Origin of the sequence: Paenibacillus alginolyticus DSM 5050 = NBRC 15375 (genome assembly GCF_000422905.1) — a bacterium.
GTDB lineage: Bacteria > Bacillota > Bacilli > Paenibacillales > NBRC-103111 > Paenibacillus_E > Paenibacillus_E alginolyticus.
Genome location: NZ_AUGY01000069.1, coordinates 1 through 46790, shown reverse-complemented (window position 1 = coordinate 46790; position 46790 = coordinate 1). Strand labels below are relative to the sequence as shown.

Annotated in this window: 32 protein-coding genes and 3 pseudogenes; 31 read left to right on the top strand and 4 right to left on the bottom strand. The window is 44.8% G+C overall.

What is annotated here, in order from left to right:
• The 15 genes and pseudogenes from G519_RS44645 to G519_RS0126540 form a co-directional block, all read left to right on the top strand.
• A partial coding sequence (locus tag G519_RS44645) for a transposase (protein WP_244280112.1) occupies nt 1–298 on the top strand: 298 nt, incomplete at its 5' end.
• A gap of 82 nt (nt 299–380) precedes the next feature.
• Nucleotides 381–1967, top strand: coding sequence for an extracellular solute-binding protein (locus G519_RS0126600; protein ID WP_029197288.1), 1587 nt, complete (start codon nt 381–383; stop codon nt 1965–1967).
• A gap of 28 nt (nt 1968–1995) precedes the next feature.
• A complete protein-coding gene (locus G519_RS0126595; RefSeq protein WP_029197287.1) occupies nt 1996–2952 on the top strand; it encodes an ABC transporter permease in 957 nt (318 codons plus the stop codon).
• 13 nt (nt 2953–2965) lie between these two features.
• Nucleotides 2966–3859, top strand: a complete 894-nt coding sequence (locus G519_RS0126590; RefSeq protein ID WP_029197286.1) for a carbohydrate ABC transporter permease — start codon at nt 2966–2968, stop codon at nt 3857–3859.
• A 24-nt stretch (nt 3860–3883) separates the two neighbouring features.
• A complete protein-coding gene (locus G519_RS0126585; protein WP_029197285.1) occupies nt 3884–5896 on the top strand; it encodes an alpha-L-arabinofuranosidase C-terminal domain-containing protein in 2013 nt (670 codons plus the stop codon).
• Nucleotides 5897–5909: 13 nt separating this feature from the next.
• Nucleotides 5910–7262, top strand: a complete 1353-nt coding sequence (locus G519_RS47835; protein ID WP_051253709.1) for a glycoside hydrolase family 43 protein — start codon at nt 5910–5912, stop codon at nt 7260–7262.
• Between the two features lie 9 nt (nt 7263–7271).
• Entirely contained in the window at nt 7272–9809 is a 2538-nt protein-coding gene (locus G519_RS47830) for a carbohydrate-binding protein (RefSeq protein ID WP_051253708.1), read from the top strand.
• A 192-nt stretch (nt 9810–10001) separates the two neighbouring features.
• Complete coding sequence (locus G519_RS0126575; protein WP_029197284.1) at nt 10002–10925, top strand: ArsR/SmtB family transcription factor; 924 nt, start codon at nt 10002–10004, stop codon at nt 10923–10925.
• A gap of 292 nt (nt 10926–11217) precedes the next feature.
• The gene (locus G519_RS0126570; protein ID WP_174806673.1) at nt 11218–12606 is read left to right on the top strand and encodes an ABC transporter substrate-binding protein; all 1389 of its coding nucleotides are present in this window, start codon (nt 11218–11220) and stop codon (nt 12604–12606) included.
• Nucleotides 12607–12686: 80 nt separating this feature from the next.
• Nucleotides 12687–13586: a carbohydrate ABC transporter permease gene (locus tag G519_RS0126565; RefSeq protein WP_029197282.1), complete on the top strand. Its 900-nt coding sequence runs from the start codon at nt 12687–12689 to the stop codon at nt 13584–13586.
• An 18-nt stretch (nt 13587–13604) separates the two neighbouring features.
• Nucleotides 13605–14441 (top strand): carbohydrate ABC transporter permease, encoded by an 837-nt coding sequence (locus G519_RS0126560; protein WP_029197281.1) that lies wholly within the window; start codon nt 13605–13607, stop codon nt 14439–14441.
• 101 nt (nt 14442–14542) lie between these two features.
• Complete coding sequence (locus tag G519_RS0126555) at nt 14543–16909, top strand: family 43 glycosylhydrolase (protein WP_051253707.1); 2367 nt, start codon at nt 14543–14545, stop codon at nt 16907–16909.
• Between the two features lie 100 nt (nt 16910–17009).
• A pseudogene (locus G519_RS53710) lies at nt 17010–17495 on the top strand (exo-alpha-sialidase); the annotation flags it as partial.
• 1671 nt (nt 17496–19166) lie between these two features.
• Entirely contained in the window at nt 19167–20927 is a 1761-nt protein-coding gene (locus G519_RS0126545) for a glycoside hydrolase family 2 protein (RefSeq protein ID WP_029197279.1), read from the top strand.
• A 50-nt stretch (nt 20928–20977) separates the two neighbouring features.
• Nucleotides 20978–21409 (top strand): annotated as a pseudogene (locus G519_RS0126540) (aldo/keto reductase); the annotation flags it as partial.
• Nucleotides 21410–21570: 161 nt separating this feature from the next.
• Here G519_RS0126540 and G519_RS0126530 read toward each other — a convergent pair.
• Nucleotides 21571–23331, bottom strand: coding sequence for a sensor histidine kinase (locus G519_RS0126530; protein WP_029197277.1), 1761 nt, complete (start codon nt 23329–23331; stop codon nt 21571–21573).
• A 23-nt stretch (nt 23332–23354) separates the two neighbouring features.
• Nucleotides 23355–24080, bottom strand: coding sequence for a response regulator transcription factor (locus G519_RS0126525; RefSeq protein ID WP_029197276.1), 726 nt, complete (start codon nt 24078–24080; stop codon nt 23355–23357).
• Between the two features lie 259 nt (nt 24081–24339).
• On the opposite strand from G519_RS0126525, the gene G519_RS0126520 reads away from it, so the two are divergent.
• The 15 genes from G519_RS0126520 to G519_RS0126440 all read left to right on the top strand — a co-directional run bounded on the left by G519_RS0126520 (nt 24340) and on the right by G519_RS0126440 (nt 44144).
• Complete coding sequence (locus G519_RS0126520) at nt 24340–25332, top strand: mannonate dehydratase (protein WP_029197275.1); 993 nt, start codon at nt 24340–24342, stop codon at nt 25330–25332.
• Nucleotides 25333–25361: 29 nt separating this feature from the next.
• On the top strand, nt 25362–26696 hold the full coding sequence (locus G519_RS0126515) for an ABC transporter substrate-binding protein (protein ID WP_029197274.1): 1335 nt from the start codon (nt 25362–25364) through the stop codon (nt 26694–26696).
• A 45-nt stretch (nt 26697–26741) separates the two neighbouring features.
• A complete protein-coding gene (locus G519_RS0126510; protein WP_029197273.1) occupies nt 26742–27620 on the top strand; it encodes a carbohydrate ABC transporter permease in 879 nt (292 codons plus the stop codon).
• 11 nt (nt 27621–27631) lie between these two features.
• Entirely contained in the window at nt 27632–28471 is an 840-nt protein-coding gene (locus G519_RS0126505; RefSeq protein ID WP_029197272.1) for a carbohydrate ABC transporter permease, read from the top strand.
• A 28-nt stretch (nt 28472–28499) separates the two neighbouring features.
• Nucleotides 28500–29519, top strand: coding sequence for a mannonate dehydratase (locus G519_RS0126500; protein WP_029197271.1), 1020 nt, complete (start codon nt 28500–28502; stop codon nt 29517–29519).
• 235 nt (nt 29520–29754) lie between these two features.
• Entirely contained in the window at nt 29755–31119 is a 1365-nt protein-coding gene (gudD, locus tag G519_RS0126495; protein ID WP_208860915.1) for a glucarate dehydratase, read from the top strand.
• Between the two features lie 35 nt (nt 31120–31154).
• On the top strand, nt 31155–32048 hold the full coding sequence (dapA, locus tag G519_RS0126490; RefSeq protein ID WP_029197269.1) for a 4-hydroxy-tetrahydrodipicolinate synthase: 894 nt from the start codon (nt 31155–31157) through the stop codon (nt 32046–32048).
• Nucleotides 32045–32932, top strand: a complete 888-nt coding sequence (garR, locus tag G519_RS0126485; protein ID WP_208860914.1) for a 2-hydroxy-3-oxopropionate reductase — start codon at nt 32045–32047, stop codon at nt 32930–32932. Before dapA ends, garR begins: the two co-directional genes overlap by 4 nt.
• A 105-nt stretch (nt 32933–33037) precedes the next feature.
• A complete protein-coding gene (locus G519_RS0126480; RefSeq protein WP_029197267.1) occupies nt 33038–34180 on the top strand; it encodes a glycerate kinase in 1143 nt (380 codons plus the stop codon).
• 90 nt (nt 34181–34270) lie between these two features.
• Nucleotides 34271–34972: a FadR/GntR family transcriptional regulator gene (locus tag G519_RS0126475; protein ID WP_029197266.1), complete on the top strand. Its 702-nt coding sequence runs from the start codon at nt 34271–34273 to the stop codon at nt 34970–34972.
• A 692-nt stretch (nt 34973–35664) separates the two neighbouring features.
• Nucleotides 35665–37233 (top strand): LamG-like jellyroll fold domain-containing protein, encoded by a 1569-nt coding sequence (locus G519_RS52415; protein WP_029197265.1) that lies wholly within the window; start codon nt 35665–35667, stop codon nt 37231–37233.
• Nucleotides 37234–39426, top strand: coding sequence for an Ig-like domain-containing protein (locus tag G519_RS52410; protein ID WP_029197264.1), 2193 nt, complete (start codon nt 37234–37236; stop codon nt 39424–39426).
• 211 nt (nt 39427–39637) lie between these two features.
• The gene (locus G519_RS0126455) at nt 39638–40753 is read left to right on the top strand and encodes a HupE/UreJ family protein (protein ID WP_029197263.1); all 1116 of its coding nucleotides are present in this window, start codon (nt 39638–39640) and stop codon (nt 40751–40753) included.
• A 414-nt stretch (nt 40754–41167) separates the two neighbouring features.
• Complete coding sequence (locus tag G519_RS0126445) at nt 41168–42907, top strand: ABC transporter ATP-binding protein (RefSeq protein ID WP_029197262.1); 1740 nt, start codon at nt 41168–41170, stop codon at nt 42905–42907.
• 604 nt (nt 42908–43511) lie between these two features.
• The gene (locus tag G519_RS0126440) at nt 43512–44144 is read left to right on the top strand and encodes a LysE family translocator (RefSeq protein ID WP_029197261.1); all 633 of its coding nucleotides are present in this window, start codon (nt 43512–43514) and stop codon (nt 44142–44144) included.
• Nucleotides 44145–44263: 119 nt separating this feature from the next.
• Here the strand turns inward: G519_RS0126440 and nagA are convergent, their stop codons facing one another.
• Nucleotides 44264–45409, bottom strand: a complete 1146-nt coding sequence (gene nagA / locus G519_RS0126435) for an N-acetylglucosamine-6-phosphate deacetylase (protein ID WP_029197260.1) — start codon at nt 45407–45409, stop codon at nt 44264–44266.
• Nucleotides 45399–46193 (bottom strand): DeoR/GlpR family DNA-binding transcription regulator, encoded by a 795-nt coding sequence (locus G519_RS0126430; protein WP_029197259.1) that lies wholly within the window; start codon nt 46191–46193, stop codon nt 45399–45401. The genes nagA and G519_RS0126430 overlap by 11 nt, the downstream gene beginning before the upstream one ends.
• 389 nt (nt 46194–46582) lie before the next feature.
• Between G519_RS0126430 and G519_RS44630 the strand changes: the two are divergent.
• Nucleotides 46583–46790 (top strand): annotated as a pseudogene (locus G519_RS44630) (IS110 family transposase); the annotation flags it as partial.

Here is a 46790-nt window from a genome sequence, read left to right as displayed (position 1 = left end):
CAGCGATAGATATCGTTCTTATCAAGCTTTGGCCAAAAATGGCTTCCACCATGAAGCCAAAAAGTACGACCTGAAAGAAAATCCAGATCATCTAAAGTGGCTTCATACGATCATCTCTAATGCGAAAGCTTTTATTGGTGGTACCTACCACGGCTTAGATCCTAAGCACCTACAAGCATATCTCGATGAGTTTTGCTATCGATTCAACCGCCGTGAGGTCAAAAGCGAGTTATTCAATAGGTTAGTTCATTGTTGCCTATCGTCTACGACGATTACCTATCCTGAGCTAGTTGGATAATCAAAATTAACTATACTGAGATCAACCCTTAGAAAACGCTTTCTTATTTGGGTTAAAACAATGCGATCGGAGGAACAAACGAATGAAAAGAAATTGGGGGACGTTACTGCTTTCTACTTTAGTTGTTTCCAGTATGACACTAGCCGCCTGCAGCTCGGATAAAGCGGGTAAAGAGAAAGAGGGCAAGTCTCCAACAGATGCAGCAGCAAAAGGTGTGTCTTCAGCAGGCTTTCCCATCGTCAACGAGCCGCTTAAGCTAAAGATGTTCACAAGAATTGCGCCGGTCAATGGGCATTTCAAGGACATGCCGGTGTTCCAGGACTTTGAAAAAATGAGCAATGTGCAAGTTGAATTTATCGAGGCGCCAACGGATGGTTTCAATGAGAAAAAGAACCTATTGTTTGCTTCGAATGAGCTCCCGGATGCTTTATACCGCTCAGGCCTTACTCCTTTAGAGGCTATTCGATACGGCTCTGGCGGACAATTGATTCCGCTTGAGAATTTGATTGATAAATACGCCCCTAATATTAAAAAGCTAATGGATACGTATCCGGAGATTCGCTCAGCCATTACAACACCTGAAGGTCATATCTATGCCCTGCCGGGTATTGTAACTGTAAACGCTGCCAGAACCGATAAACGCTGGATGAATCAAAACTGGCTGAAGAAACTGAACCTGAAGGAACCCGAGACGACGGACGATCTTTATGAGGTGCTGAAAGCTTTCCGGGATAAAGATCCGAATGGCAACGGCAAGCAAGACGAAATTCCGATGACTGCGCGCAACGGCTTGAGCATCGTACCAATCATGGCCGGCTCCTTTGGTTTGGATTTTCAGTTGGGTTATAACATTAACCTGGAGAATGACAAGGTTAATATTTGGATGGGAAGCGACCGGAATAAAGAATTGTTGATGTATTTAAATAAGCTGTATGCGGAGAAGTTGCTCGATTCGGAGCTTTTTACCCAAAAGGAAGCGCAATATTTGGCAAAGCAAGGGACAGGGAATACCGGTTTCTTCTTTGATCAGACGAACAATCCGATGCTGGATACGAAAGTTGCGGATCAATACATCGGTATAGCTCCAGTCAAAGGACCGCATGGTGACAGATTGCAGTTGGCGGCTCCGGTACCTAGGGATTTTGGAGCTTTTGCCATCACCTCGGTGAACAAGAACCCGGAAGCAACACTGCGGTGGGTCGATTATTTCTACGGTGACGAAGGATCCACTTTGCTGCGATTCGGTCGCCAGGGCGAGAATTATGAATTGCGCGATGGCATTCCTTTTTATATGGATGCTTTCTTGGCATCAGGCAATCAAGGCAAAATCACTCCTTACGCCGGAGGCGGGGCGCCGCATCTGATCAGCGAGAAGGTTGCTTCTTACATCAATCCGCCGCAGGTTCAGGAAGCTCAGAAGAAACTCGATCCTTACATGCCGAAGATTCGTTATGCATCACCGATGTTTGACGAGCAAACAGCTCAACAAATCAACATTTTGCGCAATGATATTGATAAATATTACGAGGAACAGAGCACCAAGTTTATCGCTGGAGCCCTTGGCTTCGATAAGTGGGGCGAGTTCCAGAACACATTGAAGAAAATGAAAATGGATGAGCTGCAAAAGCTGTATCAAGACGCTTACGATAAACTCAAACAGCAAACATAAGCGACATTTGACGGCTGGAGGGCTACAGATGAACAATACGGCAAATACGGCGGGCGCCTCGTCTCGATCCAAATCGAGGCGCTCCAGCCTCTTTAAATCGATGAGTAGTCGTTACGATCTATACCTAATGCTGCTCATCCCTCTCACATGGTACCTTGTGTTCCATTATGGGCCTTTGTATGGTTTGCAAATCGCGTTTAAAAACTTCAGTCCGGCCAAGGGGATCAGCGGCAGCGCATGGGTAGGCTTTGATCATTTCCAGCGCTTCATAGAATCTTATTATTTCTGGAGATTGCTGTGGAACACCATTTCGATTAACTTGTTCTCTTTATTGTTTGCTTTTCCAATACCCATCCTTCTGGCTTTACTCATTACGGAAATCCGTAACAAAGCATTCAGCAAAATTGTCCAAAATATTACGTATATCCCTCATTTTATCTCCATCGTCGTTATGGTAGGGATGCTGATGCTGTTTTTATCTCAGCGAGGAGGTCCTGTGAATACGATTATTGAGGCATTTGGCGGAGCACCGGTTCGATTTCTCGATTCGGCGGCCTGGTTTAAGTCGATCTTTATCGGTTCCAACATATGGCAAAATATGGGATGGCAATCGATTATCTATATTGCAGCGCTCAGCGGAGTCAATCCGCAGCTGTATGAAGCGGCCAAAATGGATGGAGCAAGCCGGCTGCGGCGCATTTGGCACGTATCCATTCCAGGCATTCTGCCAGTCATCGTCATTTTGCTTATTCTCGATGTCGGGCATTTCATGAATGTTGGTTTTGAGAAAATTTTGCTCATGCAAAATAATTTAAATTTGGAATCCAGCGATGTCATATCTACCTTCGTCTACTCGACAGGTATTTTAAAAGGGGAATACAGCTATACAGCTGCCATTGGGTTGTTTAACTCCATCATTAACCTGGCGCTGCTTTTACTCGTGAATCGCTTTGCCCGTAAAAAGGCGGAGACAAGTTTATGGTGAGGAGGGCCATGTGATGAAGGAACATACGCTAAAGAAAAGGAAGTCGGATGAAAAAATATTCGATGCCGTGGTCAGCACATTGGCCGTCCTTATCGTTGTAGTGGTGCTGTACCCGCTCATATTTATCGTTAGTGCCTCTTTTAGTGATCCTGCACTGGTGCTGAATGGGGAAGTGGTTTTGCTGCCTAAACAGATCACTTTGGAGGCATATCGGAATGTCTTTCAAAACGATCAAATATGGAACGGATATGGGAATACCATTCTGTACACGGCAGTAGGTACGGTCATCAATCTGATCATGACGACATTAGCGGCCTATCCGCTGTCGAGACCAGACCTGCCCGGGCGGGGAATCATTATGTTTTTTGTAACGCTTACGATGTTTTTCAGCGGGGGTCTCATTCCGTCTTATCTCCTCGTGAAAAATTTAGGTATGATAGATACGATGTGGGCGCTAGTAATCCCTGGAGCCATTGCCACTTATAATCTGATTGTGATGAGAACCTATTTTCAATCCAGCATCCCTTGGGAGATTCAGGAAGCGGCACATATCGACGGGTGTTCGAACTGGAAGCTGTTAACCCATGTGATATTGCCGCTATCCAAGCCGATTTTGGCTGTCATGATCCTATTTTATGCGGTTGGACACTGGAACTCATTCTTCAATGCGTTGATCTATATTCGAAGCAAAGATATGTACCCGTTACAGCTTGTGCTGCGTGAAGTGTTGATGGTTAGCCAGGCGGATGCAGTTGACAGCAGTGTAGGACTGGAATCCAAAATCCTGTTAGCTGAGAGTATCAAATATGTGGTGATTATTATTTCCAGCTTGCCGGTACTGCTGATGTATCCTTTTGTACAGAAGCATTTTGTGAAGGGCGTTATGATTGGTTCATTAAAAGGATAATGGATGGAAGGAAGCGTTGTGATCATGCAAGCAAAAGCTAAGATCCAGGTGAAGACGAATCAAGTCAGTAAGGACAGAATTAATCCTTACATATTCGGGCATTTTGTGGAAGATATCCGTGATCATATGGATGCGATGTTGGCCTATCCGCTATCGGATATGGATTTTGAAAGTATGGATGTGACCTACAGAGGGCTATCTGGACGCTGGCGTCCTTATACGAACGGGAAAAGCACCATTTATGACCTTGAGCCTGCTGCTGCGCATCATTCCGGACATAGCCAGCGAGTACGAATCTATAGCGACGACGAGGCTTACGCAGGGATGAGCCAAGCGATTGCTGTGAAACAGGATCCAGATGGCTATTATTTGGCTCTGTATGCAAGAGCTTCAGTCGAAATCCAGTTTGTTGCAGCAGAGATTGTAGATAGGAAGAGTGGTGAAGTGCTTGGTTCCACGCGAATCGATCTGGTTAGCCATAACTGGAAGCATTATGAATCACGTCTCACGGTCAGTCGCTCTTGTGAGCATGCGGAGTTCCGAATCTATGTGCCTTCAGAGCATGAGCGCTGGTTAGATCATGTATCCACAGGGATGCTTTGGTTCGATCATATTTCGCTGCTCCCTTCTGACAGCGTAGGCCATGTTCGCAAAGAAGTTTTGGATATGACCAAGGATCTAAACGCCGGCATGATGCGGCTCGCAGGGAATTATATTAGTGCCTATCATTGGCGGCAGGCGATTGGTCCTGTGTATGAGCGCCCAAGTGTCATCAATGAAGCATGGGGCGGTTGGACGAATAAGTATTTTGGGACGGATGAGTTTATTGGGTTTTGCCGTGAACTGAATGTGGAGCCGCTGATCTGCGTAAACGATGGTTCGGGTACACCGGAGGAAGCCGCCGAGTGGGTTGAGTATTGCAATGGTGATGTCGATACCCCCATGGGAAAACTGCGGGCCGCTAATGGACACGCTGAGCCGTATGGCGTGAAGTACTGGGAGATCGGCAACGAAGTTTGGGGAGCATGGCAGGTCGGGCATTGCAGCGCCGAACAATTCGCAGAACGCTACATGCAGTTTGCCCAGTCCATGAAGGCCGTCGATCCCGGTATTAAGCTGCTCGCTTGCGGGGATGACAAGATGGATTGGAACAAGACTTTGCTAGAGCGGGCTGCTGCGCACATCGATTACTTAACCTTGCATTTGTATCACGGAACCAATCGGTTTGGGATGAATGCTCTTACGCCGAAAGAAGAGCGCTATAAGGCCATCCTCTCTTATCCGGAATGGACGAGGGAGACCGTGAGGCAATTAAGAGAGATGTTCGGATCATCCGCCCGTTATGCTCACCTGAAATTGGCGATCACCGAATACAATACGATGTATTATCCAAATACCATCCGCAAGGGTCTTCCGAATGAACACACCTTAGAAGCTGCGGCTGCCAATGCAGCGAATTTGAATGAATTTATCCGAAATAGCGATTTGATCGAAATAGGCAGCTTCTCCGACTTAGTCAACGGTTGGCTTGGCGGTTGCATCAGAGTAGGGGATTTCTACGCGGATCAGTTTCGCGGTAAGTCCTCAGGCAGAAGCGAGAATTCCTTATCCGTTTATGGCACTCCAACCTATTATGTCATGAAAATGTATGCAAACCGAGACTTGGGCTATGTGGTGGAGACCCGTACCGATTGTGGCAGCTTTAAGGTGAGCAGCACTGTTTCTGCGCCACAGCTTGATGACCTGCCGAATTTGGACGTCGTGGCTTGTACGAATGTTCGAGGCGATAAGGTGACGATCTTTATAGTAAATCGAAGTCTCGAAGATACCATTACAGAAGTACAATTGGAAGGATTTACGGAGTCGGGCACAGCCCAACTGTTGGAATTAGCAGCGGACGATTACGAATGCATAAATAGTGCGCAAAATCCGGATGCGGTGGTCTGCGAAGCTCATGAATTGTCAGTCATGAAATCCCAAGTGACCTGTCAGCTGAGGGCGTCCTCCGTTTACGTATTAGAAATCACACGCGAATAGGAGCTGATGATAAATGAAACAATGGTTGACGGGACTGCTTGCTTTCGTCTTGATCTTTTCTTTTCCGGCATCAGGATTCTCTTACAGCAATCCGCAAATCGTATCCGACTCATGGCGTTGGGAAAATGGAGATTTTTATGGGGAAGGCGACCCGTTCATTTTGAAATTTAACGGAGTCTATTATCTATACACCAGTACGGTGGATGATAAGCCAGGTGTGAAGGTTTGGTCGTCGGAAGATCTGGTGCATTGGGAATATCGAGGTCTATGCGCTACGGAACCGGTTACGAAAGGAGCCTATGCCCCGGAAGTTGTTTACTGGAACGGTGATTTTTACATGTATACGGCTCTGCTTCGGGATGAACCCGGCACCACGCAGCGCGGTCATCGCGTGCTGAAGAGCGCTAGTCCAACAGGTCCTTTCATGGCCCAAACAGGCAACATGGTAAATGGCATTGATGGAGATGTATTCATTGATGATGACGGACAATGGTACTTCTACAGCACGGGCAACGGCAATATCGACGTTCGTCCAATGTCCGATCCGTATACGTTTGGTGAGAAATCGAATACCGGAGCTGTGATGAAGGGTTGGACCGAAGGTCCGACGGTCATCAAACGCAATGGTAAATATTATATGACATATACCGGAAACCACGTGTGGAGCGATGCTTATAGGGTGGATTACGCGAGCAGCTCAAGTCCGGTAACGGGCTTTGTGCCTGCTGCATCCCAAAACCCGATTCTTCTCGATGCGGAAGGAGATCATGTCGGGATTGGGCATAATTCCATTGTGCGAGGTCCCGATCTGGATTCCGATTATATGGTATACCACAGCCATGCCAATCCAGGGCGAAATCTGAACTTGGACCGAGTCGTATGGAACGGGAACAAGATGCTCGTACTTGGTCCCACGACATCCGAGCAGCCCGACCCGGCCATGCCTGAGTTCAGCGACAGGTTTCAAAGGAATGAATTGGGCGATGGTTGGAAGGTTGTTGGCGGTGGGCACTGGGGAATCCGCGACGGCAGCACGTTGTATCAAGATACCGTAGGTGAACCGGGACAATCTCATATGCTTTTATCCCAGAAAGCAACGGATGATAACTTCACTGCGGAGTTCAACCTGCAGCAAGTTGAGCAGGGGACTAGCGCGAATCCGCTGATAGGTGCAGTATTCTCCTACAAAAATGAGAAAAATTATGGTGTTGCCGTACTTAACCGCAATCAAAATCGTTTGGAAACCGTGTTCCGCGTAGACGGCAAGGATACAGACCAGGTAACGACCTCTCTACCGGTTGGCTACGACTATACGAAATGGCATCAAATTCGTGTGGAGAAGGAGGGCTCCGACTATAGAATCTAAGTAGACGGCATGTTGAAGCAAACCCGTTCCATCGAGCACCTTGGTAAGGGCAAGATTGGTTATACGACAACGGATGCGCATGCGGACTTCGGATATGTCGCGTTTAGCAACAACGTGGGCGGTAGCAGCGCCAATGCCGCTTACAAGCCGATTCCCGGTGAGATCCAGGCAGTCCATTTCAACCCGAAAGGCAATGGCAAGTCCGATTCCGATCATATCAGTGTCTCCGAAGCTACATATGGAGGTTATTATGTCGCATCATTCAATAAGGGCAATTTGCAATATGATGTAAATGTATCTGAATTGGGAACTTATGATGTTGTTATCAGATATGCCGCAGGAGACGATGCGCGAGTGAAGCTTGAACTCGATGATTCGACGAAATTGACGGATACTGTACGGCTCCCTTCAACAGGCGGTGCGAATCAATGGGATAATCTGATCATACCGGATATCAAGCTTACGCAAGGGCTGCATAAGCTCAAAGTGATAGCCGACAGGGGAACGTTTGATTTTGCCTCTATGAAGTTCAATCGCTCCACTGCAACGACACCTATATCGGATGATTTCAACGACGGCGACGATTTCGATTGGATGAAATTCGAACAGGGCTGGCGGGTAGATACCGGGGATGCACCTCCGTTTGATCTTCCCAAGCCGGTCCCGGGCATCATTGAAGCGCCTTTCTACAATACGGGCGGTGAAGGGATAGGCTACCATGATAACACTCCCGAAAATATTGGCGGCGCATATCGAGGCGATTCCGTTGATATGCGAACGAACAGCAACTTCAACGGGCTTAATGTCGGTTGGAACCAAGCTGGTGAATGGCTCAAATACAACATTGACGTGAAGCGCTCGGGGATGTACAGGGTCGAAGTAACGGCAGCAACCACGTTCAACGATAATCAAGCGCGTATATGGCTGGACGATCAAACTGATCTGACTGGTGCGATCAATATACCGAGTACCGGGGGCTGGAATAATTGGCAGACAACGTTATCCCAGAGCTTCTATCTGCCTGAAGGCCTGCATACGATTAAGTTCGATACGCTAAAAGGCGAGTATGACTTCGCGAGGTTGAAATTCGTATCCTTCGATGTTCCCAAATCTGTTCCGGGCATTGTTGAAGCCGTTCATTATAACACGGGTGGCGAGGGTGTTGGTTACCACGACAATACGCCTTCGAATATCGGCGGTCAATACCGCAGTGACACGGTTGACATTCGTGTCAATCCAAAAGGAGGCTGGAACGTCGGTTGGAACCAAACTGGCGAGTGGCTGAAATATAACGTGGGCGTTGCCAAGTCCACTGTCTATGACATCAGTGTCCGGATTGCAACGGCGCTTAATAGCGGGAAAATCAGGTTATGGCTGGATGATATGACTGATTTAACTGGTGTTGTGGATATTCCCAATACCGGAGGATGGAATAACTGGAAAAACGTCAAGCTTGGAGACATAATGCTGCCGGAAGGCAACCATACAATCAAGGTTGAAATCGTTCAAGGCGAGTATGATTTCGCGAGTCTGTCGTTCAATACACAAAATGAAACCAAATCGCTTCCCGGGACCGTTCTTGCCGTGGATTACATGAATGGAGGGGAAGGGGTCGCGTATCATGACAACACGCCGGATAACATACGCGGGCTCTACCGTACGGATGACGTCGATATCCGGTTGCTCCCGGAGGGGTTCACGACGGGCTGGAACCAGACAGGCGAATGGATGAAATACAATGTGAATGTCGCCGAAACAGATAAGTACAAACTGGATTTGCGAGTGGCTACGGCTATGGATGGCAGCCAAGTCAGATTTTGGCTTGATGACACAACCGACCTAACAGGAATCATTAATGTTCCGAATACCGGCAATTTCCAAGAGTGGATGACGGTCAAGAAAGAAGGGATTGCCCTTCCCGCAGGCAATCACACCATCAAGGTGGAAATTGTAACCGGCGAATTCGACTTTTACAGCTTCCGCTTCCATAATGACCCGATTGTTGCCAAAGAAGGCGCATATAAATCCCAACCGAAAGGGTATCCGAAAGCGGTCATCGGCGACAGCAGTTGGTCGGACTATATCGTGGAGACGGATCTTAAATTGGGCTCAAATACGCAAGGAGGAAGTAATGCAGGAATTATTTTCCGTGTAAATAATCCAGCTGACGGAACGGAATTGGGACAGAACAGAGACGATTTCCTTCAGGGTTACCTTGCTTACCTGACCGCAGACGGCGTGCATCTGGGCAAATTCAATTATAATTTCCAGTATTTAACCGGTGCGGCGTTAACCGGAACGGTTGGGAATTGGCAGCATATGAAGGTAGTTGCTAGCGGCACGAGGATCAGAGTTTATGTTGGGGATATGGAAACCCCCCTTATTGATTACACGGATCGAAGCGAGACGGCTTTCACGCATGGCAACATTGGGGTTAGAAGCTTCAACAGTGAAAGCTTTATCGATAACTTCAAAGTGACGCCAATTCCGGCCAAACAACGAGAAAAATCCCCCTCATCTGTGCCATATAGGGCACGCAGAGGGTGATTTTCTCATTTTTTTATGTAATAGGGGGTGTGGAATCGTGTATGTACGATATATTTCATCTTTAAAGATCGTTTTATTACTTAAAAAATATTTTGTTATATAATAAGTGGACAAAAGAAGGGTTTATTCGTTAATATATTGTAAAAACGTTTGCAATTTCGAAAGTTCAGTTTGTTAATGGGGGGATTATGTATGTTGGAATTATCAATTAATGAACCAGATCAATTAGTCGCTGTTGCTCATGCACTTTCTTCTCACACCAGAATCAATATCATCAAGCTCCTCTTACAACATCATAATCTGAATATCATTGAAATTGCCGAGATGCTTAATATTCCAGTTTCGACTACTGCGATTAATGTTAAGGTATTGGAGGAATCTGGGCTCATCTTAACAGAATTACAGCCTGCAACTCGAGGAGCCATGAAGGTTTGCAGCCGTAACTTTGATGACGTGCACATGAGTTTGAACCCAATTGCCATGTATAAAAACCCTAACGATTTGTATGAGATCGAGATGCCAATCGGTCATTTTATTAACTTTGAAGTATTTCCAACCTGCGGTATGGCCAATTTAAACGGAATGATCATTCCGGAAGATGATCCGGTTAGCTTTTATCACCCTGAGAGTAAAACAGCTGAAATCATATGGTTGCGGCAGGGATGGGTCGAATACCGGTTTCCTAAAGTGATTCCACAACAAGCAACGATCAATTCAATCGAGTTTTCGTTGGAAATTTGTTCTGAAGCGCCTAACTATAACAATGAGTGGCCTTCAGACATTACAGTATGGGTCAATGGCATAGAGATAGGAACTTGGACTTCACCAGGCGATTTCGGCGATCATAGAGGCAAACTTAACCCTTCGTGGTGGAACGACAGCAGTACGCAATACGGTATTCTGAAAACATGGAGAGTGGATGAGAAGCGGAGTTCCGTCGATAATGAGAAAACATCCTCTGTCTCGATTAAGGATCTTCATCTTGAGGAATATCCGTTCATTGGATTCAAAATTGGGATTAAACCAGATGCCTTGCACCATGGAGGAATCAACTTATTCGGTCGCGGCTTTGGCGATTATGCCCAAGCAATTGTGATGAGAATTCAATTTGAGTGAAAATATAGAATAGGTAATGCGATAAAGCCTTATTGTTACATATATTATGTAACAATAAGGCTTTATCGCATTATTTTATTGAAATAAACATAATTATTGAATGAAACCGTTGACAAAAGTTAGATTTACAAGTATTGTTTGAATATAAACATTTTATTTGTAATAAAACAAATAAAATGTTTATTAATTAAGAAAAGGAAGGATGTGGTTTTTGCAAACGCTTCACATTTCATCATAATAACTTTTCAAATTTATGCCTTATTAAACCAAATTCTTAATTGGGGGAGTTTAAATGAACGTATTGAAAAGTAAAATGGCTAAGCTTTCTGTGCCTCTAATGCTAAGTTTCGCCATGGTTGTAACGGGATGCTCAAAAAGCACAACGCAATCGACAGACAAATCTACTACACAACCTTCTGGCCAGGCAACACCTGCAGCTGCAACACCCAAACCAGCAGAGAATTCCGAAATTTCCTTTATGGGTTGGGGTGGAGATACAGAAAAGGCTGTATTTCAAAAGCTAACCGATTCCTACATGCTGAAGTATCCAACAAAGAAAGTGAAATATACCGTCGTACCTCCTGCTGAGTATTATCAAAAATTGGATACCTTGATTGCTTCAGGCAAGGCACCGGATGTTTTCTATGCAGGTGAAGCTCAGTTCCAAAAACTTGCAGGCAGTGGAAGTTTGCTGAAAATGGATGATCTAATCAAAACAGCATCATCTTTTGATGAGAAGAATGTTTGGAAACAGGGATTAGACCGCTATCGTTTTGATGGTAAAGTTATTGGAAAAGGAAATCTCTACGGATTGCCAAAAGATGTAGGTCCTTGGGCATTCGCTTATAACAAAGCTCTGTTTGATAAAGCAGGTGTAAAATATCCAAGCGCAAAAGCTGGCGAATGGACTTGGAATGATATGATTGATGCTGCCCAAAAAATCACGACAAAAGGGGCTAATGGGAAGACAGATGTATTTGGGGTAGCTGGTTATTCATTGGAATCAGCCGTATGGGCGAATGGTGGAGACTATATTGATTACAATACAGGAACCATCAAAATTGACGAGCCTGCTTTTACAGAAGCTTTACAATTCGTGGCTGATTTAAATTTGAAATATCATGTTAGTCCTTCACCGACTGATGAAAAAGCACAAGGTGGTTATGCGCGGTTTGTTGCAGGCAAAATTGGTATGTTTCCAATGGGGCCGTGGGATCAGCCTGGTTTCTGGAAGTTGCCTTTTGGATGGGATATTGCAGCCTGGCCTGCAAGCCCGAAAACAGGAAAAACAGCAACATGGTTAGGTTCTTTAGGATTCGTCATTTCCAACAAAACCAAATATCCGGAAGATGCATTTAACTTTGCTTCGTATTTGAGTTTGGATCCTAGCTCGCAGAAAGAAAACTACCAATTGGGTCAAGCGGTTCCGAATCTGATCGACATGGCGAAAGGCGAATTCTTAAAATATGATAAAGCTCCTGCGAATCGCCAAGTATTCCTGGACATCATACAGGATTATGGCCATCCGACGATTGCTGTAGGATCCGTAGATACGAAATGGCTCGACACCTTTAACCAAGAATTAAGTCGCGTTTGGGAAGGGAAACAAACGGCTGATGTCTGGGCTAAAGAAATGAAACCTAAGCTGCAAGATCTCTACGATAAAGGAAACAAGAAATAATAAATAAGGATACGGAAGGGCGAAAATAGAGGCCGAAGGCTTCCAGCTTCGTCCTTCGTCCTAAAACAGGTGGGATCAGTATGATAAGGGCACAGAAAATAACAGGTTTTAGACGGCGTGAAATAATATGGTCGTACTTATTTATATCCATTCCCGTTCTAGGGTTTCTCATTTTCGGGCTTGCGCCAATCGTGTCATCGTTTGTATTAAGCTTTATGGATTGGGACATGGTCTCGCCTGCGAAATGGAATGGTGCCCAAAATTATAAAGAAATGCTTTTGGACGAAAAGTTCTATAAATCATTATATAACACTTTATATTTACTTATTGGTATTCCTATTGGTATGTTCTTTTCCCTCCTGATTGCAATTCTAATGAATCGAAAGCTAAAAGGAATTTCTTTCCTGAGAACAATATACTATATTCCGGTCATCTCACCTATCATTGCTGTTGCCTTGTTATGGCAATGGATCTTGAATAATGATTACGGGCTGATCAATGATTGGATTTATGAAATATTCGGTATCCAAGGACCTAACTGGTTAGGTGATCCGCATTGGGTAAAGCCTTCATTCATTATTATGGGTTTATGGGGAGGCATTGGCGGAACCATGGTCCTATATTTGGCGGGGCTGCAGGGGATTGCTTCCGATTATTATGAAGCGGCAACCGTTGATGGTGCGAACCGATGGCATCTTTTTCGCCACATTACTTTTCCGTTGCTTTCCCCCATTCATTTTTTTGTTATTGTCATGGGAATTATCGGTACTTTTCAATCGTTTAGTCAAATGTACATTATGGCCACAGATGGCGGACCGGAATACAGCGGGGCAACCATCGTCTTCTATATTTTTAATGAAGCTTTTAAGTATTTCAACATGGGGTACGCCAGTGCGGTCGCGTGGGTATTAGGTATCATCATCTTTATCATCACACTAATTCAATTTAAATTATCCAAACGTTGGGTATATAACGACTAGAGAAAGGAAGGTTGAACGATGAATAGAAATGAGCGGTCAGTGAATGCAATGGCCTACGTTATTTTGATTCTCGGTTCTTTTATAATGCTGGCTCCATTTGCATGGACGGTTTCGACAGCATTTAAAACCCAAGAGCATGTTTTTGATCTCCCGCCGAAATGGATACCGGCCCCATTTACATGGAATAACTTCGCGGACGTTTGGAATAAAGCCCCGCTGTTAACCGGATTTATGAATAGTGCCATTATTGTAATTTTTGTTTTGGGTGTGGGATTGTTTGTATCCGCAATGGCAGCTTATGCGTTTTCCAAATTTAATTTTCCGTTTAAAGATACTATTTTTCTTTGTTTGCTTGGCACAATGATGATTCCATACTCCGTGGTGATGATACCTCAATTTATCGGTTTTTCATACCTGAATTGGGTGGATACGCTGCTTCCACTCATAGTGCCCGGCTTATTCGGTCATATTGTCACAATCTTTTTCTTCAAACAATTTATGCAAGGGGGCATTCCTTCGGATTTAATTGATGCCGCCAAAATCGACGGTGCAAGCTATTTCCGAACGTTTGCTTCTGTGGCGTTACCCATTGTTAAACCAGCGATAGCCGCACAAGCTGCACTTGGATTCATGGGGATATGGAACGATTTTCTTGGACCCGTCATCTATTTGCATTCGACGGAAAAACAAACGATTCAAGTTATTATTGCAAGTTTGCAATCTAACTATATATCACAAGCGAACTATCCAAATATGATGGCAGCTTCATTGATTGCTTTAGTGCCGGTTGTTCTCGTGTTTTTTTTCTGCCAGCGGTACTTTATTGAATCCTTAAGCATCAGTGGATTAAAATGACCAAACGCAGGATACGGACGAAAAGAATGGTTATGGGGCTAAGTGTATTCCTATTAGCCACAGTGATTACAATTTCATTTAGCGGGAAAGGAAGAGGTCCTATGTTGATTTCCACGCTTGGGGAATCGTATCAGAATTCATTGGCGCTTGAGCAGGAATGGCCTGATTACGGGATAGGTGATCCCTATGTTATGCGATATAACGGACTCTATTATTTGTATTGCAGTACGAAGGATTTTCGTGTGGGCATTAAAGCTTGGAGCTCGAGCGATTTGATTCATTGGAAATATGAAGGGCTAGCTACGGAAGAGCCACTGACCGAAGGGGCTTACGCACCGGAAGTTGTTTACTGGAATGGGTATTTCTATATGTATACTTCGCCTGCTGGAAAAGGCCATTATGTGCTTCGCAGCGATAGCCCTACAGGACCGTTCACGATTCAAACTGAAAATTTGGGCTTATCCATTGATGGCTCTGTATTTATTGATGATGACGGCAAATGGTATTTTACGCATGCGGATGGTAAGGGGATTATTGGACACGAAATGTCGGATCCTTACACGATGCAAGATGGCAAAACGCTTAACGCTTATTTAGGCCATTGGACGGAAGGTTCAATGATTATTAAACGCGATGGCAAATATTTCATGACTTATACAGGAAATCACGTGTTCAGTAAAGGCTATCGGATTAATTACGCTGTAGCAACGGATTCACCAATGGGAACCTACAAAGTGCCGGAAAATAACCCGATCGTCATCAGTACGAAACAAGATTTTAATGGACTGGGTCACAGCTCAAGTGTGATAGGTCCTAACCTCGATGCTTATTATATTTTTTATCATAATTTAATTGGCCATTCGGCGGAAGGGCCTCCAGTTCGCAAGCTAAATATGGACCGAATCGTTTTTAACGGCGAGAAAATGGTAGTTCTTGGCGATGGCACTCATTTTCCTCAACCAGTTCCACAAATGCCGGATTTATATGATGGCGTCAATAAACCGCTGGATCAGAAGCTTTGGGATGTTCGTGTCAAAGAAAATGAAACGAATTGGTTGAGCAACAAAGCTACCGATAAGAATCGGTTTACAGCTGAATATAATTTTCGCATGAACATGGAGAATACACGGGTGGGGGAGGCTTCTTTCGAGACCATCTTTTCCTATACGGATGACAATAATTTTAACTCTGTTCGTGTTGATCCCGCGTTGCGAAGTATGACTCTGTTCGAAATGAAGGACGGGAAGAGGAAGCAGCTTGCAACCGCAGAGCTTCCCCAATCGATGGACTTTACTAAACTGCATACCATTCGAGTTGAAAGTGATGCCCGAAGCACGAAGATCTATTTTGATCAAATGAACAAGCTGACTGTTACAGACATCACTGTGAAATCGGGGAAAATCGGGTATACCTATCGAAACGTCAAGCCGACTTTGGAATTCACGGCATTTTCTAATGACGCCGACGGCAGCAGCGACTTTGAAACGGCTAAACCGGTTCCCGGAAGTATTGAAGCGGTTCATTATTTGGAAGAAAGAGATAAAGGGTTTCATGTTGGACATCCGGTTAAAGGGTCTGTTATGCGTGAAGACGACGGTGTTCCGATCCAAATGAGCGAAGACGGCAGTAATGCCGTTGCGATAGCGGGAAAAGGGGATTGGCTCGCCTATAGGATTAATGTGGAGTCAGACGGAACTTATGGTTTCGATGCGATGATGCAGGAAGACGGAAACGATAATGTGGTGGAACTGCAGGTCGATGGGAAATCCCAACGTTTCGAATTAGGCAATGGGAGTCAGAACGAAGGAAACCTGTGGGTTAAGAAGCACATTGGAAATATGAAGCTAACGCAAGGCGAGCATATTTTGACAGTAAAATTGGTTAAAGGGAAATTGAATTACCGCTTTTTAAATATATATAGAATCTCTGAACTGCCGACAGAAAAGCTCTCAAATATGTTTAATCAAATATTGCCTGAAGACATGTATGGCAATTGGATGAAGCATGAAGACGGGTATGCCGTACAGACTGAGGGATCGGATGCCAAAATGTATGCGGGCAGCGATGAATGGACGGACTATCGGGTTGAAGTTGATTTGAAATCCACAGCGGATTCTATTGAAGAGGCAGGGCTCTTGTTCCGTGTCACGAACGAATCTGAATTTCGCGATCAAGTAAGGGATTCGTTTATGGGCTATCAACTAACCTTCCGCAACGGACGTATGGTTCTGAAGAAAATGAATTATGACCAGAATGAAGTTGCTTCAGCTCCGGTCAGTATTGACTCCGGTTCATTCGTACACGTCGCTGTTGATGTTAGCGGAGCAACAATGAAGGTGTACGTAAACGGTTCGAGGCAACCCGTCTTGGAATGGACGGATACGAATGCATATATGCATGGGAAAATTGGGATTCGTTCCTCTTCTCCGACGTGGGTTTTTGCCAATTTTTCAGTAGTAAGGAGGTGATTTGATAGTTCAATGGTTATAAATTACTTCTAGATACGGCACAAGCACGCAATGAAAAAAGCTATTAGATTAACATTTTTCTTAAGGAGGAAATGTAAAGATGAAAGCTAATAATCGTTTGCGCTTGGGTAAATTACTAATGGTTTTGATGATGGTGGCTTCGCTTATTATTCCTTTCAATATGGCTCAAGCGGCAACGAGTGGGATGGCTTGGCCAACGTCAAACACGACAGTTTACACAACCGGTACAGGCGGAGTCTGGTATCCACGGATGCTTCAAGTGAACAGCAGCAACATGCTGGTTTCCTTTGATTCAACTGCGGACGGAGGTTTTACGAAAGTTAAGATAGCGAAAAGCACGGACGGAGGCATTACATGGGGAGCGCCTATTACAGCTGCTTCTGATGCGAACGGGGATGTTGGCAATGGTCAGATGCTCCAATTAACCAATGGAGACATTTGGTTGGCTTATCGCTTGGTCATACATTCCGGCAGCACGTACACCAGTTATTTGAAAGTTCGAAAGAGCAGCGATGGAGGCAGCACCTGGTCTGATCTGGCAAACGGACAAATAGCGACTGAAACGGAAACCTCTTTCACTGGGGTATGGGAGCCATTCCTCGGTTATGTGGGAAGCACGATTTCCGTCATGTATGCGGATGATAGTTCAGCCGTTGTCGGTACCTCGGGGAAGCAAAAATTATTGATGAAAACATGGAACGGAAGCGGTTGGAACAGTGCGACAGTTGTCAGCGACGGGGTAGCTAATGGCTCCAGAGACGGCATGCCGGTTTTCACAAAAATGGCGGACGGCAGGTACATTGTGGTATTCGAAGCCACGGACGTCACCGGGCATCCATTTGGAATCAAATATAAAATTTCCTCTGATGGCGTAGATTGGTCAGGCACACGGCAAACCATGTTTATACCAACGAATGCAGGAAAAAAAGCCGGAGCACCGTATGTCGTAAAACTGGGCGATGGCAGATTAATGGCCAGCTTCCAAACGGATGATTCCAGCGCCAATACGGGAGACAGTTATTCTTCGATGCGAACGATGATCAGCTCCGATAACGGAGCGACTTGGAGTTATTTGTATAATGTATTCCCTGTATCGGATACGACGTTTTCCAACTGGAATTCATTAATGGCTGTTGATACGACTCGCGTTATGGCAGTCACATCTGCCAACTTTCCTAGTACGGGCATTTACTTGCGGACGGGTAATGCAGGGACTCCCTCGAACGTGAATCTTGCCGATAATTGGGGTTTTGAAACGGCGAATGTTAATGGATGGGCGCCTTCGGGAGCCGATTATCCGAACCGGATTCACATTCATGGACTAAACGATGGTATTACACGTGCACCGGGGGGCGGAAACTACTTCATCGGTCTTGCTGGAACCAGTTCTCCGGGTACTGCTTATATTGGCCAGACAATCACAGGTCTGGATAGCGGTACCTACACAATGAGAGCTTATATTAGGAGCAGTGGCGGCCAAACCAGTAACTATATGGAAGTGAAAGACTATGGTGGATCTACGCTGCAAACTAATTTTCCCGTTACAGGAACTTGGACGCAGGTAACCATCTCTGGTATTAGTGTAACAAATGCACAGGCAACTATCGGTTTTTATGCTGCGAATACAAGCGACAGCCAATGGGCAGATATCGACAACGTTGAATTTTTCAAAACAGCCTCGATCACGCCGCTGAATGTCAATCTCATGAATAACTGGGGATTTGAAACGGCAAATGTGAACGGATGGACGACTTATGGATCCGATTATCCAGATCGGATTCACATTCATGGCATTAACGACGGCATTGCGCGTGCACCAGGTGGAGGGAATTACTTCATCGGTCTTGCTGGCATTAGTTCACCCGGTACAGCTTATGTTGGCCAGACAATTACAGGTCTGCAAAACGGAACCTATACGATGCGAGCTTATTTGAGAAGTAGCGGCGGCCAGACCAGTAACTATATGGAAGTGAAAGACTATGGTGGAACTGCTCGTCAAACCAATTTCCCGGTTACATCAACTTGGACGCAAGTGACGATCTCCGGCATTAGCGTCACCAGTGGTCAGGCGACCGTCGGATTCTTCGCTTCGAACAGCAGCGACAGCCAATGGGCGGATATTGATAATGTGGAATTTATTCGAACAAATTAACTGAATGCATTCTCCGCGCACAAGATCATTTGTGCGCGGATTCAACCATACTTGGTATTGCGGAAGAGGAGTGATCATCACAAGATGTCGACAAAAATGTATATAAAGGACTATCCAAGGCCTCAGTTTGTACGGGAATCATGGAATAGTTTAAACGGTGAGTGGGATTTCCGTTTTGATGACGGGAACATTGGAGAGAAAGAAAAGTGGTACGAGGAGTTTGAGGGGGACCTCAAGATCATGGTTCCATTCACTTATGAAACGAAGGCCAGCGGTATTGGTGAAGAAGCATTTCACCCTCAAATATGGTATCACCGATTGCTCGAAGTTCCGAAGGAACAGGAAAGCAAAAGGATCATCCTGCATTTTCAAGCGGTGGACTATATAGCCAAATTGTGGGTGAACGGAACGTATATAGGTCAACATCAAGGTGGATACGCTGCTTTTTCATTTGATATTACGTCCTATGTTCAATTCGGTCAGTCAAACAGCCTAGTCATGAAGGTGGAGGACAGCCAGAGCTGCACGCAGCCACGCGGCAAGCAGCGTTGGGTGAACGACAATTTCGAATGCTTTTATGTTCAGACGACTGGAATTTGGCAAAGCGTATGGTTGGAGTATGTAGCGGAATCTTATATCAAGTCTGTGAAAATGACTCCCGATCTCGATAGTAACTCGGTACACTTCGAATACCATACTCAGGGTGAATTAAAGCAGGGGCAGCTTCGTTTAGAGACTCGAATCAGTTATAAAGGCAATATCCTCAAGCAAGTCGCTTTGAACGTGGATCGGTCTTGGCTTCAGTTGGAAGTAGATTTATTGCATGAAGCTAATGGTCCGTGGAAGGCAATCAAATGGTCTCCGCAAAGTCCGAACTTATACGATGTGGAATTTGTTTTATTTCAAGATGATGTGGTCATCGACCATGTGTATTCTTACTTCGGCATGAGGAAAATCTCCATAGAAAAGGGAAAAGTTCTGCTCAATAATACGCCGATTTATCAGCGGTTAATTTTGGACCAAGGGTACTGGACCGACAGTCATTTGACGCCTCCTTCGGAGCAAGCATTAATAGAGGATATCGATGCTATTCTCGCCATGGGATACAACGGGGTGAGGAAGCACATGAAAATTGAAGATGCGCGGTTCCTATATTGGTGCGATGTCAAAGGGCTTTTGGTATGGTCTGAGATGGCAGCCACCTTTGAATTTAATGATGAGGCAGTTGAGACCTTCACCAAGGAATGGATCGAGATTGTAAGGCAGCAGTATAATCATCCGAGCATCATCACATGGGTGCCTTTTAATGAGTCTTGGGGCGTTATGCAGATTTTGACTGACCGTAAGCAGCAGAAGTTCACTGAAGGCATCTATCATTTGACTAAATCGATAGACCCTAACCGTCCTGTCATCACAAATGATGGATGGGAACATACCGTCTCAGATATTTTGACTCTACATGATTATGTGGAAAGCGGTACGGAATTCCTCCGGCATTATGCGGATAAGTCCCCTATCGTAAACAACGAAAATTCGTTTAACAATTGGAAATATGCTTTAGCGCATGGATACACGTATCAAGGGCAGCCCATTATTATTAGCGAATTTGGCGGGATTGCTTTCCAAACCGATAAAGGCTGGGGATACGGCAATCAGGTAGTGACGGAAGAGGCCTTTATTGAGCGGTTCCGTGGCATTACACAAGCGATTAAGGATATCGATTACATTTGTGGGTATTGCTATACGCAGATCACTGATGTTCAGCAGGAAATGAACGGTTTGCTCACTGAAGATCGAAAACAGAAGATCCCACTAGAGATTATCAAAGAAATTAACCTTGCGTAAAAGTTAGCAAGAAGTGATGAGAAAACGTTTCTTGTGTTGGATTCGGTGGCGCACCGATGGGACTGGATAACTATTTGGAACCTTATGAAGCAAAGAACAGTCGTGACGTGGTTATCGATTCGCTTCATAAAGCTCTGGACAAGGGACTTAATTATATCGATACGGCACAGGGCTATGGAAATGGGTTAGGCGAAAGTATAATCGGAGCTGTGTTGAAAGAACGTCGCCATGAAGCATATATTGCTACAAAGGTTCCCTCAAATCTTGGGTATGACGATGTGATTCGATCCGTCGATGCCAGCTTGAAGCATCTCCAGACCGATTACATCGATGTCATGAAGTTCCTGATCACGTATTGCTTTGGTCCATTCGTTCTGGTTTTTTTGATGTCATTCAAGTTCGGTATAATCTCTTTTATCAGGGTGCTGCAGATCCAATCATTCCGGAAGCCGCTAAGCATGACGTTGGAGTCGTCGTCATGAGGCCGTTGACGAGCCAAGCTCTTTATCGTTTTATGAAGCGCGTTGCGCCAGAGTCACTTGAGACGATCAATCCCCATCGCGGCCAAGGCGGGGTCCAATTTTATACCTAGCTAGTAGGGGCTAACTGTCATATGATAGTTAGCTATTTCTATTTCCCGAGGCTATATGGGAATGGTTAAGTAGACCGCCGTTCCCCAACCGTATTTACTCCGGATTTTAATGCCGAATGATTCACCGTAAAGCAATTTCAATCTCTTGTGTGTGTTATATAGACCGATATGATCCGTTTCGCCGATATCCTGTTTGAGCTCGTACTTAATTTGGTCAAGCCTTTCTGTGCCAATGCCGATTCCGTTATCAATCACGGCCAAATGAAGCATCACTTCGGACTGCCAGATTTTAATTTTGATTCGACAGGTTCCTTCCTTCACTTTGATGCCATGGTAAATACTATTTTCAATAAGCGGTTGCAAAATGAGCTTTGGCACATTGTACTTGTTGACCTGCTCCTCATATTCCCAGACAACATCAAATTTATCGTGATATCTAACCTTCTGTATGTCGATATAGCTTAAGGTATAAGCGATTTCTTTTTGAAGGATGACCGGTTTGTTATGCCCTTCCAAGGAATATCGCAAAATATCTGCCAAATTTTCTACCATTTTGTTCAAATTCCCGGGTTTGCCGGTAAGGCTAGCGATTTTCCAATTGATTGTCTCCAGCGTATTATATAGAAAATGAGGGTTCAGCTGTGATTGCAGGGCGATCAATTCCATCGCTTGGGCTTTATACTTTCGTTCGGACAGTTGCATGCTTAAATAGTTCTGCTCGATAAAATTTTTCAGGATGCTATGAATGATATAGCTGTAAACGTCTTTAATACGAGAAGGCAGAACAGGCAGCGGCTTGCTGTTTTCGGCGGATTCCAAAATCGTAACAATCGTTTTCACATCTCGGTAATTTTTTCGGGTCAAATAATACGTTAATCCACTGCCAAATAAAAAGGAGATCAGCAGGAGCAGCTGACTGGTCAGGTTCAAACCATCGGGAACTTCATATAACGATGTTTTGGGGGCAATAGATAAGTAGGTCCAACCGTATTTATCCGAGTTCAGCTTGGAAACGATAAATGGCTGGCCGTTCAGGTTCGTCTCATAAAAGGGACGCCCATCGGAAACGAGATCTTTAACAACCAAATGATCAAAATAGGGGAGTTTTTTGTTTTTAAACATAACATCCCCGTTCGGGCCTAATATGAGCAGGGTTTGATCCTGCAGTGTGGACAAATTGGACAAGTGGTTCTCGATATATTTGGCGTCAATGTTGAGCACGATGAGACCGTCTCCCTGATCGCGGGACAATTTGCGGTAAAGACTGATAATCTCCACGGCAGAATTCTCAAAGTTATATTTCTTAATGGTGCGGTTTTCCGTCCATACCAAATCATCGCCAAGTTGATGCCTTTTATAGCTGTCGAACCAGGCTTTATCATAAAATTCATTTAAATCGATCAGTCCGCCGGAGGTCGTGGAAAGTAAACGATTTTTGTCATTATTTAAATAAACGTAGACAGAATCGATATAAGGCATCGCCATGGCTGGCGCATCGATCAGATTTTTGATGGTCGCGAGTACTTTATAGTCATCGAGCTCCAGAGACGGCTTGAGCATTAGGCTCTTTAAATTCGCAAATTCGATCGCATTGGCCATAAAGTGGATGTTCAGCGAATCAAGCTGTTTAAAGATCAACTCAATATTTTCCTTGGTTTGCTTGAGCATATTGGTCGTGTTGTGATTAATTTCTTCCGTTACGTATCTCTTAATAATGACCGTGGACATTGTGCCTAGGATCAGAATGGGTACAAGCATTGGGATCAAAAAAGTGAATAAATTTTTAAGGAAAAATGCGTGATAGGTTTTCATCCGGTTCGTATAGTCCTTTATATTTATTCCGCATTTCTGAATTCACGCGGGCTTTTGCCGAAATATTTTTTGAAGGTGCGGGTAAAGTTCTTAGGGTTGCTGTAACCGATCATTTCGCTGATTTCATAGGTTTTATAATCGATTTCCTTTAAAAATTGTGCGGCTTTCTCCATCTTGACGGAAATGACGTAATCTGAAAAATTTTCTCCCGTCTTTTGCTTAAAATACTTGCTAATATAGTAAGGGCTCATGTGCACTAAATCTGCAGCGCCATCCAGGGCAGCATCTCGATAGCGCTCCTTCACGTAATTTTTGATCACCGAAATCACTTTATCGGAAACGCCCCCTTCTTGCGCGGCGTCTGTTTTCTTTTCTTGATTTAATTCTTCTTTGATGCTTAAGAAAACATTCATTAATTCATCATATTTGGTCGGCTTGACGATATAATTTTTCACGCCGTAAATCAAGGCCTGTTGGGCGAATTCAAAATCTTTATAACCGCTTAAAAAAATGACTTTAATTGGTGATTTTTTTAGGTAGAGCTCTCTAGCCACATCGATTCCAGTCATATTCGGCATTCGGATATCGCAGAGAATAACATCCACCTCATGTCTCTCCGTATATGCCATTACCTGAGTGCCATTATCAGCCTGACTCACGACCGTGAAGCCAACGTCTCCCCAGGGAAAGTAGTTGCTTAAGCCATTTCTGATTTCATATTCGTCATCAGCAATAAGGAGCTTATACACAGCGACCCGCCTCTCTATTCGGAAAAATCAACAACCTTCTTATAGGCACATTATAGCATTGATCGATGGCTGTAGTCCCTCAATTTGTCAAATGAGTATGTAATGATTCCTTTTTGTTAAAAGATGATACTTCTTCGTCCAGTTCGTCCTAAATGAGCCAGCAAATGATACCAAAAGAGGAGCCAACCGCCTTTTTATTCTTCCTGTATCCTTTATAATCAAGGTATTGAAAGCGTTTCCTAATGAAAGGATGAGGAGATTGATCAGAATATCCATATCAACTGCAAGAGTGGATCACCCTGACAGTTATTTGAAGCAGCTTGTACAGTTGGGGGCGGATTGTCTCGATTTCGGGAATGGCTCCAGCTTCGTTGGAGTGAAGGAGCAAGGGTATCCTGATTTAGATGAACTGTTAAAGCTTAGACGCAGACTCCGTTCCTTCGGGCTGGATATCAACCGTGTGACTCTGCCGAATATGTCGGAAAGATTCATGAGAAACCTTCCTGGCTCGGAAAAGGAATTGGATCATACGGTTAACGCCATGAAGGTATTTGGTGAAGCAGGAGTACCCATCATACGGCAGCGGTTTACCGGGGATACGTTCGATCAGTTGATGACTAAGTATGATGCAGTGCTGCGTGGAGGGTATATTTCCCGGGGGGAGAGTATAGGACTCACAAAGCAGCAGCACGAGACTCCGACTTATGAGGAGCTTCAAGCCTGGTGGGAGCGTTTCTTGACCGTCTATGGTCAACTGGTTCCGATTGCAGATAGCTACAAGGTGAAGTTGTCGATGCACCCTTCGGATACGCCAAACACGGACACGCCTTTCGGTGGTCTTGGATATCATCGCGTTACGGATGCTTTCCCCAGTAAGCAGGTAGGCTACATCTATTGCATCGGTACACGGGCTGAAGCTGGAGGCTCGTCGCTCGTGCTTGATGAAATCAACCATTACGGCAGACAAGGGCGCATCCATCTCATTCATATGAGAAATGTTCGTGGAAGCTTACCGACATCGGGCGGGTTTGAAGAAACACTGCTGGATGATGGGGACTTGAATATGTTCAAGGTTTTAATGGCATTGAAAAAGGTTGGCTATGACGGTTGTATCAATCCGGATCACATTCCTTTTCTTGAAGGGGACGATCGGGATCGGCACAGCGGTGACCATCGTACTGCATGCGGAATCGGACTGGCTTATTCGATTGGGTATCTCAAAGCGCTGCTCTGCGCGATGTATGCTGTATAAATGACAATACTACATTATGAGGTGAGATTATGAAATGGAATAGAGTGAGCTCTGTATTAGTAGCGACTACTTTGCTGGGAACGATCGCTGCAGGATGCTCGACAAGTAATGAGGCTGCTTCTACATCCGTAGATAAAGCTGCTTCGCCAACCGCTTCTAATGGTCCTAAAGAGAAATTTATCTTCTGGGATAAAGGGGAATACACCCAAGCTTATAACGACCTCATGAAGCAGCGGGTGGAGGAATTCGGCAAGGCGAACAATATTGATACCGAATACGTGGTCATTTCTCAGAATGATTTGAAAACGAAGCTGTTGGCCTCGATCGAAGCCAAGAATCCACCGGATCTTATTGTGGCGAACGACCCGGTTGCCAAGCAGTTTGTCGCCTCCGACCAACTCGTGGACACTTCCGACATCATTACGAAAATCAATTTTACAGATGGAGCCAAAAAATTCTCCGTAGTCGCAGATAAATATTTCATGGTGCCTCAATCCTTCCAAATGGGCGGAGCCTACTTGCGCAAAGATCTTTGGGAGAAGCACAAATTGCCAGTTCCGAAAACGTGGCAGGAGCTTTACGAGCAGGCCAAAATTGTCAACGATCCGAAAAACGGCATCTATGCCGTAGGTCTCCCGTTAGGTCAATCCGGAGGCGGTGATGCCGAGGGGTTTGTTCGGGATGTCATTCTAGCTTATGGCGGAGCTATTGTCGATAAGGACAATAATATCACGGTCAATTCCAAAGAGACGCTGGAAGCGATTACGTTTCTCGCAAAATTTTGGCAAGAGGGCCTAACGCCGCCATCTTCCGTGACTTGGGACGATAACGGCAATAACAATGCCTATCTAGCAGGTACGGTCGGCTTCGTCATCAACAGCGGAAGCATCTACGATCAGGCCAAGAAGGATAAACCGGATCTTGAGAAAAATACGCTTCTCATTCCAAAGCTTGCTGGCCCTAAGGGCGATTTTATTCTAGGCAGCGGCAACGTCTTCGCCATATTCAAAAATGCCAAAGGCACCAAGTGGGCGAAGAAGTTTGTTACCGAATTTTATGACAAAGATTTCTACAATAAATTTGTTGAAGTCATGGGCGGAAAATTTCAGCCTGTACTTAAGGGCTCTGAAGAGATGGCATTTTGGAAGGATCCGAACAATAAAGCCGCAGGCTGGATGAAAATGATTAATGACGTGGTTGGATCAAGTAATTATCCAGGTCCTGAGGACGATCTCGGATCCAAGGCCAAATCCATGCAGCTTGCGACAAGAGCGGTGCAAAGAATTGTTGTAGAGAAGATGGATCCGCAGAAATCTCTTAATCAGCTTGAGCAAGAGCTCAAGCAGTTATATGGTAAAAAGTAACGGGGTCTTACTATAACTATACGCAGTCAGGCGGTGATTTCTTGCGTGGGACAGTTAAGCAGAAAATATGATAGAACGCTCGGATACTTATTAATTTTACCGGTGGCTTTTGTCATCTTTGTGGTCATCGGTTTCCCATTCATCAATGCCATTTATTTAAGCTTTACGAACAAAGTTGTAGGTATGGATCCCAAATTTATCGGATTTGACAACTATCTCCACATTTTCACCGATAGAGAGTATTGGAAGGTACTTAAAAACACTTTTATCTTTATGATCGCAAGTGTGGGTATTAAATTAGTCGTCGGTCTGATGCTGGCGGTCGTAGTCAACGAGACGTTCTTCGGTCGGGGAATTTTTCGGATGATCCTGCTTATTCCATGGGCTCTCTCCGGCATGGTTGCCGCCATCACCTGGCGGTGGATGTATGACGATACATACGGCATTATCAATTCCATGCTGCTTCGATTCCACATTATAGATACACCCATTTTATGGACCTCGGGACTCCATATGGCCCTGGTTTCCGTCATCATTGTGAACATTTGGAAGGGGCTCCCCTTTTTCATCTTCAGTTTGCTCGGCGGCTTACAGACCATCGATTCACAGATGTATGAGGCGGCTACAATTGACGGAGCGGGCTGGATACGACAGTTTTTCGCGATTACGGTTCCTTCGATCATGACAGTCATTACCATTACTACGCTGCTTTCCTGCATCTGGACGTTTAACAATTTCGAGAGTGTGTATTTGATTACAGGCGGAGGTCCCTTAAATGCATCGGCGGTTATTTCCACTTATACGTATGAAGTAGCCTTCCAACAAAATTTATTGGGTCGTGCGCTAGCTGTGGCCGGTTCCGTGGTTCCTATTCTAGTCGTCATGATTGTAGTCTCCATGAGAAAACTGAAAACGGATGATTAGGGGGAACTAGGATGAAGCTAACAACAGTAAAAAAGATAAGAAAGCAAACCATTATTTACGTGATTGTCTTCATTTTTACCATCTGGACGTTGTTTCCGGTGTATTGGATGGTTAAATCGTCTTTTACCCCTAACGAGCTCATGTATACAGCTAATCCCGGGTTGGTTCCAGATACGTGGACATTATCTCATTACAAGGATTTGTTTCAAAAAACAAAGTTTATGAATTTTGTGAAAAATAGCCTTTACGTGGCTTCGCTTGTTACCGTCATCTCGGTCAGCATCAGTATTTTGGGCTCATACAGTATGACCCGGCTGCGATATCGGGGGAGAATCTTTTTTTCGCAAAGTATCATTTACACGTATCTGCTGCCAACGGCCGTATTGTTTATCCCGATGTACGTGGCTGTAAGCAAGCTTGGTTTAAGCGACAATAAGAACGCTTTGCTGATTGTTTATCCGACGATCATCGTGCCTTACTGCTGCTATATGCTGATCAGCTATTTCAAGGCGATTCCCAAAGAGCTGGAAGAGGCGGCTTTGATCGACGGATGCAGCAGTCTTCAGGCTTTGTTCAGAATCATCATTCCTATTGCTTCTCCAGGCATAGCCGTTGTATCTACCTTTGCCTTTACGCTAGCATGGAACGAATATTTGTATGCGTTGGTTTTGACGACCAGCCCGGGTCAGCAGACGGTCAATATTGGGATTTCCGGCTTTAAATTTTCGGATCAGGCAGTCTGGGGACTGCTCATGGGCTCGTCTGTTATTGCATCCTTGCCAGCCATTTTCCTGTATTTCCTGGCTCAACGGTTTTTAAAAAGCGGATTGGCCGCTGGCGGCGTCAAGTGAGGGTTAACTAGCGAGTAGGAGGCTAACGATGATGAAGATATCGGTCACGGTGAATACGTGCGATTTAACGGATCGCGATTTGAAGCAAATGTGCCAATTGGGCATCGATTATGTAGATTTCGGCAAGGGATCTTCCTTTCCAGGGGTGAAAGAGCAGGGTTATCCGGATTTGGATCAGTTACTTCAGCTGCGCAGGCGTGTACGTTCCTTCGGGCTTGATATGAACCGGGTTACGCTCCCGGACTTCACAGATCGGTTTATGAACAATTTGCCAGGTTGTGAAAAGGAACTTGAGAATTCATCTCTTGCTGTAAAGGTATTTGGCGAAGCGGGCTTGCCGATTGTAAGGCAGCGTTTTGCCGGGGATACCGCACCTATTTTGACGACTGGCTATAAAGCCGTGCAGCGGGGTGGAGCTGTAGCTCGGGGAGAAAGTCTTGGCTTGATGAAGAATAAGCCCGAAGTTCCTGGTTTGGAGGCGAGGGAGCATTTTTGGAGTCGCTTCACAGAAGCGTTCCGCACATTAGTTCCCTTGGCCGAGGATTACAACGTGAAGTTGACGGTTCATCCATCGGATACGCCAAACCATGGAACCCCGTTCGGCGGGCTGGGCTTCCATCGGATTATCGATGCTTTTCCGAGTAAAAATGTCGGATACGTATACTGCGTGGGAACGCGCGCCGAAGAAGGCGGAAGCGCTTTGGTCATGGATGAAATCAATCATTATGGGCGCAAAGGAAAAATTTGTTTGGTACACCTTCGCAATGTGAGGGCCAGCCTTCCAACAGCGGGAGCTTTTGAAGAAGCGCTTCTGGATGATGGTGATTTGAATGTGTTTAAAATTTTACTCGAGCTGCGAAAGGTTGGATACGAGGGCTGTATCAATCCAGATCATATCACGCAGTTGGAGGGCGACAGTATCGATTTAGATCAAAATTGGGCGCATTCGGGCATAGGTTGGAAATCGTCCAGCATAGGTTGGGGCTATTCCATCGGTTATGTGAGAGCTCTGCTGACCGCATTGGCGGAGTTTGAGGGCAAAAATTAGCTGAAGCGACTGCCTTGCCGATATTCCAAATACCGCCAGGGGATCTCCTTAACAGGAGAACCCCTGGCTATTTCTGCAATCGAGTCGTTTCCACCGAACAAAGGGACCAAGCTCGCGAAGTTCACAGAGCATAAAGAATAAATTGACGCACAATTTAATTTGTCTTACAATATGACTTATAAACATTTATTTCCTTATTTTATATTATTTTTAAAGAAGGGAAGAGAACAATTTGATGCAGGATATGAAACATGAGCAACTGAATAACCGTTTTTCAGGCACGCCAATCATTACAGAAATGCAGGTCATCCCTGTGGCAGGGTATGACAGCATGCTGCTTAATCTCAGCGGTGCACATGCTCCTTTCTTTACACGCAACATTATCATTCTTAAAGATAACGCAGGCCATACGGGTGTTGGTGAGGTTCCGGGCGGTGAAAAGATTCGTCAAACACTAGAGGATGCACGGGCGCTCGTCATTGGTCAATCCATAGGTCAATACAATAACATTCTGAACACTGCACGCAAGCTGTTTGGTGATCGAGATGCTGGAGGACGCGGTTTACAGACCTTCGATCTACGCATCACGATTCACGCCGTTACTGCTTTGGAAGCTGCACTATTAGATCTTCTGGGGAAATTCCTCGGTGTTCCTGTTGCTGCGCTCCTTGGCGAAGGCCAGCAGCGTGACCGCGTAGAGATGTTAGGTTACTTGTTCTTTATCGGTGACCGTAATCAAACGAAGCTTCCTTACTTGAGCGGGCAGGATGGCAAGGATGACTGGACACGATTGCGTAATGAGGAAGCGCTTACACCCGAAGCTGTCGTTAAGCTGGCTGAGGCGGCATACAAGCGATATGGTTTTAACGACTTCAAACTGAAGGGCGGCGTGCTTCGCGGAGAAGAGGAGATCGAGGCCGTCACCGCGCTAGCCGAACGTTTTCCGCAAGCAAGAATAACGCTGGATCCTAACGGCGCATGGTCTTTGTCTGAAGCAATTCGCCTTTGCCGTGATCAACACCATGTACTGGCTTATGCCGAAGATCCTTGCGGAGCTGAAAATGGTTATTCTGGACGTGAGGTCATGGCAGAGTTTCGCCGTGCGACCGGACTGCCGACAGCTACGAACATGATCGCCACGGATTGGCGCCAGATGGGACACACGATTCAAATGAACTCGGTTGATATTCCACTTGCTGATCCGCACTTCTGGACGATGCAAGGTTCTGTTCGGGTAGCGCAAATGTGTCATGAATGGGGGCTAACGTGGGGCTCGCATTCTAACAATCATTTTGATATTTCGCTGGCCATGTTTACCCATGTCGCTGCTGCTGCACCGGGAAAAATCACAGCTATCGATACCCATTGGATTTGGCAGGACGGGCAGCGTCTGACCAAAGAGCCATTCCAAATTGTTGGAGGTATGGTGGAAGTTCCGAACAAGCCAGGTTTGGGCATTGAGATTGATAGGGTTGAAATTGAGAAAGCGCACCAGCTTTATAATGAGAAAGGGCTTGGAGCGCGTGATGATGCGATGGCTATGCAGTATTTGATTCCTGGCTGGAAATTCGATCATAAACAACCTTGCCTTGTAAGGTAATCGATATAATCAAATGAAATGAAGGAGAGATCACAATGGACTTTAGTCTTATTCGCGGAGTCATTCCGCCTATCGTTACACCGGTTGATGCTGATGAATGCGTGGAAGAGCAGGGACTACGAAGGGTTGTCGAGCACGTTATCGCAGGAGGAGTGCACGGTATCCTTTCTTTAGGCAGTAATGGCGAATTTTATGGATTGGATCATGAGCAGCAGGAGCGGGCAGTTCGCATTACGATCGAGCAAGTTGCGGGCCGGGTGCCAGTTTATATGGGGATTGGAGCCATCACGACTAAGGAATGCGTTCAGTTAGCCAGATTAGGTGAATCGTTAAATGCTCAGGCGCTTACGATCTTGCCTCCTATGTTTCTTGCGCCTTCGGAAGAAGAGTTATATCAACATTTCCGTAAAGTAGCTGAAGCGACTTCCTTGCCGGTGCTGCTCTATAACAATCCGGATCGCGTGGGGAATAATATTTCCGTTAACTTGATTGAACGGCTTGCCGATATTCCCAATATCGTCGGAGTGAAAGATAGCAGCGGCGATCTAACTTTGACTTCCGAGTATATCCGCAGAACACGGGAAAAAGGATTTAAGGTCATGGCGGGAAGGGATATCATGATCTTAGGCTCATTGGTTTACGGTGCTGTAGGTTGTGTCGCTTCAACGGCAAATATTGTGCCGGCATTGGTCGTTGAAATTTACGAGAAGTTTATAGCCGGGGATCTATCGGGAGCTTTGGAAGCCCAGTTTAAGCTGGCTCCTCTTCGCATGGCTTCTAATCTCGCAAGTTTTCCGGTGGTGACCAAAGAGGCAATGAACCTTATCGGTCTTGAAGTGGGAGGCTCGATCTTGCCGAACACGAGCTGCTCGGAAATCAATAGAAATAAGCTTGCTGACATCTTGAAGCAGATGGGAGCTCTTAAATGAAAATGAAAGTAGGATTCATCGGGTTGGGTATTATGGGTAAGCCCATGAGTAGAAACTTGTTGAAAGCGGGTTATGAGCTAGTTGTTCTCGATACAAGTAAGAGTGGTTCGGAGCTCGCAGCGGCGGGAGCTAAGACGGCATCTACACCTAAAGCCTTGGCTGAGGAGGTGGATGTCATTATTACCATGCTGCCGAATTCACCGCAGGTGAATGAAGTAGTTTTAGGCCCGAATGGCGTCATCGAAGGAGCTAAAACAGGAACCATCGTTATCGATATGAGTTCGATCGCGCCTCTGACCAGCCAGGAGATTGCCCGGAAGCTGGCGGAAAAAGGGATAGAAATGCTTGACGCTCCAGTGAGCGGGGGAGAGCCTAAGGCGATCGAGGGGACTCTTTCCGTGATGGTTGGCGGGAAGAAAGAAGTATTCGATCAATGCTATGATGTGTTAAAAGCAATGGCTGCCTCTGTCATACGTACAGGAGACATCGGAGCAGGGAATGTGACCAAGCTGGCCAATCAGATCGTGGTAGCCATTAATATTGCCGCAATGTCCGAAGCGTTCGTGCTCGCCAGCAAGGTTGGCGTTCAGCCAGAGCTCGTATATCAGGCGATTCGCGGCGGTTTGGCCGGCAGCACCGTCTTAGATGCGAAAGCGCCGTTGGTGATGGACCGCAATTTCGACCCGGGATTCCGTATCAACCTGCATATAAAGGACTTGAGCAACGTCTTGGAAACCTCTCATGAAGTAGGCGTGCCTCTACCGCTGACGGCTGCCGTCATGGAAATGATGCAGGCCTTGAAAGTGGATGGAATGGGTGATTGTGACCACGGCAGCTTGATTCGCTACTATGAGAAAATGGCAAAGGTTGAAGTTAGTAGGTAAGCATCCAAGAATCCGAAGAAAACCTCTTATCACCTATAAGGGGTTTTCTTTGTTAAGATAGAAGTATTAGAATTTTATGTGCAAGAAAGAGAGGAGAGAAGCGCCATGCGAATTATTTTGGCACCCGATTCATATAAAGGGAGCTTATCTGCCCTTGCTGTTGCTAATGCGATGGAACGAGGGATTCGGGACGTATTCCCTGATGCTGCGGTGAGCAAAGTACCAATTGCTGATGGCGGTGAAGGTACGGTAGAAGCGCTTATTATGTCTACCGGCGGTCAAATGATCCAACAGAAAATAGTAGGACCTTTGGGTGAAGAAATCGACTCCTATTGGGGGATTCTTGGCGATGGAGAAACCGGGGTAATCGAGCTTGCGGCTGCTTCTGGATTACCATTGGTACCGAGGGAACAAAGGAATCCACTGTTGACGACGACTTTTGGGACCGGACAATTAATCAAGGCGGCTCTCGATTACGGACTTCGCAAGCTAATTATAGGTATCGGGGGCAGCGCAACCAATGACGGCGGAGCGGGAATAGCACAGGCCTTAGGAGTCAAATTCCTGGATTCGGATGACAACGAGCTATCCCAAGGCGGGGGGGCTCTTGCCAAGCTCGCACGAATCGATTTATCCGATTTGGATAAGCGTATCGCCGAATCGGATATTAAGGTCGCATGCGACGTCGATAACCCGCTGTACGGGCCGTTAGGTGCTTCCGCGGTTTATGGTCCGCAAAAAGGTGCCACATCCGATATGGTGGCGCAATTAGACCATGCCCTTAAGAATTATGCGGCAGTTGCCCAATTGGCAACACGCAGGGACGTTGCACTTATTCCGGGTGTCGGTGCAGCCGGCGGTGTAGGGGCAGGATTGTTGTTTTTCACGAATGCGAAGCTGATCCCAGGCATTCAAATTGTACTGGAGGCTGCCGATTTCGCTGAAAAGCTTAAGCAGGCGGACCTGGTCATAACCGGTGAAGGCTCCACCGACTATCAAACCGCGCACGGTAAAGCCCCTGTTGGTGTGGCTAAGATCGCCAAGCAGGCGGGCATCCCGACGATCTGCTTGTCCGGCGGTTTAGGTAAAGGCGCTGAGGATGTACTTCAACAAGGGATCGACGGTCTGATGAGTATTGTGCCCCGGCCCATGGAATTAGAGCAATGTATAGTATCGGCTGAGGAGCTTATTCATACTGCCACGGCTAGAATATGCAGATTGATAAGCATTGGAATCAAGATGAAATAATATCATGGCTATAGGACAACATTGTTATTTTATCTAATTCGTCTTACAATATGATTATGCATTTTAGACAGCTAAGAGAGAAGGGTAATTATGGTGGAACTTAGAGGGAGCGTAGAATTGGAGACTGTTAAACGAAACACGCTGCCCAAGCAAGTCGTTGACAGCATTGTTCAGCTCCTGATCAGCGGTCAGCTTAAACCTGGAGATAAACTGCCGTCCGAGATGGAACTGATCGATATGTTAGGCGTGAGTCGGCCAGTTCTGCGGGAAGCATTAAGTTCGCTCGAAGCACTTGAAGTGATTACGAGAAAAACCCGTGGCGGTACCCATTTTAATAATAAAATCGGCAGCAATCCGTTCTCGGTAATGCTGGCTTTGTCCATTGGCAACCTTCCAGCAATCATCGAAGCACGAATGGCTTTAGAATTGGGACTTGTGGCCATAGCGGCAGAAAAGATTACGAGCGAGCAGTTGAACCGATTAAAGGAAACTATTGATGAAATCGCGGGCAGTGTAGATAACAACTATGGGGAAGCGGACAAGGAATTTCATCGGATTATTGCATTGAGTGCGAACAATCCGATCATTGAAGGGATGATAGATCCGCTGCTTATCACCCATGACAAAATGGATAGACAAGTTAGGGAACGTGAACGTGATGTAACGGTCCAATTTCATACAGATATCTATAATGCGCTCGTTAATCGGGATCCACAAGAAGCGTTTACTCATATGTACCGACATCTTAGTTATGTCCGAAAAAAGCTATTGCAGGTATATCAAAACGAATAAGCGGCCCGTGACGGTCCATTTATAAAGACTTTATAGCGGAACGCTGCCTGTTGGAACCAAGTATCTGAAAATCGTCTACAAGATTTCGCCTACCAATGGCTGGAACCCGCAGATTAGAAAGCCTGAAATGACCAGCCATATTACTTATCCATAATTGTCCGGTGAAAAAGAAGCAACCCCAAGCTGCAAGTGCTGGGGCTGCTTCTTTTTTGTTTTAAGCCATGAAATGAAGCATTTCTTCTCGGCTCCCGAAAATCGGTGGATTTGCTGGACCGTAAGAAAGATTTATGCAAGTAAATTACTTGCAGGGACGTTCGCTTTTTACAAAATCTTCATTTGAGTTTTACACGTAATTAACCTATAGACAATGGATATATTGTACAATAAATATTGTACGAAATAGATAAACGGTACAATATACCAAATTAATAGATATTATAAAAAAATATTGAACACAAATGCAAGGTCATTCAAATGCTAAAATCGCTTTTTTGGCCAAAGCTTGACCTACCCTAAGCGTTAGTGGAGTCGATCGATTTCGATATGCAATTGTTTTTGTAGGGATTAGACAATTTTTTGGGAGGTGGTGCTTACGGACTGAAATGGCCGTTAATTATCGCAATAGACTTTGGTGAATTTTACGAGCTTTTTGAACAGATCCTTAAAAAACTAAAGTATGGAGGTTTTGTGTAGTGAAAAGAGTTATATCCTTTACCCTCGCATCAATGATGTTAATCGGTACGTTATCGAACACCGCAGTAAATGCAGAGAGTGACGTATTAAATGCCAACCCCCTTATGGCATCGATTAAATTCGATAATAATTTAGACGACGATGCAAATCAAGGGCATTCGTTGACAGCACATGGAAATTATAGTTATGTAGACGGTGTATTACCCGGGACCAAGGCTCTGCACGTAGAAAGCGGAAATGGCAATTATGTCGGTACGACGCAAAGCTTGAATGTTGGTAATGACAGTTTTACCACATCCTTCTGGTATAAGGGCGACACTAAGGATAATCAGGTCATATTATCGAACAAGGATTTTAATAAGAGCTCTAACGCAGGATGGGCGATTTATACATCACCCAATTCGGTCAATATGAATTTAGGATTCCCGACCACATCAGTAAAATTTGGGCGCGACACGTTTAATGCTTCCGCTTGGCGTTACGTGACATTTGTTGTAGACAGAGATAAAATGCTCGGGTCGTTGTATATTGATGGTTATGAAATGGCTGAAACCTCGCTGGGGGTTGGAAGTTTAGATACATCGAACCCATTAAATATAGGTAGCGACGGATTGGGCGGCAATGGTGGTAATTCGTTCGATATCGCTGATCTGAAGGTTTGGAGAGGTGCACTAAGCACTGATGCAGTTCAAGCTAATTATAATGGTTACGGTTTAAATAAAGTAGATATGAACGCACTTAACGGCATAATATCAGAAGCAAATACAATAGTAGCAGGCGGTCTCGGCAGCGGCTTCAGCCAAACCGATTTTGATTATTTGAAAAAGGTTTTGAATACGGTAGCTACGGTTGCAACAACGCAAAAAGTAAAATTATATACACAGGAAACCATCAATTATTACGAACGTGAACTAAACAACGCCATATTCATCTATCAAAAAAGCAATAAAACATTAACTCCCGCCGATTTAAATATAGCGGATAGCAGCGACCCGGAAATCTCTGCAAATCCCAGTACAATCTCGCGTGTGGAAGCAGATTATAGAAAAGCCCTGAAAGTATTCCCACAGGCCGACGTATTGGTGCAGCCTGGCGACATTACCGGCGGTAACAATGCTAATGAATATGTGTGGATGGGTGAGCTTACCAAAGTATACAATAAACTTAAAGCTGAGGGCTTATTTAACACTACGAAGTTATATATTGTAAAAGGCAACCATGATATGAACGGCACCGAAAATTTAATACCTGTCGGTACGGCGGGCGCGTGGAACGCCTCAACGAATTCGTACGATAACGATTTCTATAACGGTGCTTATAGGGTAAAGATAAAAGGATATAATTTGATTGGTTTTGATGCAAATATTAACAGCAGCAGCACGGTGGGAAAAGCCACCAATTACCTCAACCAAATTAAAAGTGAAGTGGATTATGATCCAACAAAACCCATATTTGCAATGTCTCACTACCCGATAAGCGGAACCGTGTGGGGATCGGCATGGAGCAGCGGTGCAAGTAATAATTTCGGTAAATTTATTGCCGATAATAATTTTTCGCAGGTGTTCTAAATGTCAGGTCATACGCAATATGACCCGACCGACGAACGTTCTCTCTATCAAGGTGCGGCTTCGTTTCTCGATTCCGGTGGTTCGAACTATTCCAGTTATCAAGATGACGGTCCGTTCGGCGGATATATAGAAGGCGCGTATGGAAGCTATCATACCACACCTCGCATCTCGAATTTCATAGAGGTTTATGGTACAAAATTGATCCTCAAGCAATATAATTTAGCTACAGATGAATTTGTAAGCATACCTCGTGTAGTCAACGTTGGCGAAGGCAAAGATGCCTTTAGCTATAGCAAGAGCGATATAAGAGAACTCATAGCTCCGCAGTTTGATGAGGGCATTAAGATCGATTCCTTGAATGCCAACGAAGTTGCTTTTACAATAAAGCAAGCAAATGACAATGTGCGGGGTATGGAATATAATATTCAGCTTATCAACAAGCTCACGGGGAAAGTGGACAAATCGTTTAATAGCCTTTCGTATCCGATGGACAAACCATACGATGTATACAGGCAATATAAGTTTACTAATTTGTCGCCAGGTACTCCATATAAAATCAGGGTGTTCGCCGACGATTCCGTGTATAACCGTTCGTCGCAGGATATTGAAATTAATGTTAACAGTGTTAATTTAAACAGCATCACTGCGCCTGCATCGGTATCTGCGAACAACGGAACGGCCAAGACAGCGGAAGCTCTTGGATTGCCCATAAAAGTAAGTCTTGCAACCGATGCTGGTAATGTGGACGCAAGTGTGAATTGGGACTTAAGCAGCATTAGTTACGATCCGGCTATCAAGACGGTGCAGACCTTCTCGGTGCCAGGGACCGTAACCCTGCCTCTCGGAGTTGAAAACCCGAACAGCGTTCCATTGACAACAAGCATTAACGTTACTGTTAAAGAAGTTGGAGCAGCTTCCGATCATATAACACTAGACAAATCCCAATACATCCAAGGAGAAGCCATTACCCTATCCTATAGTGGAGCTGCGTTAAACGGGAAAGATTGGGTCGGCATCTACAGAACCGGAGCTGTTCCTCCAGGTGCCGGTGCATCTTTGATATGGAGTTATTTAAAGTCTGGATCCGGAAGAGTTAGTTTAAACAATGGACTGGCCCCTGGCACTTATGATGCACTCTTTTTGCTCAATGACGGTTATACGGTAGTGGATCGCAAGACATTCCAAGTCGTTCAACGCGTCCCTGTGAGCGGGGTGACTCTTGATCAACAGAAAGTAACAATGATTCAAGGCGAAACCAGAACATTAACAGCTGCCGTTACGCCCGCGAATGCGAATGATACCCGAGTATCGTGGATAAGCAGCGACCCAACTGTTGTATCTATAATCTCAACAGGAAGCAGCGCTTCGCTGATCGGCAATCGTCCTGGGACGGCGACAGTGACGGTCAAAACTTTAGATGGGAATTTTACGGCTTCTGCGAATGTTACAGTGAACCCAATTGAACATCAACCGCCAACGACAACGGACAATGCGCCAAGCGGCTGGGTCAATCAAGATGTCACTGTAACCTTAAGCGCGAGCGATAACGAATCGGGTGTAGCCAATACCTACTACATTGTAGACGATGGCACTGAGCAAAAGGGAACGACCGTCGTATTGTCGGAAGAAGGCGTGCATAAGCTTGTATATTGGAGTGTAGACAAAGCAGGCAACGTGGAACGGGCACATACAGTATCCATTAACATCGACAAGACAGCTCCGTCGATCGCGGTGTCCGTACCGGGAGATAACAGTATCTATAAAGATTCCGCGGATTTGACGCCTCAGATTGCATGGACGGATAACTTGTCGGGTGTGGACAGCAGCAAGACGACGGTGACGCTGGATACGTATTCTTACCAAATCGGAACGGCGATCCCGCTTTATAAGTTGCCGCTCGGTCAGCATACCCTTATGGTTACCTCCAGCGACATGGCCGGTAATGTGGGAAGTAAGACCGTTCACTTCCAGACGGTGGCCAGCATCGATTCCTTGAAGGCGCTGGTAACGCGTTTTGCCGATGCCAAATGGATCGACAATGCGGGAATTGCCAACAGCCTACAGGCCAAATTGGCGAACAGCAATTTGAAGAGCTTTGTGAACGAGGTGGAGGCGCAAAGCGGGAAACACATTTCAAGCGAAGCGGCAACCTATTTGCTGCGAGACGCTCAATATTTATTGACACAAAAGTAGAACATTATTTGAATGATCGGTAATGAAACGGGGGGAGATCAATTTTCTCCCCCTCATCGATTTGGACGATTAATGGTACCTAAGGTGATCTAAAGCTGCATTTACTCGAACGAAGTCGAGCAACATGTTCAAGTTGCAGAATGAACGGTTGTGACCGGATAAACTAAATTGCAGATTGTAATACTTGCATCTCATGAAAAGAGGTTCCGCTATGAAGCAGCGTTCATTCCTGTCCTTGTTCATAATCATAATCTTATTATTTTTTGGGACTACCACAACTTCACTTGCGCATTCCGGAAGTATGGGTTTCTCGGTATTAAACATTGAACAGAACGAGATTCAATATGAACTTTTTCTTGATCAATTAGATTTGTTCCCACAATTCGGTACCAACCTGGATAATCTGGTGAATGAGGAACAGTTCTCGCAAAAAATCGAATCCTATCTACAGAAAGGTCTTCGCATAGATGCGGATTCGAAGCCCTTGAAGATGGAATTGCTTTCGATGAACATGGCGAATAAGGGTACCTTAAGAGGCGTGGAATTTCATCTGAAGTTTACTGCCGATAAAGTGATCGAAAAATGTAATCTTCATTACGATCTGGCGTTTGACGATGTGCCTGCTCATACGAGTGGACTCTTGGTCCATGCAGGGGAATATGTCCAGCAGGACTTGATTGATAGCACGAAAAGAGATATTCAGATCAACCTTCCCCAGCATAACCAGCAGGATAATAGTGATAGCACTAAAGGGGATATTCAGAACAACCTTCCCCAGCCTAAGATTGGCGCTGTTTTGTGGAAATACTTTAAGCTTGGAATCGAACACATTTTGACAGGTTATGATCATTTGGTGTTTTTGTTATCCTTGGTATTAATCGCATCCCGCTACAAAGATGCTTTGAAAATTGTTACTGCTTTTACAATCGCCCACAGCATTACACTATTCTTGGTGGCGTCGGGCCGCATCCATGTCATCTCGTCTTGGGTCGAAGCGTTGATTGCGGTGACGATCTGTTACGTGGCCGTGGAAAATATGTTTGTTCAAAAGGCGAAATGGCGGTGGGTATTGACAGCCATATTTGGCCTGATTCACGGCATGGGCTTCGCCGGGGCTTTGGCTGAAACAGGACTTCCAAAGGGCAATCTGATTGGCACGCTCCTGACGTTCAATTTAGGTGTAGAAACGGGCCAACTGATGGTCTTATGCCTATTATTGCCCCTCTTGATTTGGCTGCGAAAGTTCCCGTGGTATCGTAAAATGATGATTTCAACGTCTTGCCTTATTTTTGTTCTGGCATTTTATTGGTTGATTCAAAGATTGTAATTAGGACATTCATTGATTAATACGAGAGTTAGCGGTATTATTGCTAGCTCTTTTTTACTGTATAGGAAATTATGAAACGCCAAAATAGCGCCCCTACGTTCTGCGTGCGGGTTCCGCATCGACATAATCACCGAAATAACGCCTCCTCGTTCCCCGCGATCCTCAGATTTGCAGCCTAAATGTTCGCAAAAAATGAAATAAGTAATAAATGTATATAACTAAAATATACTGGTCTGTTCCTGTAAAATGTCAATTATAATGAAATCAATAACGAACAAAGGAGGCAATTTACATGGAAAACTTAACGAAACACACCACCGTACCAACATATAAGGGTGGAACACTTACTTAAATTGTTAACGGTGTACGCCCTTATATGTGTTATTTAAATAACACAAAAAAAGGGGTAAAACCATGCGTTTTCCAGTGAAAAAGTTTTTTTCCTATTACAAACCGTATTTATCGTTGTTTCTTAGAGTATTGGCCTGTGCCTTTATCGTTTCTGCTGTGACATTGGTGTTTCCGCTGCTCGTTCAGCATATTACGAAAGATGTTTTGAAAGGAGACTTGTCCGGAGCCCTAAGCAGCGTGTATGGAATTGGCGGGCTGATGCTTGTCTTAGTCGCGGTCCAGAATATCGGGAACTACTTTGTGGACTACAAAGGTCATGAAGTTGGCGCTCGTATGGAAAGCGATATGCGCAGCGAGCTGTTCGCACACATGCAGACTCTTTCCTTTAGTTTTTACGATAAGGAAAAGACAGGTCGGCTCATGTCTCGAATAACGAACGACCTGCTGTTGCTTTCCGAGCTATACCATCACGGTCCAGAAGACTACGTCAAATATCTCGTCCGCTTTATTGGAGCATTTTTCATTTTGTTCTCGATTAACGCACACCTAACCATTGCCGTATTCTGTTTCTTTCCGATCTTAGGTGCCTTTTCATTGTATTTCAATAAGATGTTGAACAAGGCATTAAGAAGAAACAAAGAACGAATCGGGGATGTAAACGCCCAAGTAGAGGATAGTCTATCGGGAATCCGCGTAGTCAAATCGTTTGTCAACGAGTATGTCGAAATCGAGAAGTTTAATCTGGCAAATAATCGTTTCCTCGATAGTCGAAAGAAAACGTACAAGGCTGAAGCATATTTTTTCAATGCTGTCGAAACAATTATCCAACTGATTACGATAACGGTGATCATCTTTGGCAGTGCCAGTATCGTCGGCAACACACTCAATTTAGCGGATTTGATAACTTTCTTACTCTATATAAGCTTTATGATTGAACCCATTCAACGACTGACGCATATGAGCTCTCAGTTGCAAGAAGGAATAACGGGCTTCCAGCGTTTTATGGAAATCATGAATTTGAAGCCGACGATCGAAAACAAACCGAATGCCTTGATCCTTCCAGAGGTACATGGAGAAATTGAGTTCAAGCAAGTTTCCTTCCGTTACGAAGCCCATTTGGACCATGTATTGGTAAACCTGTCGCTTCGTGTACAACCAGGTGAGTACGTTGCGTTAGTGGGGCCGTCTGGTGTGGGAAAAACTACATTATGTTCACTCATCCCTCGCTTTTATGAAGTGACCAATGGGGACGTATTACTAGATGGGATCAGCGTCCGGGATCTCGATCTGAGGTCATTAAGAAATAACATCGGGATCGTACAGCAAGATATCTACCTTTTCGCGGGAACGGTAATGGAAAATATCGGCTACGGAAATCCTGCTACGAGCGAAGAAGCAATTATCGCAGCCGCCAAATACGCCAATGCCCATGGCTTTATCATGAACTTGTCGAACGGCTACCACACCGAGATCGGGCAACGAGGTGTCAAACTGTCTGGCGGACAAAAACAGCGGCTAAGTATTGCTCGCGTATTCTTAAAGAACCCACCCGTTCTCATTTTAGATGAGGCAACGAGCGCACTTGATAACGAGAGTGAGAGCATTATCAAGGAATCACTAGAATCATTAGCAAAAGGGCGTACAACCATTGTCATTGCCCATCGACTTTCCACGATCCGCAATGCCGAACGAATTATCGTATTGACAGAGGACGGTATTGTGGAACAAGGTACGCACGAAGCGTTGCTGGCACGCGATGGCGTGTATGCACACCTGTATTCCAAGCAGTTTGAATTACAATAAGAGAGACGGGCAGGTAAATTAGACGATGTCCATGAACTTGTTCAAATGCGCTGGGACTTCTCAGCGAGCAATATCTACTTCTGTTCAAATTGCTGCGTTTCAGTATGCAGACAATTCTAGACAATCTAACTACTGAACAAAGCGAGCGAGTGGGAGTGTATGTCGATCAGGGGCGGTTCACATTTAAGCAATTTGATGGAATACCGCATCGAACATGTCCGCAACCACCTTGCTCAAATTGAAAGGGTAAAGAAGGCATACCACGATAAGCAATGAACCAATTAAGCTCTAACGAGGAACTATAGTTTAATCATGACATGAGACGGCAGCCGGCATACGATCGGCTGCCGATGTCTGTTGAAGTAACGGAGGTATGCGTGGTGTGAAAATACTACTGGGATTAGTTGAAGACGTAAGAATGAATAGTTAAAGGCTCTAGCGAAAAACTATAGCTCAGGAGCTGTATTGAAGCAGCTTTTTTTGACTTCAAGCAGTTTAATTTCGAAATTGACAAAAATCATAGAGGAATATACAGTTATATGCAGCTTATAAAGGTAAATTATGGTCCTGGTTTAAAAGAATTCATTCAGAAAGGAGAAAAATTATCATGAGCTTCGGTACTTTAATAGCCTTTGCCTTCGTTTCGCTTGGTATGGTTTGTTCTCCTGGTCCTAACATGATTTACTTAATTTCTCGTTCTATTACGCAAGGGCGTATGGCGGGGGTTATCTCTCTTCTTGGCGTTATGCTTGGTTTTCTTGTTTACATCATTACAACAATGTTCGGACTCACGATACTTTTTACTGCGGTTCCATTTGTTTTCGAAACAGTCAAAATAGCAGGTGCGGCTTATCTACTCTGGCTTGCTTGGAATGCAGTTAAGCCTGGAGCTACATCTATTTTGTCGACTCGAATTCTTCCAATTGACCCGCCAAAGAAGTTATTTCTAATGGGGTTTATGACTAACCTGCTCAATCCCAAGATTGCTATTCTATATGTGTCGCTACTGCCTCAGTTTGAGAACCCTGCACGGGGATCATTATTTTTTCAAAGCGCGTCTCTGGGTCTAGTTCAAATAACCGTTAGTTTTATAGTCAACCTCTTGATTATACTGACTGCGAGTAGAGTTGCCGTGTGGTTCGGCACGCGCCCTACTTGGTTATCAGTACAGCGTTGGATCATGGGGAGTGTTTTAACTGGTCTTGCTGTACGTCTTGTTTTTGAACGCCGGCAATAAGTTGGTTTAAATAAAGTCGATAATTGAAGCAGGACATGCCGTTTTTTAGTATGAGCCGTTTATTTGGTAAAATGGATGTCTTGAGCAACCATCGACTCATTGGAGAGGTTACCCAGGCATTAGACGATGTACCCCTTAATCATTGTCCATTGAACTTGGAATTGTTCATCTAACAAGACAAGATCAGCATCAAAGCCCCTGGAGATCCTACCTTTATTATCCAGGCCTAGTATTCGTGCAGGTGATCTTGAAGCCATTTTAACCGCGTCTATTAAAGAAATGCCGGTTTCTATGGTTAGACGCAGTGCCTCATTCATCGTAACCGTACTGGAGGCTAAAGTCCCATCCTCTAGGCGTGCTACACCTTCGGAAACCGTAACATGATGGCCACCGAACATATAATTTCCATCACCAAGTCCCATGGCTTGCAAAGCATCTGTGATAAGTACCATGCCATCTGGTCCTTTCAGACGATGCATCATTCGAACGATTGCAGGATGCAAATGAATGCCATCTACAATTGCTTGTAGGCTGACATGTTCTTCTTCAAAAGCGGCTACAACCAGACCGGGATCCCGATGATGAATCGGACGCATGCCATTGAAACAATGCGTAACATGACTCGCTCCTGCTTCAAAGGCTTGCTTGGCCTCCTCGTATGTGGCATCCGAATGCGCGACGGCGATAACTACGCCCATTTCCTTCAGAAAAGAGATGAGTTCCATCCCACCAGGTAATTCGGGGGCTATTGTAACCATCTTAATCAGTCCATCTGCTTCGTTAAAAATTTCTTTCATTTCAGTAAGATTCGGATGTCGTAAAAACCGTTCATTTTGCATACCTTTACGCTTCGGATTCAGGTAAGGACCTTCTAGATGAAGCCCTGCAATTTTGGCCCCGACTTCATGTCCTATGACACGTTTCACACTACGAATCATGGTTAATAATTCTTCAATAGTAGAGCTGACGGAAGTGACCAGAAACGAGGTGCAGCCGGTTTCTGCACAAGCCCGAGAAACCTCCTGAATACTTGTCTCACTTCCATCCATCATATCGAACCCGTTGGCACCGTGAATATGAACATCGATCATGCCTGGTATTAATAAATGTCCTTGACCATCCATAAGTTCATATTCGCCCTCAGGAAGAGAAGATAGGCCGCGTTCTATCTTTTCAATAATTCCATCTCGTATCCAAAGTATGGCAGATAGACCAGGGTTATCTTCTTGAATCACGTTTACATTGTGTAAAATTTTAAGACTCATCTCTGTTTTCCCCCTCGAATTTGTCTTTCTCCTCACATTGAATAATCGTTATATTTTTATTATGAAGTACTTCTCTTATTTCGATAGGCACCTCTTGATCGGTAATTAAAATGTCTACAAAGTCAAAATCTAAACGATAAACCGACTTGCTTGTAAACTTTGTGAAATCTGCCACAACAATGACCTGATCCGATCTGCGGGCCATCTCTTTTTTAACAGAAACATCATCTTCGTAAGGAAAGTAAAGCCCATCGGCTCGTATAGCTGTAGCTCCGATAAATGCCTTATCAGCTCTTAATTCTCTCAGCTTATCAATGACGGAGGGTCCAAATAACAACCGATTTTTGGCATGTAAATAGCCGCCGAGTACATATACTTGCAGATCTTCCCGACCTGATAGAATCCCTACAATGTCTATGGAATGTGTAACAGCCGTAATATTTTTAGCTGAAATTTGTTCTGCTACAGACTGTACCGTAGTTGAAACGTCTAAAATGACTGTTTCCCGATCTTGAACCAGTTTAGCTGCTAACTTCCCAATTTTTCTTTTACTGTCTGTTTCGTCAATTAAACGTTCCTGATAAGTGGCTATTTCCTTCTGCAATTGAGGCAGAGCGACACCTCCATGTGTACGAATAACGATCCCTTCTTGTACTAATTTAACAATATCTCTTCGGGCTGTATCCCTAGATACATCTAGAAGAGAACAGATATCCATAACACTCATCGCGTGGTGTTTATTAATATAGTCGAGTATTTTCAGTAATCGTTCTTCTTGATACATCAATCTCACCTCTTATAAGTAACTTTATCATAAAATTCAAGTATATTAAAGTGATTTATAAGTATATTTAAGCATTATATTGGATTTCCCAATTTCAATTGGCCGATATATGCTTGAATACCCATGGTTGGGTAATTATCACGAAAAAAGAAATGAGAAGAGGGTGAGTTATAGACAAGAACAAAGTGTTATTGCTACAGCGTGAAATGGATCAACAAGCCTGTATATCTCATCAAAGCAATCTGTGTAGGTTGGTGGCAGGTCGGTAAACTGTTGAGCTAAACATTCCTGTAAGGCCTAAGATTTGGGCTTTGTTAAAAAAGGAGCACCTCGGTATGATGGATTTGTCGAAGGGTTTTAACCCAATACATCAAGGAGGCGCTCTTACTATGAAGTTTAAACAAACAGACGGACAAAATCAACGCATTGAACGAATTTCTACATCTCATCTTGTTGTGGGTATAGATATCGCCAAAGAGACTCATGTAGCACAAGCAACTAATTTTCGCGGTATCGTACTTAGTAAGCGACATCTTACATTCTCAAATACAATTGAAGGATTCGAAAAATTAGAACGATGGATTGACGAAATCAGGC

Coding starts and splice junctions, on each gene's coding strand:
- G519_RS0126600 (WP_029197288.1), top strand. CDS start 381: ATGAAAAGAAATTGGGGGACGTTACTGCTTTCTACTTTAGTTGTTTCC.
- G519_RS0126595 (WP_029197287.1), top strand. CDS start 1,996: ATGAACAATACGGCAAATACGGCGGGCGCCTCGTCTCGATCCAAATCG.
- G519_RS0126590 (WP_029197286.1), top strand. CDS start 2,966: ATGAAGGAACATACGCTAAAGAAAAGGAAGTCGGATGAAAAAATATTC.
- G519_RS0126585 (WP_029197285.1), top strand. CDS start 3,884: ATGCAAGCAAAAGCTAAGATCCAGGTGAAGACGAATCAAGTCAGTAAG.
- G519_RS47835 (WP_051253709.1), top strand. CDS start 5,910: ATGAAACAATGGTTGACGGGACTGCTTGCTTTCGTCTTGATCTTTTCT.
- G519_RS47830 (WP_051253708.1), top strand. CDS start 7,272: ATGTTGAAGCAAACCCGTTCCATCGAGCACCTTGGTAAGGGCAAGATT.
- G519_RS0126575 (WP_029197284.1), top strand. CDS start 10,002: ATGTTGGAATTATCAATTAATGAACCAGATCAATTAGTCGCTGTTGCT.
- G519_RS0126570 (WP_174806673.1), top strand. CDS start 11,218: ATGAACGTATTGAAAAGTAAAATGGCTAAGCTTTCTGTGCCTCTAATG.
- G519_RS0126565 (WP_029197282.1), top strand. CDS start 12,687: ATGATAAGGGCACAGAAAATAACAGGTTTTAGACGGCGTGAAATAATA.
- G519_RS0126560 (WP_029197281.1), top strand. CDS start 13,605: ATGAATAGAAATGAGCGGTCAGTGAATGCAATGGCCTACGTTATTTTG.
- G519_RS0126555 (WP_051253707.1), top strand. CDS start 14,543: ATGTTGATTTCCACGCTTGGGGAATCGTATCAGAATTCATTGGCGCTT.
- G519_RS0126545 (WP_029197279.1), top strand. CDS start 19,167: ATGTCGACAAAAATGTATATAAAGGACTATCCAAGGCCTCAGTTTGTA.
- G519_RS0126530 (WP_029197277.1), bottom strand. CDS start 23,331: ATGAAAACCTATCACGCATTTTTCCTTAAAAATTTATTCACTTTTTTG.
- G519_RS0126515 (WP_029197274.1), top strand. CDS start 25,362: ATGAAATGGAATAGAGTGAGCTCTGTATTAGTAGCGACTACTTTGCTG.
- G519_RS0126505 (WP_029197272.1), top strand. CDS start 27,632: ATGAAGCTAACAACAGTAAAAAAGATAAGAAAGCAAACCATTATTTAC.
- G519_RS0126500 (WP_029197271.1), top strand. CDS start 28,500: ATGATGAAGATATCGGTCACGGTGAATACGTGCGATTTAACGGATCGC.
- gudD (WP_208860915.1), top strand. CDS start 29,755: ATGCAGGATATGAAACATGAGCAACTGAATAACCGTTTTTCAGGCACG.
- dapA (WP_029197269.1), top strand. CDS start 31,155: ATGGACTTTAGTCTTATTCGCGGAGTCATTCCGCCTATCGTTACACCG.
- garR (WP_208860914.1), top strand. CDS start 32,045: ATGAAAATGAAAGTAGGATTCATCGGGTTGGGTATTATGGGTAAGCCC.
- G519_RS0126480 (WP_029197267.1), top strand. CDS start 33,038: ATGCGAATTATTTTGGCACCCGATTCATATAAAGGGAGCTTATCTGCC.
- G519_RS0126475 (WP_029197266.1), top strand. CDS start 34,271: ATGGTGGAACTTAGAGGGAGCGTAGAATTGGAGACTGTTAAACGAAAC.
- G519_RS52410 (WP_029197264.1), top strand. CDS start 37,234: ATGTCAGGTCATACGCAATATGACCCGACCGACGAACGTTCTCTCTAT.
- G519_RS0126455 (WP_029197263.1), top strand. CDS start 39,638: ATGAAGCAGCGTTCATTCCTGTCCTTGTTCATAATCATAATCTTATTA.
- G519_RS0126445 (WP_029197262.1), top strand. CDS start 41,168: ATGCGTTTTCCAGTGAAAAAGTTTTTTTCCTATTACAAACCGTATTTA.
- nagA (WP_029197260.1), bottom strand. CDS start 45,409: ATGAGTCTTAAAATTTTACACAATGTAAACGTGATTCAAGAAGATAAC.
- G519_RS0126430 (WP_029197259.1), bottom strand. CDS start 46,193: ATGTATCAAGAAGAACGATTACTGAAAATACTCGACTATATTAATAAA.